The following is a 54,841-nucleotide window of genomic DNA, read 5'->3' as shown; positions in this document are numbered from 1 at the left end:
GCGGTGAGCGAACCCGGTTCGGGCTCGCTCACGGTCAGTGTCGGCAGCGCGTGGGCAGCGGCGGCGGACGGCGCGGGCGCTGCCGTCTGCGCGTGCGCGCCCAGGCCCAGCAGCGCCGAAGCCAGCGCCGCCACAGGGGCGGTGCGCCGCACGGCCCCGCGGGGCCGGACGATAGATTGAATCCACATGAAAAAACTCCCACCGAGATGGCCGGCTGCCGATGGCAGTCTGTCGGCCTGCATGAACCAGGCGCACGCATGCGCCCATGGTGGGCACAGGCATGCAACGTATGGCGGCGGCCGCAGTGGCCTGCGGGCCGTGCCGGTCAGGCGCGGGTGGGTGGGGGCGCGCGCGGATCGGGGCGCAATGCGCGCCGCGCAGACGGCGGCCGCGCGGGCTCGACCGGCAAAGCGTGCGCGGTCCGCGAGGCCTGCAGCGCCACCGTGGCGGGCGCTGGTGGCGGCGCGGGCGTGTGCTGCTGCCCGTGGCAGCCCAGCAGGCAGCACAGCGCATGCGCGCAGCTGTCCTTGTCGGGTTGCGATTCGCCGCCGCCGTGGCTTTGCGAGCAGATGTCCGTGGCCCAGGGCGGCAGCTGGGTCTGGGCCAGCACCGGCAGCGGCGCAAGCGCGATCGCCAGCACGTGCAGCAGCCAGGCGCAGGCCAGCACGGTGGAAATCCACCGCCGCCGCCGCCTGCTGCCCATGGCCATGCCGCGCTTCACTCTGTCTCCGTGCTGTTGTCCGCTGTTGGATGGGCGGATTGTCACGCATGTTCCAGGCGGCTTGCAATGCGAGAGGCGCCGCAGCCACTTTGCGGTAAGGTAGCCCCATGCAGCACGACACCCCCCGCCCCGAGCACCTTCTGCCCACCGCGGCGATCAACAGCGACCACCCCGCGGTGCAGACCTTTGCCCGTGAGCATGCCAGGGGCAATGACGACCGCGAGCGCGCGGTGGCGCTCAATCTGGCGGTGCGCGACGGCTTTCGCTACGACCCCTACCGCATTGAACTGAGCCTTGCCGGCCTGTGCGCCAGCAGCGTGCTGGAAAAGGGCTATGGCTGGTGCGTGCCCAAGGCGGTACTGCTGGCGGCGGCGGCGCGTGCCGTGGGCATCCCGTCGCGGCTCGGCTTTGCCGACGTGCGCAACCACCTGAGCACCGAGCGCATGCGCGCCACCATGCGCACCGATACCTTCTACTGGCACGGCTATACCGAGCTCTGGATCAACGGCGGCTGGCGCAAGGCCACGCCGGCCTTCAACATCGAGCTGTGCGAGCGCTTTGGCCTGCTGCCGCTGGATTTCGATGGCGAGCACGACTCGATCTACCACGAATTCGACAAGGCCGGACACCGCCACATGGAATACGTGCACCAGCGCGGCAGCTTCGATGATCTGCCGCTTGACACATTGCGCGCCGATTTCGAGCGCTTCTACCCCGAATGGCCGCAGATGCAGTCGGCCGATTTCGAACACGAGGTGCGGCAGGAGACGCGCAAGTGAACGCTGCGCCGGAGATTGCCATGCCCGGGGGGTTCGAGCCTTTTCGCATCGGCGGCAATTTCATGGCCGTCAACGGCCCGCTGCATATCCGCCGCGCCGGGGCGGACACGCGCCTGGGCCTGCGCGTCGAGCCGCGCCACGTGAACCCCATGGACAACCTGCATGGCGGCATGATGGCGAGCTTCTGCGACATGCTGCTGGTGGTGGTTGCCTATGCGCAGAACACGGCGGTGCACGGCCACTTCCTGCCCACCGTGAGCCTGCAGATGGATTACCTTGCGCCCTCGCCGCTGGGCTGCTGGATCGAGGGCTCGGGGCAGCTCTTGCGCAGCACGCGTTCGCTGGCGTTCGTGCAGGCGCTGGTCACGGCCGATGGCCAGCCCTGCGTGCGCGCCAGCGGCGTGCTCAAGATCGGGCCGAAGATGCCCGATGCGGTGCTGCCTTTCTGAACCCTTTTCCTGTTCACGGAGATTTTCATGCCCGATTTGAACGCCCTGTTCGAGGCCGCCGTCGCCAATTCCAAGACCTTGAGCGAGCGCCCTGACAACCCCACGCTGCTCAAAATCTACGCGCTCTACAAGCAGGCGACGCTGGGCGACAACGCCGAGAAGAAGCCCAGCCTGACGGACCTGGTGGGCCGCGCCAAGTGGGATGCCTGGAACAAGCTCAAGGGCACGGCGCAGGATGCGGCCCGGCAGCAGTACATAGCGCTGATTGACTCGCTGCGAAGCTGATATCCCCCTGCAGTGCCTGCAGGCGCGCCAGGCGCTCACTCGCGGGCAGTTGCGCCAGCGCCTTCACCGCCGCGTGAAAGTGCGGCCAGTCACGGCCTTCGCGCTCATACAGCGCGGTGAATGCAGGCACCAGGTCTTCATACGCCGCTTGCGCGCCAAAGCTCGCGTTGTTGGCCTCGGCCACCCAGCGGTCCAGCGCGGCGAGCTGCGGCGCGGTACTGCCCTGTGCCTGCCAGCGCGCGCGCAGTTCGGCATAGGCGGCGCGGAAAGCGGAAAACGCTTCTTGTTTCATAGCTTCAAGCGCTTGCTGGTTGTGCGTTGAAGCGGTATTTGATGCATAAATTTGCGCCAGGCGCTCGCGCGTGCCGCGCGTGAGCGCGCGCCACTCGCGCCGCCGTGTTTCGCTCGCTTCATAGGCCTGCAGCGCTGCGGGCGTGGAGGTTTCCTTCAGCCATTGCAGCGTGCCCAGCCGCCCGACGGCGGTGGCGTAGGACTCGTTGAAGGCGGTGTCGCCCGTGGCATAGACCTCCTGGTGCGCGAGCTCGTGCAGCATCAGCTGGACGAAATCGCCCTCGGGCCAGGCGATCCAGGTGGACAGCAGCGGATCGCCCCCCAGCCAGTTGCTGTAGCCCAGCGTGGAATAGGCCGGCACGCCGTAGACGCTCACCTCCAGCCCGCTGGCGGCAAGGCTGGCTGCCTCCGTGCGCGCGCCGGCTTCGCTGAAATAGCCGCGGTAGCCGATGCAGCCGGTGACGGGGAAACACCAGCGGTGCAGCTCCAGCGAAAACGGCGGCGCCGCCACCACGTTCCAGACCACGAAGCCGCGGTGGATGGACGCATAGCGCGTGTAGCTGGCGTTGTCCGGCAGGCCGATGGCGGTGACGGCAAAGCGGCGCGCCCGCTCGGCCAGTTCCAGCCGCTGGCGCAGCAGCGGCGGGGTCTGCGGCTCGGCAATCCATTCGGGCAGCGGCCGTGCGGCGCCGAGCAGCGCCAGGTGCCCCCGCAGCGATTGCCAGTAGTAGCCGGTGCCGGCACAGCCGCTCAGCGCCAGCGCAGCCACAAGGCCCAGCACCATGCGTAGCAGGGAATGCTTCATGCCGTCAGAAAAAAGCCGCGCACAATCGCGTGATGCCTGAGACCCCAGAACCTGCCGGCTTGTTCCACGATGGCGCCGGGCACGCGCGCTGCGCCTGGTGCGCCGCCACGCCGCTGTACCAGCGCTACCACGACGAAGAATGGGGCTATCCCGTTGCCGACGAGCGGCGTCTGTTTGAAAAACTCTGCCTGGAAGGCTTTCAGGCCGGGCTGAGCTGGCTCACCATCCTGAACAAGCGCGAGGCGTTTCGCGCCGCGATGGCGAACTTCGAGGCCGAGGAACTGGCGCGCTTTGGCGAGCCCGAGGTGAACGCGCTGCTGGCCAATGCCGCCATCGTGCGCCACCGCGGCAAGATCGCATCGGCGATCCACAACGCCGCCCGCATGCTGGAGCTGCGCCGCGAGTTCGGCTCGTTCGCGCACTATGTCTGGCGCTATGCCGAACAGGCGCAGCAGGGGCGGCCATCGGAGATCACCGCGCAGGCGCTGCGCGCGATGACCACCTCGCCCGCGTCGCACGCGCTCTCGCGCGATTTGAAGCGGCGCGGCTTCACCTTCGTCGGGCCGACGACGATGTACGCCTTCATGCAGGCCATGGGTCTGGTCAATGACCATGCCCAGGGCTGCGCCGCGCGCGCCAGGGCGGACGCGGCGCGCGCGGCTTTCGTGCTGCCTTGAAACCGGGGCGATCAGCCGCCCGCGTGGGTGCGCTTGCCGGGGTTCTTCTTGTAGTGGGTGTGCGAGCCGCGCTCCAGGCTATTGCGCTGGCCGCCGCCGCTCCGCGTGAGCGGCATGCCGGGCATGGGGGTGGGGCGGGGCGCGCGCTTGCGGTCGGCTTCGGTAACGATCTTGTTGCCCATGGTGCTTCTTTCCTGGTGCGGGTGGTAGGATGAAAACCCTCTATTAGGCCACAGTCGCCGCTGTTGGCGGCGACCGCGCGCTTTGCGCCAATAATCGCGCATGCCCCGCACCCGCACCTCCGAACCGGCGCACGACAGCGCCGACACGCCCGCCCCATCGTCCAAGCCGCAGCGCCGCATCCAGTCCATCGAGGTCGGCGTGCGCGTGCTGCAGGCGCTGGTGGAGCAGCGCCGCGCGCTGCCGCTCAAGGAACTGGCGGCACTGGCCGACATGCCGCCGGCCAAGGCACACCCCTATCTGGTGAGCTTCATGAACGTCGGCCTGGTCCAGCAGAACCCGGCCACCAGCCTCTATGGGCTCGGGCCCATGGCGCTGCAGATGGGCCTGGCGGCGCTGCAGCAGCTCGATGCGCTGTCCGAGGCCAGCGATGAGGCCGTGCGCCTGTGCACCGAGGCCGACCTGAGCGTGGCGATCGCCGTCTGGGGCCACCTCGGTCCGACGGTGGTGCGCCTGGATGAGCCACGCTACCCGATGCATGTGAACATGCGCGTGGGTACGGTGATGTCGGTTTTCAACACCATCACCGGGCGCGTGTTTGCCGCCTACCTGCCCGAGAAGATGGTGCGCTCGGTGCTGGAGGACGAGCACCGGCGCGTGGTCGGCGGCGCCTCGGTGGCGTTCGATGCGCCCGAAGTGCAGCAGATGCTGGCCGACATCCGCGCCAGCGGCATGGGGCGGGGGCTGTCCCAGCCTCAGCCGGGCATCAATACGCTGAGCGCGCCGGTGTTCGATGCCGATGGCAAGGTGGTGCTCGTGCTGACGGTGTTCGGTCCGCAGGGCGTGTTCGCCGCCGGCATCGACGGCAAGGAGGGGCAGTTGCTGCGCATGCATGCCGAAGCGGTGTCACGCCGTTTGGGCTTTGATCCAGGTGCTAAAATTAAACAATAACAAATGTATTGACATTAGACTAATTGCGTCCGACAATCCGTGCATCAACAACGCATCGGAGCCACGGACATGACCGAAAAGAAATTCGCCTCGCAGGCCGACCTCGAAGAAAAGAAGATCAGCTGGGACAAGCTGAGTGCCAACGCCTACGCCTACACCGCCGAGGGCGACCCCAACACCGGCGTGATCATTGGCGACGACGGCGTGATGATCATCGACGCCACCGCCACCCCCGTGGCCGCGCAAGGCGTCATCAAGAAGATCCGCGAGATCACCGACAAGCCCATCAAGTACGTCGTGCTGACGCACTACCACGCCGTGCGCGTGCTGGGCGCCAGCGGCTACAAGAACGAAGGCCTGGAGCAGATCATCGCCAGCCAGGACACCTGGGATCTGATCGTCGAGCGCGGCCAGCAGGACATGGACTCCGAGATCGGGCGCTTTCCGCGCCTGTTCCAGGCGGTGGAGAGCGTGCCCGGCCTGACCTGGCCCACGCTCACCTTCCAGGGCGAGATGACGCTGTGGCTGGGCAAGCTGGAGGTCAAGATCCAGCAGATCGGCCGCGGCCACACCAAGGGCGACACCATCGTCTACCTGCCCAGCCAGAAGATCTGCTTTTCGGGCGACCTGGTCGAATACGAGGCCGCCTGCTACACCGGCGACGCCTATCTGGCCGACTGGCCGCAGACGCTGGATAACCTGGCGGCGATGAACTTCGACAAGCTGGTGCCCGGCCGCGGCCCCACCTTGATGACGCCCGAGCAGGTGAAAAAAGGCCTGGCCTACACGCGCGACTTCACCGCCACGCTGTACAAGAGCGCGCAGGAAGCCGTGGCCCAGGGCATGGACCTGAACGCGACCATGAAGCACACCCGCAAGGCGATGGATCCGAAGTTCGCCCAGGTCTTCATCTACGAGCACTGCCTGCCCTTCGACGTGACGCGCGCCCACGACGAGGCCAGCGGCATCCGCGATCCGCGCATCTGGACGGCCGAGCGCGACCAGCAGATGTGGCACGCGCTGCAAGACTGACCCGGGATGAAGGCGCACGAGGAGACAAGACCATGAACCAGCCCGATTCCCAAACGACCACGACCCAGCACCGCACCCAGGTGGTGGTCGTGGGCAACGGCCCCGTCGGCCAGACGGCGGCCCTGCTGCTGGCCCGCTGGGGCATTGACTGCATCGTGCTCGACCGCCGGCCGCAGCGCGACGTCATCGGCTCCAAGGCCATCTGCCAGCAGCGCGACGTGCTGGACGTGTGGGAGTCGGTCGGCGTGGGCCACAAGATCGCCGCCGAAGGCGTGACCTGGGACCGCGCCACCACCTTGTACCAGGGCGCCACGCTGTTCACCCAGCCTTTCGTCGACACCGGGCGCTCGGTGTTCCCGCCCTTCGTCAACATCTCGCAGACCCGCACGGAAGAACTGCTGGATGAGCAGATCGCCGCCGCCGCGCACATCACGCCGCTGTGGGACCACGGCGTCGAGCAGATCGAGCAGGACGAAGGCGGCGTCACCCTGCACTGCCGTCGCGCCGACGGCACGCCGGTGGACGTGCGCGCCCCCTATGCCATCGTGGCCGCCGGCTCCGCGCCGCGCGAGCTGCGCCACCAGCTCGGCGTCAGCTTCGACGGCCGCAGCTTCGAGGACAAGTTCCTGATCTGCGACATCCGCGCCGACCTGCCGGGCTGGGAGCGCGAGCGGCGCTTTTACTTCGACCCCGAGTGGAACCCCGGCCGCCAGGTGCTGATCCACCCCTGCCCCGATTCGACCTTCCGCATCGACTGGCAGGTGCCGGGCGACTACGACATCGAGCAGGAAGAAGCCAGCGGCGCCCTGGACGCGCGCATCCGCCAGATCATCGGCGACAAGCCCTACGAAATCGTCTGGAAGTCGGTCTACCGCTTTCACTCGCGCATGGTCGATCGCATGCGCGTGGGCCGCGTGCTGCTGGCCGGCGACTTTGCCCACATCGTCTCGCCCTTCGGCGCGCGCGGGCTCAACACCGGCGTGATGGACGCCGAAAACGCCGCCTGGAAGCTGGCCTTCGTGCTGCGCGGCTGGGCCGACGACGCGCTGCTCGACAGCTACGACAGCGAGCGCTGCGCCGCCTCGCGCGAGAACATCGAGGTCACCGGCAAGACCATGGATTTTCTGGTGCCGCACACCGAGGAGCAGCACCGCATCCGCGTCGAACGCCTCACGGCGGCGCTGACCGACCCGTCGGTGCATCCGCAGATCGACTCGGGCCGCCTGTCCGAGCCCTTCTGGTACGTCGACTCGCCGCTCACCACGCCCGACGCGACGCGCCCGTTTGCCGGCCGTCCGCCGCGCGGCCATGTGCCGCCGCCCGCGCCCGGCGTCGCGCTGCCCGACGTGCCGGTGCGCATCGCGGGCATGGACTGCGCGCGCCTGCGACAGGTGGCGCGCGACGGCCTGCTGCTGCTGGCCGGCAGCGCGGTCGACCTGACCCGGCTGCGCGCGCAGGCGCAAGCCGCCATCCCCGCCGCGCCGCTGCGCGTGCTGCGCATCGCCGACATCGACGCCGAAGGCGCCCTGCAGCAGGCCCTGCAAGCCGGCCCGGATGAAGTCTGGCTGGTGCGCCCGGACGCCCACATCGCCGCCGTCTGCCAGCATGGCGACGACCAGGCCTTGCAGGGCGCGTTGCAACGCGTCATGGGCAAGCGTGCCGCCGTATCCGTCTGATCCACCCCTTCAAAACGAGGAAACCCTCATGGCCCATCTGAACGGCGTGCACCACGTCGCCTACCGCTGCAAGAACGCCAAGCAAACGGTGGAGTGGTATCAAAAATACCTCGACGCCAACTTCATCCTTGCCATCGCCGAGAACGAGGTCCCTTCCACCAAGGAGCCGGACCCGTACATGCACATCTTCATCGACATCGGCGGCGGCAACATCCTGGCCTTTTTCGAGCTGCCGACCAAGGAGCCGATGCTTGCACCCTCGGATGCCAACACCCCGTCCTGGACGCAGCACCTGGCGCTGAAAACCGACTCCATCGACACCATGCTGAAGGTCAAGGCTCGCATGCAGGCCGACGGCATCGAGGTCATCGGCCCCACCAACCACACCATCTTCCAGTCCATCTACTTTCGCGACCCCTCGGGCCACCGGCTGGAGCTGGCCGTCAACACCGCCACGCCCGCGATGGACCAGGCGCTGGACCAGGTGAAGTGGGACATGCTCAACGAGTGGGACCGCACCAAGAAGGCCCCCGAGCACGCCCGCTGGATGCACGACGGCAGCGGCCACATCGGCGCGCACTGAGCGCCTGAACCACCCTGAACCGGGGGCGCACGTGCCTCCGGCACTGACAAGCCAGTCTTGACTGCGGCTGCTTCGGGCGGCCGTTGTCCCCATTCACCCCGAACCCATGCGTCGACCGCACGCAGGCCCCGCCTTGGACGCTTTTCCGGAGAGAGACATGAACACCGCCACCCTGACCCCCGCCGGCGCTCCGCCCGCCGATCCAACCAAAAAAGAAGAGCACCGCGTGCTCGCCGCCACCTTGGTGGGCACCGCCATCGAGTGGTATGACTTCTTCATCTACGCCCAGGCCGCCGGCCTGTACCTGGCCGGGGTGTTCTTCACCGGCCTGGCGCAGGACAACCCGGGCCTGGCGCTGATCCTGTCATTCGCCACGGTCGGCATTTCCTTCCTGTTCCGCCCGCTGGGCGCCATCGTCTGCGGCGCGCTGGGCGACCGCTATGGCCGCAAGGTCGTGCTCGTGCTCACGCTGCTGCTGATGGGGGCCTCGACCACGCTGATCGGCCTGCTGCCCGGCTACGCGAGCATCGGCATCTGGGCACCCGTCGCGCTGATTCTGCTGCGCATCGTGCAGGGCTTCTCGGCCGGTGGCGAATGGGGCGGTGCCGCGCTGCTGGCGGTCGAGCACGCACCGAAGAACAAGCGCAGCCTGTTCGGCGCCTTCCCGCAGATCGGCGTGCCGCTGGGCCTGATTCTGGCCACCGGCGTCACGCTGCTCATCACCCTCCTCATCGGCAAGGAAGCCTACGCCGAGTGGGGCTGGCGCATTCCTTTCCTGCTGTCCTTCTTGCTGATCGTCGTCGGCGTGCTGATTCGCCGCGGCGTGGAAGAGTCGCCCGTGTTCACGCAGCTGGCCAATCGCCGCAAGGCAGGCTCGGCGCCGCTCGCGGACCTGGTGCGCCAGCACCCAGGCACGGTGGTGAAGGCCGCGCTGGTCTTCATCGCCAACAACGCCGCCGGCTACCTGTTGATCGCCTTCCTGATCAGCTACGGCCAGCGGTCACTGGGCTTTTCGAGCACCGAGACGCTGCTGAGCGGCGTCGTCGCCGCCGTCGCCTGGCTCGCCTTCACGCTGTGGGGCGGCCATCTGGGCGACCGCATCGGGCGTGTGCGCACCTTCCAGATCGGCTACGTGCTGCTGGCGCTGTGGGCGATTCCGATGTGGTTCGTCTTCGATACCGGCAGCATCACGCTGTTCCTGCTCGGCCTCGTGGTGCTGGCCCTGCCGCTGGGGTTGACCTACGGGCCGCAGGCGGCGCTGTACGCCGAAATGTTCCCGGCCAAGGTGCGCTACTCGGGCGTCTCGGTGAGCTATGCGCTGGGCGCCATCCTGGGCGGCGCGTTCGCACCGATGATCGCGCAGACCATCGTCGCCGAGACCAAGACGCCCTGGCTCATCGGCTTGTACATCGTCGCGCTGTGCGTGATTTCGCTGTGGGCCGTGTCCCGCGTCGAGGAGCGCAAGGACGTCGACCTGAATGCCTGATCTTTGCGTTGCACATTCCAGCGCCCACCAGAGGAGAACGCCATGATTGAACCCAATGCCACCCACGACCCGGCGCTCAGGAGCTGGGTTGCCAGCGCCAACGACGGCATCACCGATTTCCCGATTCAGAACCTGCCGTTCGCGATCTTTCGCCGCAAGGGCAGCCAGGAGGTCTGGCGCGGCGGCGTCGCCATTGGCGACCAGATCGTCGACATGGCGGCGGCCGTCGCCGCCGGCGTGTTTGCCGGCGACGCCCTCGCACCGGCCCAGGCGGCTGCAGAATCCACCCTCAATCATTTGATGGAAATGGGAGGGAAACCCGCATCCATTCTGCGCAAGACGCTATCCAAAGCATTGCAAACCGGCTCGCCGCACGAGGGGGCGCTCAAGCCCTGCATGGTGGCGCAAAGCGGTGCCGAATACACCGTGCCTTGCCGCATCGGCGACTACACCGACTTCTACACCTCGATTCATCACGCCACCAACATCGGGCGGCTGTTTCGCCCGGACAACCCGCTGATGCCCAACTACCAGTGGATCCCGATCGGCTATCACGGCCGGGCCTCCTCGGTGATTGTCTCGGGCCAGGACTTTCATCGCCCGCACGGGCAGGTCAAGGCGCCGGGGGCCGACGCACCGCGGCTGGCGCCCAGCGCGCGCCTGGACATCGAGCTGGAGCTGGCGGTGTTCGTCGGCCAGGGCAATGCGCTGGGGGACTCGGTCGGCATTGATGCGGCCGAGGACCACATCTTCGGCCTGGCGCTGTTCAACGACTGGTCGGCGCGCGACATCCAGCCCTGGGAGTACCAGCCGCTGGGGCCGTTTCTGGCCAAGAACTTCGCTTCCACCGTCTCGCCCTGGGTGGTGACGCTGGAGGCGCTGGCGCCTTACCGCGTGCCGTTCACGCGGCCGGCGGAGGAGCCGCAGCCGCTGCCGTATCTCGCCAGCAGCGCGCACAGCGCCGCGGGTGGTTTCGACATCCAGCTGGAGGCACTGATAGCGACACCGCGCATGCGCCAGGAAAGCAGCGCCCCGGCGCGCCTGGCGCTGACCAACTACCGCCATGCCTACTGGACCGCCGCGCAGATGCTGGCGCACCACACGGTGAACGGCTGCAACCTGCAGCCGGGCGACCTGCTGGGCACCGGCACGCTGTCGGGACCGACGCTGGATGCGGCCTGCGCGCTGATCGAGCTGACCGCCGGGGGCAAGAACCCTGTCCACTTGCCCAACGGCGAGCTGCGCACCTGGGTGGAGGATGGCGACGCCATCATCCTGCGCGGCTGGTGCGAGAAGCCGGGCGCGGCACGCATCGGGTTTGGGGAGTGCGTGGGGGTGGTGCTGCCGGCCAAGGCGTGATCCTGCGCCCCGCGCGCGCGAAGGGGGAAGGGGTTAAGCTAGCCGCATCCCATTCTTCACGGGTGCTGCCATGCTGTACAAATTCAAATCCCGCGCCACCGCCGAACTCATCATGCTCGAACCGGTCGGGCGCCGCGTGCTGCAGATCATAGGCAAGGACCCGGACCAGCCGCAGGGCATCATCACCGCCGAGCAGATCCCGGCTGCCATCGCCGCGCTGCAGAAGGCGGTGGAGCAGGAAGAAGCCCAGCGCAGCGCGCCTGCCGAGCAGCCGGCGCCTGCCGAATCCGACGGCGAAAAGCCCGAGCCCAGCGAGCGCGTCTGGCTGCGCCAGCGGGTAGTGCCCTTCATCGACATGCTGCGGGACAGCGCCGCCGCCGGGCGCGAGGTGACCTGGTAGCCCAGCGCATGCTCACTGCATCGAGTGCAGGCCGATGCAGTTGCCCTCGGTGTCCACCACCGGCGCGATATGGCCGTGCGGGGCGATGGAGAACTTAGGCTTGAACACCGTGCCGCCGGCCGCCTGCACCCGGCCCTGCTCGACGGCGCAATCGTCGCAGGAGAAATAGACCAGCGTGCCACCGCCGCCCGAGGGCACGCCGTCCATCCTGACCAGCGCCCCCGAGGCGCCCATGCCCCGGACCGTTGCGCGGCAGCGCCTGTTTGCGATGGCCGAAAAGGGGCTGTGACCGTTCTCGATGCGTGCAGTCGACAGGCTTGGCGCGCAGCGCGATCGGCCCTCACTTGCGCCGCAAGGCCGCGCAATAGTCTTTGGGCGCGATGGCGGGTGTCCGGTGGACGTAATCCACGTCGCCTTTTTTGACATCGGGAGCCTGGCCGGCTTGCGCCACGGCCACTTTGTAGCCCGAGTGCGCCGGCAGCCAGCTGGGAATGCCCAGACCGCGCCAGACATGCCCCGCGCCTGCAATGAGCAGCACGGTCTGGCCCGGGCGCAGCGCTTGCTCGGCCGTGCGGGCCAGGCTTGCATCGCGCGCCAGCTGCACCCGCGTCATCGGGGCGGTCTGGCTTTCAGGCAGCAGGTCGCAATGGCCTTCGCGCACGGCCTGCTGCTGGCGCGCCAGCGCGGCGGGTGGCAGATGCGCGTCCAGAGCGCCATCCTGCATCGCCGCGTGCTGGGACGCGCGCGGCAGGTTGCCGCCCAGCACCGGCACCCCGGCGCGCACCGCCGCCAGCACCACCGGCCCGTAATGCGCCCAGGGCCAGCCGGTGTCGTTCCAGTGCAGCGCCTGGCGCACCTGTGATGCGTCGGCGTCGGCCGGCAGGCCTGCGGTGCCGCGCCCGGCGTCCGCCATTTCGATGACCAGGGCCGCCAGCTGCCCCTGCGCGGCCAGCTGTTGCACCGTCTCGCGCTCCCACGCCTGGTGGGCTGCTGCATCGTGCTGTTCACCCAGCAGCAGCAAGGGCACGCCGCGCCACTGCTGCAATTGCGCTTGCCACGCAGCACCGTCGGCGCCGGGCACCGGTCCGCCGGCGCAGCCCAGCAAGGCAGCCGCGCACAGCAGCCAGACAGCGCTGCACACCAGCGCGCGAAGGCGTCTCGGAATGGGGGTGATTGGTAACATGATGTATCAGTGGCGATGCGAACAGATGACGGGCAGCAGGCGCCGCACCATCGCTGCCATGCTACTGGAATCGGAGCCCGATGGGCTGCGGATCGGTGTACAAACACTGCCTGTTGCGCCCGGCGTTTCGGGCCGTTTTTTGTGCTGGCGCACCGGGTGCCGCCGGCCCTCCAAGGAGCTCTTTCGACATGCAGCGTGAAACCACCGATCTCGCCCCCCAGCTTGCGGCCCAGCCGATCAGCCTCGATGTGCTGCGCGAAAAATACTTCAAGAACGGCGAGCGCGAAGTGGACGATCTGTATGCGCGCGTGGCGCGCGCGCTGGCGTCGGTCGAGCAGCCCGAGCTGCGCGAGACGCTGGAGCAGCGCTTCCTGGAAAACCTGCGCGCCGGTGCCATAGGCGCCGGGCGCATCATGAGCGCCGCCGGTACCGACATCCAGGCGACGCTCATCAACTGCTTCGTGCAGCCGGTGGGCGACTGCATCCAGGGTGTCGATGACGAAGGCTTCCCGGGCATCTACGAGGCGCTGCGCGAGGCCGCCGAAACCATGCGCCGCGGCGGCGGCGTGGGCTACGATTTTTCGCGCATCCGCCCGCGCGGCGCCGAGGTCAAGGGCACGCACTCGATGGCCTCGGGGCCGTGTTCCTACATCAATGTGTTCGATCAGTCCTGCTCCACGGTCGAGAGCGCGGGCGCGCGCCGCGGTGCGCAGATGGGCGTGCTGCGCATCGACCATCCGGACGTGCTCGACTTCATCACCGCCAAGCGCACACCGGGGCGCTGGAACAATTTCAACGTCTCGGTCGGCGTGCCCGATGCCTTCATGCACGCGGTCGAGCAGGATGGCACCTGGGAGCTGGTGCACAAGGCGCGCCCGAGCCAGGAATGCCGCGACCGCGGCGCGCACCAGAGGGCCGATGGCCTGTGGGTCTACAAGACGCTGCGCGCGCGCGCGCTCTGGGACACCATCATGCAATCGGCCTACGACTTCGCCGAGCCGGGCATTCTGTTTCTGGACCACATCAACACCGACAACAACCTGCGCTATGTCGAGCGCATCGATGCGACCAACCCCTGCGTGACGGCGGACACCTGGGTGTTGACGCAAGACGGCCCGGCGCAGGTGCAGGACCTGATCGGCAAGCCCTTTGGCGCCGTCGTCGATGGTCGGGTGCATCCCACCGAAAGCCAGGGCTTCTTTGCTACCGGCACCAAGCCCGTGCTGCGCCTTGCCACGCGCGAAGGCCATGCGCTGCGCCTGACGGCAGACCACCGGCTGCGCCGCGTGGTGTGCAAGACGCGCTACACGCTGCAAACCGAATGGACGCCCGCGTCCGCCTTGCAGCCTGGCGACGAAATCCTGCTGCAGAACCACCGCACCATGCTGGGCTGGGAGGGCGTGGGCACCGAGGCCGAGGGCTATCTGCTGGGCTTGCTGGTGGGCGATGGCACGCTCAAGGCAGACAAGGCCGTGATCAGTGTCTGGGCGCCGCAGTTGCGCGCGGTCGGTGGCGATGTGGCGGTGGCTTTGGCCGCCAATGGTGCCGTGGGCGTGGTGCGCGCCGCCGAAGCGGCCGCGGCGACGCTGCGCCACCGCGCGGATTTCCGTGGGTTTCAGCGCCCCATCGCCGATCGCGGAGAAATGCGCATGGCCAGTGCTGCGCTGCGCGATCTGGCCTTCGGCATGGGCATGCGGGTGGGCCGCAAGGGCATCACTGCGCAAATGGAGCGCGCGTCGAGTGAATTTGCCGTCGGCCTGCTGCGTGGCTTGTTCGATGCCGATGGCAGCGTGCAGGGCGCGCAGGCCAAGGGCGTGAGCGTGCGCCTGGCGCAAAGCGATCTGCCCTGCCTGCAGGCGGTGCAGCGCATGCTGTTGCGCCTGGGCATGGCCAGCACCCTCCATGCCAACCGCCGCCCGGCCGCCGTGCGCGCGCTGCCCGATGGGCATGGTGGGTACAAGGACTACGCCACGCAGGCACAGCACGAGCTGCTCGTCAGCGGCGACAACCTGCAGGTGTTTGCCGAACGCATCGGTTTTGCGGATGGCGAGAAGGCCGAGCGGCTGGAGCAATTGCTCGGCACCTACCGCCGTGAGCTCAACCGCGAACGCTTCACGGCCACGGTGGCAAGCCTGCAGGAAGATGGGGAAGAAATGGTCTATGACGTGACCGTCGCCGACGTGCACGCCTTTGACGCCAACGGCCTGCATGCCCACAACTGCGGCGAGCAACCGCTGCCCTCCTACGGCTGCTGCGATCTCGGCCCCATCATCCTCACGCGCTTCGTGCGCCACCCGTTCGGCTTCTCGGGCGAGGCGAGCTTCGATTTCGAACGCTTCGCGCAGGTCGTGGCCACCCAGGTGCGGGCACTGGACAACGTGCTTGACGTGACCTTCTGGCCTCTGGAACAACAACGTGCCGAATCCGCCGCCAAGCGCCGCATCGGCGTGGGCTTCACCGGCATGGGCAACACGCTGGCGATGCTGAAACTGCGCTACGACCGCCAGGACGGGCGCGCGATGGCGGTGCGCATCGCCGAGTGCATGCGCGACAGCGCCTACCGCGCGTCCGTCGCACTGGCCAAGGAGAAAGGGGCGTTTCCGAAGTTCGAGGCCGATGGCTATCTGGCGCAGGGCACCTTTGCCAGCCGGTTGCCGGCGGACGTTCAGCAGGAGATCCGCGCGCATGGCATACGCAACAGCCATCTGCTGTCGATCGCGCCCACCGGCACGGTGAGCCTGGCCTTCGCCGACAACGCTTCCAACGGCATCGAGCCGCCGTTCTCCTGGACCTATACGCGCAAGAAGCGCGAGGGCGACGGCAGCATGAGCGAGTACACCGTCGAGGACTACGCCTGGCGGCTGTACCGGACATTGGGCGGAGACGTGCAGCATCTGCCCGACTATTTCGTGAATGCGCTGGAGATGTCCGCGCTGGAGCATGTGGCGATGATGGAGGCGGTGCAGCCCTATGTGGACACCGCGATCTCCAAGACGGTGAACATCCCGGCCGATTACCCCTACGGCGATTTCAAGGGCCTGTACCTGCAGGCCTGGCGCTCGCACCTCAAGGGGCTGGCCACCTACCGGCCCAACAGCATCCTTGGCGCGGTGCTGGAGGTCCCGGCCAAGGAAGAGGCCAAGGCGGCGCCCGGCGCCGTGGAGCCCGCCGTGCCGGTGGACCCGATGCGCACCGTGATCGAAAGCCGCCCCAGCGGCGGGCTGGCCGCCGTGGCCGAGAAGGTGGAGTACTGGACGCAGGAAGGGCACAAGCGGCTGTACATCATCGTCTCCTTCCTGCCGGTCGATGACGGGCGCGGCGGCACGGTCGATCGCGCCATCGAGTTCTTCATGCCGGTGGGGCAGAGCGGTGAATCGCAGCAGTGGATCACCTCCAGCATGCGCTTGCTGTCGCTGGCGGCGCGCGGCGGCTTCCTGGAACGGGCGCTGTCGGACATGCGCAAGGTGGCCTGGGACCGCGGCCCGGTGCGCCTGGGCCACCACGCCAAGGACGACGGCACGCTGGTGCCGATGTGGCACGACTCCGAGGTCGCGGCGCTGGCCTACGCGATTCAGCAGATTCTGCTGCGCCGCAGCAGCGCGCCGCAGCAGCAGGAGCTGCCGCTGGAAGAGCCCGAGGCGCCGCGCGGCCTGCCGCCCGCCATGGCGGGCAAGAAATGCTGGGAATGCGGCGCGCACGCGGTGATCCGCAAGGACGGCTGCGACTACTGCACGCAATGCGGGGCGCTGGGCAGCTGCGGCTGAGCGTGCCGGGTGGCGGGGTGGAGCGGCTGCGTCCCTCTGCGTCCCTGACAGGGATGGGGCTGCTTGCGCTGCGCTATCGTCGGGGCATTGCCATTTTCAATGTCTCTTCATGAAAACCCTGCTGGGCGCCGGTTGCGGCGCCAATCCTGAGGTGGCGCGATGAGCAGCGCCGCACCCCTCGACCCGCACTGGCGCCTGCGCTACATCCTGCTGGCGCCGCACCGTCTGGGCTTTTCGCTGGCCGCCGTGGTGCTGATTGCCGCCAGCCTCTGGTGGGCGCTGGTGCAGGTGGACCGCGCCACCGGCGCCATCGGCCTGCCGGCGGATGGCACGCCGCCGCTCATCACGCATGCGGCACTGATGAGCTTCGGCTTCATTCCTCTGTTTTTTTCCGGCTTCCTGTTCACCGCCGGGCCGCGCTGGCTGGATGTGGAACCGCTGTCGGTGCGGCAGATCCAGGCGCCGCTGTTCATGCAGTGCGCCGGCTGGCTGGTCTGGCTGCTGGGCGGGCTGTTCAGCGAAACCCTGGGGCTGCTGGGGCTGGCGCTGGCGTGGCTGGGGCTGGTGCTGATGGCCTGGCTGTACGCGGGCCTGGTGCGCGCCAGCCGCGCCGCCAACCAGATGCACGGCAAGATGGTGCGCGCGGCCTTTGTCGTGGGGTGCGTCAGTGTGGCCGGGTTGGGCGTGAGTGTGCTGCTCGATCGCTATGACCTGGCGCTGGCCTGGGTGCTCACCGGGCTGTGGGGCTTTGTCGGCGTGGTCTTCATGACGGTGGCGCACCGCATGATCCCGTTCTTCACCCACGGCAAGCTGCCGGGCGTGGACGCCTGGCGGCCGAACTGGGTCATGGGCGTGCTCGCGCTGGCCGTGGGCGCCCAGGCGGTGTTCGTCTGGCTGTCCATGGGTAGTTGGCCGGTCTGGCTGGCGATGGTCGGGCTGATGCTGCGCACCTGCTTCGAGCTCCTGATCGGCGTTTGGCTCATCTGGCTCACGGTGCGCTGGGGGCTGATGGCGGCCATCAAGATTCCGCTGCTGGGCATGCTGCACATCGGCTTTCTCTGGCTCGGCCTGACCAACCTGATCGCCGCCGCCACCGGCGCCTGGAGCGCCGTCGTTCAGGGACCGGTCTGGCACCTGGCGGCGCTGCATGCCTTCACCATGGGGTGTCTGGGCTCGCTGATGGTGGCCATGGTCTCGCGCGTGGCTGCCGGGCACAGCGGCCGGCCGCTGGAGGCCGGGGCTTTCTTCTGGGGCTTGTTCCTGCTGCTGCAGGTGACGGTGGTGATCCGCGTGGTCGCCGCGCTGCCGATGGCCGCCAGCACCAGTCTGCTGGCGCTCGCGGCCGTACTCTGGCTCGCCACCATGGCGGCCTGGGGTGGCCGGCTGCTGGGCTGGTGGGGCCGGGTGCGCATCGACGGCAACCCGGGTTGATGCTTCTTATTGAATAGCTGCCAACGCCCGTCCATTGGGCGTTGGTGGCATGAATCACTCAAATTTCAGTGCAGGACGACCGGGTTCTGCGCCAGACCCGCGTAGCCTTCGAGCGTCGCCTCGACCTCTTCCTGCGAGGGGGTGTTGCGCTGCCAGGCGACGATCTGCTGCTGGAACAGCTCGGCCCAGGAGCCGTCCAGATACACCTCCTTGCCCGAGCGCTTGTCCACGATTTCAAAGCCGTGGCGCAGCAGCTGGGGCACCGGCTTGGCATCCGCCTGCGCGTCTTCCTCCTCGGGCCGGGGCAGCATGTGCACCACCACGAAGGATTCTGAGTCGTAGAGCATGTGCATGGTGGTCCTCCCGTTGCTATCGCTGGCAGATGGTGGCAGGGCGCCCGCGTTCAAGACCGCGACAGTATTCCATGAATCGGCCGTGTCGGTGCCGGCTCAGGGGTTTTCGTGGCCGGAAAGCCGCAGGTCGACGAAATCCCCGCCCTCTTCCGCGAGGCGGATGCGCACCGGCAGGTAGTGCAGTCCGGTGCCCAGCCACAGCGTGTCCCTGCGCTCGTCGCCGCCGCGGGGCAGGCGCTGCAGCTTGATGGCCGGGGTGTCGCCGGCGGGCAGGTGCAGCACCTCGGGTCCGGCGACGGTGAAGGTCCACGGATCGATGCGCTTGGGGCCCACGGTGGCAAAGCTGATCTGCGTGCCGCGCGGGTAGCGTTCGGGGGCCGCGGCGATCAGTGCGCCGAGCTGCACGAAAATGCTCAGCCGGTCCTGCGTGCCGTCGGCCAGGGGCGCTGTGGCCGTGTCGCCGTCGCTGAACCGGGCCTGGTGCGCGGCAAGGTCGAGCTCCACGTTGCGCGTTTTGCTGCCTTCGTCGATAAAACGCTCGGGCTGCAGGCCGCGGGCGGTGACCAGTCCGCGGCTCTCCTGGGCGCGCGAACCCAGCAGAAACAGGCGAATCTGCTGGCGCAGCTGGTAGTGGGCGCTGTCGATCTGCCAGGCCAGCGTCGCGCGCGCCTGGTAATTGAAGCCTTTGACATGGCCCGACACGTCAAACGACAACACGGTGGAGGGCGGCAGCAAGAGGGGCGCGGCGGCCGGTTTCGGTGCGGTGGGCCTGGGTGCGGGGGGCTCGGCCGGTGGCGGCGCTGGCGTGGGGGCTTGCACCACCGGCGCGGGCGCGCCCGCGGGCGGGGCATTGCCGGCGGAAGAGGCGGGCTGCGCTTTGGGCGGTGCTTCAGGCAAGGCGGCGGCCGGGCCGACGCCGACCTGTTGCTCACGCCAGCTTTCGTAGGCCGCCTGCAGGCGGGCGGAGCGCTGCAGGCCCGCGGGCGCGGGGGCGATGGCGGTGTTTTCGGCGGCGGTCTCCGATACCTGCCGCGCCGGCGCCGGCATCGCCTTCCTGGCGGGCACCGTCCGCCGCGCCGCCGCTGGGCGTGGCGCTGACTGCGGCGCGGCAGCGCGGGGCGGCAGCCCGGGCGCAGAGGGCCCAGGCGGCGCCAGGACCCGGGTCTGCAGGGCGGCGGGCGGTGCGTTGGCCGACAGAGCCAATGGCAGCGGCACGCGGGAGAGCAGCAGCAGGTGCAGCGCCAGCACGGCAAGGCCCAGCAGCCAGAGGCTGCGCCGGGCGGCGGGCGCTACCATGCGCTGTTGCTGCATCAGTAATCAAGGCGTTTTGCAAGGCTCTTGCGCACGCACATCAAGGAAAGTTTGCTATGAAATTGGCTACGCTGCGCGATGGCTCGCGCGATGGCCAGCTGGTGGTGGTCTCGCGCGACCTGGCGCAGGCGCATTATGCGAGCGGGATCGCCGCCCGCCTGCAGCAGGCGCTGGAAGACTGGAACTTCTTTGCGCCGCAGCTGCAGGATCTCTACGACGCGCTCAACGCCGGCCGTGCGCGCCACGCCTTCGCGCTGGACCCGGCGCAGTGCCTCGCACCGCTGCCGCGCTGCTACCACTGGGCGCATGGCAGCGTTTACCCGGCGCATGCGCAGCGCTGCCCGCAGGGGGCGCCCGCTTTCCAGCTGAGCCCGGCGGACCATCTGCTGGCCCCGCAGGCATGTTGGCAGGTCGGGGGCGTGCAGGCATTGGATTTCGCCGCGGGCCTGGCGGTGGTCACGGGCGACGTGCCGCGTGCGGCGGGCCCCGAGCAGGCGGCAGAAGGCGTGCGGTTGCTGCTGCTGGCGCTCACGCTCGGCCAGCCTGGCTCGCCGCACAGCCTGGCGACGGCGTTCGCCCCGGTCGCCCTCACGCCCGACGAGCTGGGCGAGGCTTGGCGCGGCGCGCGGGCGCGGTGCACGCTGCAGGTGCAGCTCAACGGGCGCAAGTTCGGGCTGTGCGAGACCGGGCCGGAGATGGCGCTGGATTTCGGCGCCAGCATCGCGCAGTGCGTGCGCTGGCGCGGCGTGGCGGCGGGCAGCATCGTCGGCGCGCTGCCGGTGAGCAACGCGGATGCGGCACGCGGCTTCTGCAGTCTGGCGGAGCGGCGCGGCGCAGAGGTCGCGCAGGACGGCGAGGCCAAGACCGCGTGGCTACGCGCGGGCGATGCGCTGCAGGCGCAGGCGCGGCTGGCCGCCGGCGGCCAGAGTCTGTTCGGCGCCATCGATCTTGAACTGCGCTGAGCCCGGTGGTCAGCGCCGGTTGCGGTCGTGGTGATCGTGCTTTTCATGGTGATCGCGCCGGCCCCGGTCGTGGCGCGGCCGGTCGTCGCCCCAGCGGCCGGCGATGAAGACCCACTGCGGCCCCTGCCGCACCCACCGCGGCTGCTGCCACGCATGGCCGCGGCGCACACGCACCCATTGGCCGGGTACCCAGACGTAGGCGCGGTGGCGCCATTCCCAATGCCCTTGCGACCAGACCATGCCGCGGCGTGCGCGCGGCACGGCTTCGTAGCGCGGCGGCGGGGGCGGTTGCACCATCACCGGGGCGGCGATGGCGGGCTGCGGCCCGGCCTGGATGACGACGGTGGCGCTGGTGGCGGCCTGCGCGCCCGCGGCGAGCCCAAGGCCCAAGGCGGCGGTGGCGGCGGCGGTCAGGAGGATGCGGTGCATGTATTTTCCCTTTGCGTGTTGTTGTGCATGCGCCATGGTCGCCGGGCATTGTCAACAGGGGCTGCCGCGCGTGTTTCCGTTGGCTGAAGCGTTGTGACGAGGCGTCACGGCCCGGCTGTCAGCCGGCGGCCGCCTTGCGCGCGGCCAGCGCGGCCAGGTAGCGCCCGGTCGCGTCGCGCGCCATCGCCACCGAGCCCAGCGCCTGCCCGGCGCCATCGGTGACGATGGCAAAGCTCATGTCCACATACAGCTTGCGCCCGTCCTGGTGCACGCCGCGCGTGGTGCGCACCTCCTGGCTGGCGGTGTGGGCGCTTTCCATCGCGCGGTTGAAGCCGCGCCAGTGCGCCTCGCGCAGGTGGGCGGGAATGATGAGGTCCACGCTCTGTCCCAGGGCGTCTTCGGCGCTGAAGCCGAAGAGCGCCGCGGCGCGTGCGTTCCAGACGCGGATCACGCCTTGCGCGTCGATGAAAATCAGCGCATCGCCTGCGTCGGCGATGATGCGCTCCCAGGGGGCGGTATTCGTGCTTGGCTGTGTCATGGGTGGATTGTCCTCCGGGTGGCAAACCCCGTGAATACCATGGTCAAAATCGGGGTTTGGCGCTTTCCCTGAAAGCGCAAACAGCTATCGTTTTAAGAGAATGGGAGCATGGCCATGGGCAAAGCGCTGCGTCTGTCGGAAAAATGGTTTCGCCGCGGCCTGTGGCTGGTGGCCCTGGTTTTTGCCGGCTTTCTGATCGGGCTGGGCGGCACCATCGTCGGCGATCTGCCGCAGGTGGAAACGGCGCCGCAGCTCGACGACTACCTGGACATGGCGCAGGTGGCGCCGCTGCGTGCGCAGGCGCGTTCCGCGCGCGAGGCGCAGGAGGCGGCGCGCAATGCGCTGGAGCAGGCCGAGCTGCAGGCCGGCAAGGCGCGCTCCAGCACCCAGACCGAGCGCGAGAGCCTCAACGCCTGGCTGGCCACGCGAAGCGCCACGCAGCGCTCCGAGCAGGACCCGGAGGTGATCGCCCGGGCTCGCGCGCTCGATGCGCTGCAGCAGCAGGAATTGAAGGCGCGCCAGGCGGTGCAGGCGCAGCAGCAGGCGCTGCTGGATGCGCGCCAGCAGGCGCAGGGGCAGCAGCAGCGCCTGGCGGAGCTTGAACGCGGCGGGCGCGAACGCATGGCCGGCGCCGAGCGTGCGCAGGAGCTGCGCGTCTTCCTCTACCGCCTGGCGCTCACGCTGCCGCTGCTCGCCGTTGCCGGCTGGCTGTTTGCAAAAAAACGCAAGAGCACCTGGTGGCCCTTCGTCTGGGGTTTCATCTGGTTTGCGCTGTTTGCCTTCTTTGTCGAACTGGTGCCCTACCTGCCCAGCTATGGCGGCTATGTGCGCTATGCGGTGGGCATCATCGTCACGGTGCTGGTCGGGCGCTTTGCCATCCAGGCGCTCAACCGCTACCTGGAGCGGCAGAAGCAGGCCGAGGCGCGGCCCGATTCCGAGCGCCGGCGCGGGCTGGGCTACGACGTTGCGCTGTCGCGCCTGGCCAAGGGCGTATGCCCGGGCTGCGAGCGTGCGGTGGACCTCAAGGACGGCACGACGGATTTTTGCCCGCATTGCGGCATCGGCCTGTTTGCACGCTGCGCACATTGCAGCACGCGGCGCAGCGCGTTCGTGCATTTCTGCCCCTCGTGCGGGACGGCAACGGAAAGGCCCTGACGCAGGCTACGCGCTGATCTCGCCGTGGCGCAGCGGCGTCATCACCGCGGCATCGAAGGCCTGCACCCGGTTGCGCCCGGTGGTCTTGGCGTGGTAGAGCGCGGCGTCGGCGCGCGCCAGCAGTTCGCTCATGGTGTACGGGGTGTCGGCGGGCGTGCCCGCATGCAGGCCCACGCTCATGGTCACGGAAAACTCGTCGCCGCCCTCGGTGGTGAAGCGGTGTTCCCGCAACTGGGCGCACAGGCGTTCGCTCACCGCCTGGGCGCCGGCGTGCGTGGCATGCGGCAGCAGCAGCGCGAATTCCTCGCCGCCGATGCGCCCGAACAGTTCACCGGGGCGCAGGTTGTGCTGGATGAGCTGGGCAAACTGCTGCAGCACGCTGTCGCCCTGGGCATGGCCCCAGCGGTCATTGACCTGCTTGAAATAGTCCATGTCGAACATCAGCACGGCGACGGGCGCGCTCTCGCGCTGCAGGCGCTGCAGCTGCTGCGCGCCGCGCTCCATCAGGGCGCGGCGTGACAGCGCGCCGGTGAGGAAATCATGGTTGACCGCCCGGTGCAGGATCTGCAGCGCCTGGGCGTGCAGCGCGTGCGCGGTCGCGACGGCCAGCGGCGCCAGCGACAGCAAGGCAACGCCGACGCGGAACGACACCGCGTCCAGCAACTGTTCCGGCGTCAGGCTCAGGCCCAGCAGCACCAGCGTGGCGGTGCTCCACAGGCCGACCAGCAGGTTCAGCAGCGACACGAGAAACACGCCGTAGAGCATCGCGCACCACACCAGGGCGGGTACGGCAAACACCAGCGCGCCCGGACCCTGCAGTGCAAAGGCTGCCGCTTCGGAAGCCAGCAGCGCCAGCAGCGGCAGCCCCCAGAGTTTGCCCAGCGGGCGCAGCACGCGGCGCCAGCGCCACTGCCAGAACCAGCCGCGCGGCGCCGCCAGCACCACGGGCAGGCACAGGATCAGGTTGTACAGCTCGCCGCTTTCCCAGATGATGAAGGTCTGCCAGCCGGATGCGGAAAAGAACAGATCGCGGCTCAGGCTGCCGAGCAGCGCCCCGGTGGTGGCGGCGATCACGCAGCCGACCAGAATGACGAGCACCGAACGCTGGCGCCGAAAGCCCAGCGTGGCCGGGCCCTGGCGCACCAGGAAAAGCCAGCCGGCCAGCACTTCCACCAGGTTGATGGCGTTGATCACCAGGTTGCGCTCCAGGGCGGCGCCGGTGAGGGCATCGGCGGCCACGAAGCCCAGCCACGCGGACAGCCATGCCAGGGGCGTCTTGCTCCAGACCGGGTTGCGCAGCATCAGCCCGAGCAGCAGGCCGTTGGCCGGCCAGAAGGTCGCCATGAAGGCGATGGGCCGCGTGGCGATGCCCGCCAGGCAGGCGGCGAGCATGCACAGGAACAGCAGCCCATGTTCGCGCAGGAGCATGGGTCTGGTCGTCATCGGTGCTGGCTGAAAGGGCATCGCGCGTGCGGGTCGCAACAGGGAGGTACATGCGCCAGCGGACAGAAGATCGCGCGCGGCCGCTTTGTTAGCGAAGCTTGCATTGTCCACTTGTTGTAACAAAAAACCTAGGGGCAAATGTGAAGGATTGCCAACCTCCGGTAGAGGGTCAGGGCGCCATTGCTACACGCCGCGCGCGCGGTCGTGCGCGAACCGGGCGCGGAACTGCGCGTATTGGCCGGTATCCAGCGCGTCGCGGATTTCCTGCATCAGCTGCAGGTAATAGTGCAGGTTGTGGATGGTGGCGAGCATCGGCCCGAGCATCTCGCCGCAGCGATCCAGATGGTGCAGGTAGGCGCGCGAGAAGCCTTTGTCGCCACCGTCGTTCCAGCTCACCCCCTCGGCGCCCGCGCAGGCGTGGCAGGTGCAGCTCGCGTCCAGCGGCTGGCGGTCGTCCTTGTGGCGGGCGTTCCTGATCTTCAGATCGCCAAAGCGCGTGAACAGCGTGCCGTTTCTGGCGTTGCGCGTCGGCATGACGCAATCGAACATGTCCACGCCGCAGGCGACGCCTTCGACCAGGTCCTCGGGCGTGCCCACGCCCATCAGGTAGCGTGGCTTCTCGGACGGCAGGCGGTGCGGCGTGTGCGCCATGATGCGCAACATGTCCTCCTTGGGCTCGCCCACGCTCACGCCGCCGATCGCATAACCGGGGAAGTCCATCGCCGCGAGCGCCTGCAGCGACTCTTCGCGCAGGGGCTCGAACATGCCGCCCTGCACGATGCCGAAGAGCGCGTTGGGGTTGGCCAGGCGCGCGAATTCCGCCTGCGAGCGGCCCGCCCAGCGCAGGCTCATTTCCATGCTCTTGCGCGCCTGCGGCTCGGTGGTCAGGTGGCCGCTGGTTTCATACGGCGTGCATTCGTCGAGCTGCATCACGATGTCGGAATTGAGCACCGTCTGGATCCGCATGCTCACTTCGGGCGAGAGAAACAGCTTGTCGCCGTTGACGGGGCTGGCGAAGTGCACGCCGTCCTCGGTGATCTTGCGCATCGCGCCCAGGCTCCAGACCTGGAAACCGCCCGAATCCGTCAGGATGGGCTTGTGCCACTGCTCAAAGCCGTGCAGGCCGCCAAAACCCCTGACGATGTCCAGCCCCGGGCGCATCCACAGGTGAAAGGTGTTGCCCAGGATGATCTGCGCGCCCATTTCCGTGAGGCTTCTGGGCATCACGCCCTTGACGGTGCCATAGGTGCCCACGGGCATGAAGATCGGCGTTTGCACCACCCCGTGGTTGAGCGTGAGGCGGCCGCGCCGGGCGTGGCTGGCGGGGTCGGTGGCAAGCAGGTCGAATTGCAGCATAGGGGTGTGATTGTCCCAGAGCGCGCCGCCCCGGCCACTGTCCTACACTGGCACCAACCGATAGGCGATGGAGGTGGCGATGCTGAGAATTCTGGTGGCGGTCGATGGTTCTGAACTGGCGCTGGATGCCGTGCGCCATGCGATTTCCCTGGTGCGCGAGCATGGCTTGCAGGCCACGCTGGTGCTGGGCCATGTGCAGGAGGAGGCCTCCTTCCTGGAACTGGCCACGCGCGATGCCGATGTGATCGCGCAGGCGAGCGTGGAGGCGGGTCAGCACCTCATGGCGTCGGCCGTGGCGCTGGCGCAGGGCGCGGGTGTGGCATGCGAGACCGAAATTGCGCTCGGTTCGCCTGCCGCGACGCTTGCCGACATGGCTGACGATTGCGGCTGCGGCCTGATCGTCGTCGGGGCGCGCGGCATGGGCGGCCTGCGCGGCGCGCTGCTGGGTTCGGTGTCCCAGGCACTGGTGCGCGATGCCACGGTGCCGGTGACCGTGGTCAAGCACGAGCACCCCGCCGACGAAGAAGACGCTGGGCAGGCGTGAGGGCCGGGGAGGCCGGCGGGAACAGGGTCAGGCCGCTTTCTTCCAGTCGGCTGGCTTGCTGCGCTGCAGCTTGCCGTGCGGCAGCGTGGCCAGGCGCTTGAGCATGCGCCGGCAGTAGCCGCGGATCCACAGGCATTTGTTGAGTTCGTCCACCGGCAGCGGGCCGGAGACGACGACGATGTCGTTGGCCTGCAGCAGCGCACCGGCCGCGCGCAGGCGCCGGCGCTGGGTTTGCGCCCAGGACTGGATGCGCGTGGGGTTGCCGTGGCGGTGCACTTCGCCGGTATGCGCGTCGAAGGCGATCGCGACCGTGTCCGTCTTGAGCTTGAAGCGGCGCTCCCCCGTGATCTTGCTCGGGGCTTCGCGCATGTCATACAGGTAGTAGCTGCCTGCCTTGAGCTCGTATTGCAGATCCATGGTGAAGAGTCTCCTTGCTTGAATTGTGCTGACGGTGGCGCCGTTTGATGGCCGGTGAAGCACGAGGAAACTCCGGCTTTTCCATGGGCAAGCCTTGCAAGCTTTCCATCGGGTGCCGACCGCCATTGTCGGTCAAGCCATAGCCGTGATCAATCAATTGCGCCGAATCGTTTTGCAATCGGCCGATGCTGGCGCGGGGGCAAGGGCCCGTGCCATCACACCATGCGCTTGGCGACTTCCTCCAGCATCACCTCGGTCGCGCCGCCGCCGATCGCCTGCACGCGCGCATCGCGCGCCATGCGCTCGATCGCGGTCTCGCGGATGAAGCCCATGCCGCCGTGGAATTGCAGGCAGTCGTACATCACCTCGTTGACCAGCGTGCCCGCGAGCGCCTTGATCATCGAGACTTCGCTCACCACCTGCTGGCCCATGGCGTAGCGCCAGGCGGTGGTGTAGACCAGGCTGCGCGCGGCCGCCACCTGCGCGGCGCGCCAGGCCAGGCGCTGGCGGATGGCCTGCTTGTCCCAGAGCGTGGCGCCGAAGGCGCGGCGCTGCGTGACCCATTCGAGCGTGAGTTCGATGGCGCGCGCGGCCTCGCCCATGCACTGCGCGCCCAGCACCAGACGCTCGTTCTGCAGGTTCTTGACCAGCGCGTAAAAACCCTTGTGTTCCTCGCCGAGCAGCGCGTTGGCGGGCAGCACGCAGTTTTCGAACACCAGTTCGGCGGTGTCGCTGGAGAGCCAGCCTTGTTTCTTCAAGGGGCGCTCCACGCGAAAGCCGGGCGTGCCCTTTTCGACGATGAACATCGATATCTCGCGCCCGCGCCCCGCATCGCCCGTCTTGGCGGCCACGAAGTACACGTCGCCGTGCACGCCGTTGGTGATGAACATCTTGCTGCCGTTGAGCACCCAGCCATCGGCGCCGCGCCGCGCCGTGGTGCGCATGCCCTGCAGGTCGGAGCCGGCATCGGCCTCGGTCATCGCCACGGCGGCGATCTTGCGCCCGGCGATGAGCTCGGGCATCAGGCGCTGCTGCTGTTCCGGCGAGCCGGCATGAAAGAGATGGGGGCTCGCCATGTCGGTATGCACCAGCACGGTGATGGCAAAGCCGCCGTAGCTGCTGCGTCCCAGCTCTTCGGCCAGTACCACGGTGGAAAGCGCATCCAGCGCCGAGCCGCCGAATTCCTGCGGGTAGCGGATGCCGAGCAGGCCCAGCTCGCCCATTTCGCGCAGCGCCTCGCGCGGCACGAAACCGGTTTCTTCCCACGCGTCCGCGTGGGGCAGCACGCGCTCGCGCACAAAGCGGCGCACGGTATCGCACAGCATTTCATGTTCAGCGGTCAGAAAGGGGAAGGCGGCAGTCAGGGAATCGGTGATCATGGCATTTACCTAACAATCAATCGATTGAATATATGTGCATATCGCAGGTGTGTCAACGGAATTGCGATATTGACAAACTAACAATCATTAGATAAATTCAACGGTAATCCATGCCAGTCGCCATCCACCCTTCCGCCGAAATCGCCGCCGGCACCCGCCAGCTGGTGCTGGATGCCGCGGCGCGCCTGTTCCGCACGCAAGGCTATGCCAGTACGTCGTTGCGCGAGATCGCTGCACTGGCAGGCATGCGCGCGGCCAGCCTGTACCACTACTTTGATTCGCGCGACGCCATCGTCGCCGAAGTGTTGCGCCTGGGTGTCGAACAAGTGTTTGATGATGTGCGCCATGCCGTCGATGCGCTGCCGGCCGACGCCGACGCTCTTGCACTGCTGCAAACCGCTATCCACGCCCATCTGCAGGCCATGATGGAGCGGCAGGACTACACCTCGGCCAACGTCCGCATCTTCGGCCAGGTGCCGCAAGGCGTGCGCGACGCGCATCTGCCGCTGCGCGATGCCTATGAACGCTATTGGGCATCGCTGCTGGCGCGCTGCGCCGCGGCTGGCGGCTTCGACCGGCGGCGCGATCTGCGCCTGGCGCGCCTGTTTCTCATCACGGTGATGAACGGCAGCCTGGAATGGTTCCAGGGCGGCACGCTCGCGCTCAAGGCGGTGGCCGACGAACTCACCGAACTCATGCTCTACGGGCTGCAGCAGCGCTGGCCGCCCGCGGCGGGAAAGCCATGACCATGTCCAGTACGTCTGAACAACGCCGGCGCGATTACGACGCCGCCCTTGCCACCCTGCACGAGCGCATGCGCTGGGCGATCGCGGGCGGCGGTGAAAAACTGCGCGAACGCCACAAGACGCGCGGCAAGATTCCGGTGCGCGAGCGCATTGAATTGCTGCTCGACCCTGGCAGCCCGTTCCTGGAGCTCTCGCCGCTGGCCTGCTGGGGCTTGCATGGCAACGAGGCGCCGGCCGCCGGCATCGTGACCGGCATCGGCCGCGTCGCGGGCGTGAACTGCATGCTCATCGCCAACGATGCCACGGTCAAGGGTGGCAGCTTCTTTCCCGAGACGGTGCGCAAGCACGTGCGCGCGCAGGAGATCGCCTGGGACAACCGCCTGCCCTGCCTGTATCTGGTCGATTGCGGCGGCGCCTACCTGCCGATGCAGGACCAGGTGTTCCCCGACTACGGGCATTTCGGCACCATCTTCTACCACCAGTGCCGCATGAGCGCCGACGGCCTGCCGCAGCTCTCCGCCGTGTTCGGCGGCTGCACGGCGGGCGGGGCCTACATCCCGGCGCTGTCGGATGAGTCCATCATGGTGCAGGGCACGGGGCGCATCCACCTGGGGGGGCCGCCCATCGTGAAGGCCGCGATTGCCGAGGTGGTGGACGGCGAAACCCTGGGCGGCGCGGCGATGCATGCGCGCGTCTCCGGCGTGACGGACTACCTCGCGATGAACGAGATGCAGGCGCTGCAGCAGCTGCGCGGCATCGTGGCCCAGCTCAACTGGAAGACGCACGCCGCTGCCGCGCGCCAGCCGGTGCGCGCGCCGCTGCACGATGCCGCGGAGATTCCCGCCCTCATCGGCACCGATCTGCGCCAGCCCTATGACGTGCGCGCGGTGATCGAGCGCCTGGTGGACGCGAGCGACTTCAACGAGTTCAAGCCCGAGTACGGCGGCACGCTGGTCTGCGCCACCGCCCATGTCCACGGCTACCCGGTCGGCATCCTGGCGAACAACGGCGTGCTGTTCTCCGAATCGTCGGTCAAGGGCGCGCATTTCATCGAGCTGTGCAACCAGCGGCGCATTCCCATCCTGTTCCTGCAGAACATCACCGGCTTCATGGTCGGCACCGAGGCCGAGCGCGGCGGCATCGCCAAGCATTCGGCCAAGCTGGTCTATGCCGTGGCCACGGCGCGCGTGCCGCGCTTCACGGTGCTGATCGGCGGCAGCTACGGCGCGGGCAATTACGGCATGTGCGGCCGGGGCTTTGGTCCGCGCTTCGTCTTTGCCTGGCCTGCCAGCCGCATCGCCACCATGAGCCCGGATGTGGCCAGCACGGTGCTCACCGACCTGCGCCGCGCCTCGCTCAAGGGGCCGGTGGACGAGGCGGAAATCGCCGCGCTCGATGCCCGCACCCGGGTGCAGTTCGAGGAACAGAGCGACCCTTACTACGCGACGGCGCGCTTGTGGGACGACGGCATCATCGAACCGGCGCAGACGCGCGACGTGCTCGGCATCTGCCTGCAGCTCGCGGATGAAAGCACGCCGCGCTTCGAGGGCCAGAGCCCGGTGTACCGGATGTGAGGGGTGGCGCGATGTTTGAAAAAATCCTGATTGCGAACAGAGGTGAGATCGCTTGCCGTGTGCTGCGCACGTGCCGCGACATGGGCATCTGGACCGTGGCGGTGTATTCCGAGGCCGACGCCAGCGCCCGCCATGTGTGCGCGGCGGACGAAGCCGTCTGCATAGGCCCGGCGCGTGCGCAGGATTCCTACCTGAATGCCGAGGCGGTCATCGCGGCCGCGCTCAAGACCGGCGCGCAGGCGATTCACCCGGGTTACGGATTCCTTTCGGAGCGCCTGGCGCTGATCGATGCCTGTGCAAACGCTGGCATCACCTTCATCGGCCCGCACCGCGAGGCGATTGCCTCCATGGGCTCCAAAATCGAGAGCAAGCGCATTGCGCGCGCGGCCGGCGTGCCGTGCATCCCGGGGTATGACGGCGATGACCAGAGTCCGGCGGTCTTGCGCGCCGAGGCCGAGCGCATCGGTTTTCCGCTGCTCATCAAGGCCAGCGGCGGCGGCGGCGGCAAGGGCATGCGCCGTGTGGATGGCCTGGCGCATTTCGACCAGCAGCTCGCCACCGCGCGGGCCGAGGCGCAGGCCGCTTTCGGCGATGCCAAGGTGCTGCTGGAACGCTTCATCACCCGCCCGCGCCACGTGGAAGTGCAGTTGCTGGGTGACCGGCATGGGCGGCTCCTGCACCTGTTCGAGCGCGAATGCTCCATCCAGCGCAACTACCAGAAGCTCATTGAAGAGGCGCCCGCCAACCATCTGGATGCGGGCGTGAAGCAGCGGCTTTTTGAAGCGGCGCTGGCGCTGGGCCGCGCCATCGGTTATGACTCGGCGGGCACGGTCGAATTCGTGCTGGACGCCGATCATGGCGATGCGCCGTATTTTCTGGAAGTGAACACGCGGCTGCAGGTGGAGCACCCGGTGACGGAACTGACCACGGGCCTGGACCTCGTGGAGTGGCAGATCCGCGCTGCCGCCGGCGAGCCCCTGCCATGGACGCAAGGGGAGTTGCGCCAGACCGGCTGGGCGATCGAGGCGCGCGTCAATGCCGAATCACCGGCCGAGGGTTTCGCACCTTCGTTCGGGCCCGTGCTCGCGTGGGTCGAGCCGCCATTGCCGGGCGTGCGCATCGACAGCGGCATCGACGCGCAAAGCGAAATCACGCCGCACTACGACTCCATGGTGGCCAAGGTCATAGGCCACGGGTCCAGCCGCGCGATGGCGCGGCGCAGGCTGGAGCAGGGGCTCTCCCAATTGCAGGTGGGCGGCCTGCAGACCACCCAGGCGATGCTGCTGGATGTGCTGCGGCACCCGGCGTTCGAGGCCACCCTGACCACGGATTTTCTGCCTGCGCATTGGGGTGGGGGCTGGCAGCCCGATGCGGCGCTGGTGCAGGAGGCGCGGGCGGCCGCGGCGCTGGCCTGGGTGCGGGCGCAGCAGGTGGCGGGCGATGACAGGCCCATGGCCTGCCTGCGCAGCTGGCGCGTCACCGCGCAGGTCGAGGGGGTTGGCCGCGCCAATGTCTGCGTGACGCAGAACGGGCAGCATGCGGCGCTGCAGGTGTGCCTGGGGCTGCACGGCGGCGAAGTGCTGGCCCCGGACGGAGAGGCCTCGTGGCAGATCGAGGCGGCGGGGGTGGGCGCCTGGCGCGGCGTTGCCAGCGGCCGGGTCTACAGGGTGTTGCAACGCGAGGCGCAGACCTGGGTGTGGTGCGCGGGATGGTCGGCGTGCGTGCAGGTGGCCTCTGCCGTTGCGCATGCGGCGGCAGCGCACGCCGGCGGCGCGCAGCAGGGCGGCAGCGTGCTGGCCGAACTGCCCGGCGTGCTGTCGCAAACCCTGGTCGCCGTGGGCGACAGGGTCTCGGCAGGCCAGCCGGTGGCGGTGCTCGAAGCGATGAAGCTTTTTCACACGCTCACTGCCCCGGGCGATGGCGTCGTCACCGGCCTGCCCGTGGCGCTGGGCGCGACGGTGGCCAGGGGCGCCTTGCTGGTACAAATGGAAACTGAAGGCGCTTGACAAGGGGAAACACATGCCGGGTTTGTATTTCGAGGAATTCGAGGTGGGCCATCGCTTTGACCATGCCTGGACGCGCACCGTCACCGAGATGGACAACGTGCTGTTTTCCACGCTCACGATGAATGTGCAGCCGCTGCACATCGATCGCCACTTTTCGGCGCAGACGGAATTCGGCAGGCCCTTGGTCAACAGCCTGTTCACGCTCGGGCTGGTGATCGGCATGTCGGTCAACGACACCACGTTTCGCACCACGGTGGCCAACCTCGGCATGAGCGACATCCGCTTTCCCGCGCCGGTGTTTCATGGCGACACCGTCCATGTGCAGACCACGGTGCTTTCCAAGCGCGAGAGCCGATCGCGCCCGATGGCGGGCATCATCGAATTCGAGCATGTGGGCCTGAACCAGGACGGCGCGGTGGTCTGCCGCTGCAGGCGCGCGGCGCTGATGCACAAACGCCCCGGCGCAGGTGCCGCATGAGCGCCGCCTGCATGCTTTTCGTGCCGGGCAACCGGCCGGACCGCTACCTCAAGGCGCAGCAGAGCCAGGCGGGCGCGCTGATCCTCGATCTGGAAGATTCCGTGCCCCCCGCCGCCAAGCAGGAGGCGCGCCAGCAGGTGGCGCGGATGCTGACCGCCCAGCCGGCGCACCAGCAGATCTGGGTGCGCGTGAACCCCGCCACCACCGGCCTGCTGCTGCAGGACCTGGCCGCCGTGGTGCCGGGCCGGCCCTTCGGCATCGTCTTGCCCAAGTGCGAAGGGCGTGAATCGCTGGCGCCGCTGTGCCATCAGCTCGATGCGCTGGAGGTGGCTTTCGGTATCGAGCCCGGCAGCATTCGGGTGCTGGCGATTGCCTCCGAAACCGGTGCGGCGATGTTCCGCATGGGCGAGCTTGCGGGTGTGAGCGAGCGGCTGTGGGGCATCACCTGGGGTGCGGAAGATCTGGCGGCGGACATTGGTGCGCAGACCAACCGGGCAGACGGCCAGCTGACCGAGCCCTATCGCCTGGCGCGCGCCATGTGTCTGTACGCTGCCGCAGCGGCAGGCGTGCGGGCGGTGGATACCGTGAGCGTGGCGATCAATGCGGAGGACGCCGTAGGGCAGGAGGCGCGGGAGGCGCGGCGCGACGGCTACGTCGCCAAGATGGCGATCCACCCGAGCCAGATCGCGCCTATCAACGCAGCCTTTACCTGGACTCGGGAGGAGCGCGTCTGGGCGCAGAAGGTGGTGGATGCGTTTGCGGCCCAGCCGTCCGCAGGGGCCTTGCAGCTCGATGGGCAGATGATAGACAGGCCGCACCTGCGCCTCGCACAGCGCGTGCTGGAGCGCGGCTGATGAACGGGTCCACCATGAATGTAGAGCAGGCTTTGCAGGCCCGGCGCTCGGTACGAGCCTTTTTGCCCACACCCTTGCCGGCCATTCTGGTGCAGAACCTGTTGCAGCAGGCGGCACGCGCGGCCTCGGGCGGCAATGTACAGCCCTGGCGCGTGGTCGCTCTCACGGGCGAGCCGCTGGCACAGGTGATCGCCACCGCGGCGCAGGCCGAAGGCGAGGACGGCGGGCACTATCCCGCCAGCCTGTGGGAGCCCTACCGCACGCGCCGCTTCGCCAACGGCGAGGACATGTATGCCACGATGGGCCTGGCGCGCGAGGACAAGGCGGGGCGCCTGGCTTGGTTTGCGCGCAACGCGGCTTTCTTTGGCGCGCCGGTGGGCGTGCTGATCTGCATGGACCGGCGCATGGGGCTGCCGCAGTGGGCCGATCTCGGCGTCTACCTGCAGTCGCTCATGCTGCTGGCGGTGGAGCAGGGGCTGGCCAGCTGCCCACAGGGCTTCTGGCGGCGCTACCGCAGCGCCCTGGCGCCGGTGCTGGGGCTGCCCGAACCCTATGAGATTGCCTGTGGCGTGGCGCTGGGCCATGAGGATACGGCGGCGCCCATCAACCGCTTGCGCACGCCGCGCGCGCCGTGGCAGGAGTGGGGCGAGCTGCGCGGCTGGCCCGTCTGATACGACTTCGCCTTCAAACGTATAACTGCGTTGGTTCGCCTTGCCGTGCTGCAGCACTGTCTTCGCTTCGCCTTCGCGTACTCGAACGATCTGGAATTGGAATGAAACAACAACGGCAGCCAGTGGCTGCCGTTGTTCGTCGGAAGCTGCGATTATTTATTGCAGCGTGACTTCCACGCGCCGCGCCTCGGCCGGGTTGCCTTGCACGGCAGAGTTTTCAGGCTTGCGCAGCTCCACGCTGCCTTCCTGCACGCCCAGCGCCAGCAGCGCATCGCGCACGGCGATGGCGCGCTGCTTGCTCAGCTCTTCATTCACCTGCTGGCTGCCGGTGGTGTCGTGAAAGCCGCTGATGACGGCCTTTTTGCCCGCCTTCACGCCTTCGACGATCACGGCCAGCGCCTGGCCAGCGCCGTCGGCCACATCGGCCTTGCCGCTGGCGAAGTAGAACTTCACCATGCCATCGAGCACCACCACCTGGGCGGCATCGCCCGCCACCACCGCGGCCACGGGGGCCGCCGCCACGGCAGGCGCCGCAGTCTTGTGGTCGATGCGGGTGAAGGCGATCGAGAAGACAAAGATGAGTACGAACAGCACCAGCGCAACCAGCAGCGCCAGGACAAAGCCTTGGTGTTCGTCGTTCTGTGTGGACATGGCTAAAAGGTTTCAGTGAGCAAAGCCCGCCATTCTACCGACGGATCACTTGTAGCTGCGCGCATCCTCGATCACCTTGCCGTCGTTGGCCAGGCTCCCCGGCGCCACCATGGCTACCTCGCCGCGCAGCTTGGTCACCTCGCGCAGCGTGCTGGCCAGCTGCTCCGCCAGGCCTGCCGCGGTCTCGCGCGTTTCCACCTGCAAGGTCATCGTGTCGTTGCCGGTCTCGCCGCTGACCACGAGCCGCGCCTTGAGCACCTGCGGAAAGCGCTTGGCCACCTCGGCCACCTGCTCGGGGTGCACGAACATGCCGCGGATCTTGGTGGTCTGGTCGGCGCGCCCCATCCATCCCTTGATGCGGGTGGCGGTGCGGCCCGTGGGGCAGGGGCCGGGCAGCACGGCCGAGAGATCGCCGGTGGCGAAGCGGATCAGCGGGTAGTCGGGGTTGAGCGTGGTGATGACGAGCTCGCCCACCTCGCCTTCGGATACCGGGTCGCCGGTGCCGGGACGCACGATCTCGACGATCACGCCTTCATCGAGCACCAGACCTTCGCGCGCCTCGGTCTCGTACGCGATCAGGCCCAGGTCGGCGGTGCCGTAGCTCTGGTAGCCCTGCATGCCGCGCTCGGCCAGCCAGTCGCGCAGCGAGGGCGGGAAGGCCTCGGCCGAGACCAGCGCCTTGCCGAAGCCGGCGAGCGGCACGCCCATCTCCGCGGCCTTTTCCAGGATGATCTTGAGAAAGCTTGGCGTGCCGATGTAGCCGGCGGGCTGGAGGTCCGCAATCGCCTGCACCTGCTGCTCGGTCTGCCCGGTGCCGCCTGGAAACACCGTGCAGCCCAGCGCATGGGCGGCGGTTTCCATCATCGAGCCGGCGGGCACGAAATGGTAGGAAAAGCAGTTGTGGATGAGCTCGCCGCGGCGAAAGCCGGCGGCAAAGAGGGCGCGCGCCATGCGCCAGTAATCCTGCCGAGCGCCCTCGGGCTCGTAGATCGGCCCGGGGCTGGCGAAGACGCGCGGCATCTGCGCGCCCCAGCCGTGGACGGCAAAACCGCCGAAGGGGCCGGCGCCGCCCCTGCGCCCCTGGGCCTGGCGTTCGTGCAGGCTGGATTTGCGCGTGACGGGCAGTTGTGCAAGCGCAGCGCGGCTGGTGATGGCGCGGGCGTTCACGCCTTTCAAAATTTCGGCGAAGGCCGCCGAGTGCTGCTGCGCGTGCGCCACCTGAGCGGCCAGCGCGGCCATGTGGGCGGCTTCGCGTTCGTCGGGAGAGCGGGTTTCGAGCGCGTCGTAAAACTCGGTCATGCGCTGGTCTTTCAGGTGCGGATTTTGGTCAAATAGGGCTCAAACCCTTATGGGTTAAGCACAGATAGCTATCATTATGTCAAGCAAGCCAGCGCTTGCGGCGTTTGTAGCTCTTGACGTCGCGAAAGCTCTTGCGCTGGGCGCCGCCCACGCCCAGATAGAACTCTTTCACATCCTCGTTGCTGGCCAGGTACTGTGCCGTGCCGTCCATCACGACGCGCCCGCTTTCCATGATGTAGCCGTAGTCGGCGTATCGCAGCGCCATGTTGGTGTTCTGCTCGGCCAGCAGGAAGGTGGTTTTCTCCCGCGTGTTCAGGTCCTTGACGATGTTGAACACCTCTTCCACGATCTGCGGCGCCAGGCCCATGGAGGGCTCATCGAGCAGCACCACGCTGGGGCTGCTCATCAGTGCACGGCCGATGGCGCACATCTGCTGCTCGCCGCCCGAGGTATAGGCGGCCTGGCTTTTGCAGCGGTCTTTCAGGCGCGGGAAATAGGCGTAGACCTTCTGCAGATTGGCCTCGATCTCGCCGCGGCTCTGCACGGTGTAGGCGCCCGTCAGCAGGTTCTCTTCGATGGTGAGGTGGGCAAAGCAATGGCGCCCTTCCATCACCTGGATCACACCGCGCCTGACCAGATCGGAGGGTGTCAGGTTTTCGATGCGCTCGCCGCGCAGTTCTATCGTGCCCTTGGTGACCTCGCCGCGCTCGCCCTTGAGCAGATTGGAGATGGCGCGCAGCGTCGTCGTCTTGCCCGCGCCATTGCCGCCCAGGATGGCGACGATGCCGCTCTCGGGCACGCTGAGCGAGACGCCCTTGAGCACGAGGATCACGTGGTTGTAGATGACCTCGATGCCGTTGACGTTGATGAGGGTTTTTGCTGTGTCCATGGCGATATCCGGTAACACCACGCCAGGGCAGCGCGCCGCCCTGGCGATGGGCGGCTCCCGCAGGAGCCGCCCAGTGCTGTGATGCGATCAGGAATCGCAGTCCGCGCCCGTGCGCGGGGTGATCTTCTGCTGCTGCGCGTACTTGGCGGCGGCGGCCTTGATCATCGGCTTGATGATCTGCTCATCGCCCTGCATCCAGTCGCTGGAGATCTTCCACTGCTTGCCGTCCCAGGTCTCGATACGCGCCCAGTACGAGCCCATGTGGTCCTGGCAGTTGGTGGCCAGCGGCCGGATCACGTTGTCAAAGCCGATCTCCTTGATGCGCTCGGCCGTCAGGTTCAGGTTTTCCAGGCCCCAGCGCACCTGCTCGCCGTTCATGACCTTGCCCTTGCCGAAGCGTTCCTGCGCCCGGCGGATGCCTTCGACCACGACCATCGAACTCATCGCGCCGCGCAGCCAGAGCACCTCGCCCACTTCATCCTTGCTGGATGCCGTGCCCTTGCCCTTGGCGTAGAGCTTCTCCAGCGCTTCCTTGACGACGGCGGCATTCTTGTCGGTGCTGTTCTGCAGCGCCACGGCGTTGTAGCCCTTGGCGGATTCGCCGGCGTCGCGCGCGTCCGGCTCGGCGCCGGCCCACCAGCTGCCGTACATCTTGTCGCGCGGATAGCCCGTGGCCTGCGCTTCCTTCAGGGCGGTGGAGTTCATCACGCCAAAGCCCCACATGATCACGTAGTCGGGGCGCTCCTTGCGGATCTGCAGCCAGGTGGCCTTCTGCTCCACGCCGGGGTGGGCGACGGGCAATTCCATGACGGAAAAGCCCAGCTGCTTGGCGCGCTCCTGCACCATGGGGATGGATTCCTTGCCGTAGGGGCTGTCGTGGTAGATCAGCGCGATCTTCTTGCCCTTGAGCTTCTCAAGGCCGCCCTCGCGCTTGCCGATGGCCTGGATGATGACGTCCGCGCCGACCCAGTAGTTGCCCGCCAGCGGGAAGTTCCACTTGAAGACCGAGCCGTCGGCGCTTTCGCTGCGGCCATAGCCCAGCGTGACGAGTGAAATCTTGTCCAGCGGTGCCTTTTCGGTCAGCGCGAAGGTGGCGCCCGTGGACCAGGGCTGGATGGCGACCGCGCCGCCGTTCTTGGCCTTGGTGCGCTCGTAGCACTCGACGCTGCGCGCCGTGTCGTAGGCGGTTTCACACTCTTCGATCAGGAGCTTGACGCCATTGATGCCGCCGCGCTCGTTGACGAGCTTCATGTAGTCCACGATGCCGTCGGCGATCGGCACGCCGTTGGGGGCATAGGGGCCGGTGCGGTACGACAGCACGGGCATGTACTGCTCGGCGGCGCTCACGCTGGTGGCGCCCAGCGCGGTGAACAGGGTGGCGGCTGCAACCGCTGCGATCTTCCATTGCTTCATGGTGTCTCCTTTAGGTGGTTGGAAGGAAGGGGAAAAGCATCGGGCCGTGAAAGGATTGGGCTGGGAAAGGTCAGTGCGGGAAGGGCCAGACGCGCATTTTTTGCTTGCCGGTGGACCAGAGCTTGGCCAGGCCATGCGGCTCGACGATGAGGAACCAGCAGATCAGCACGCCGAAAATCATCAGCTCGGCGTGCGAGGCGGCGGTGGTGGTGATCATGAAGCCGAACAGGCTGGCCACCCAGGGCAGAAACTGGTTGAGCGCAATCGGCAGCACGACGATGAAAGCGGCGCCGAAGAAGCTGCCCATGATGGAGCCCAGCCCGCCGATGATGACCATGAACAGCAGCTTGAGGGAGAGGTCGAGCGAGAACGCCGCCGGCTCCCAGGCGCCGAGGTAAAAGAAGGCCCAGAGCCCGCCCGCGATGCCCAGCACGAAGCTGCTCACCGCGAACGCGCTGAGCTTGGCGTACATCGGGCGGATGCCGATCACCGCGGCGGCCACGTCCATGTCGCGCATCGCCATCCACTCGCGCCCGATGGCGCTGCGCACCAGGTTCTTGGACAGCAGCGCCAGCACGGTCAGCACCGTCAGGCAGAACAGGTAGCGGCTCACGTCGCCCTGGATGTTCATGCCCAAGAGCGTGAGCCCCGGCACGGCGGCCGAGCCGGAGGCGTTGTCCAGCGTGAACCATTTGATGCGCAGAAACGCCCAGTCGGCAAAGAACTGAGCCGCCAGCGTGGCCACGGCCAGGTACAGCCCGCGCACGCGCAGGCTGGGCAGGCCGAAGAGCACGCCAAAAACGGTTGCGCAGACGCCCCCCAGCAGCAGTGCGAGCGGCAGCGGCATGCCCGGCACGCGCATGATGAAGTTGTACGCGCCGTAGGCGCCGACGGCCATGAAGGCCGCGCCCCCCAGTGAAATCTGGCCGCAGTAGCCCGAGAGCAGGTTCAGGCCAAGGGCAGCGAGCGCCATCACGAGGAAGGGGATCAGGATCGCGTTGAACAGGTATTCGCTGGCCAGCAGCGGCACGCCGATGAAGGCGAACGCGATGATGGCAAATACCGCGATGCGGTCCTGCGTGATCGGGAATATCTGCTGGTCAGCCTGGTAGCTGGTCTTGAACTGGCCGTTTTCGCGGTAGAACATGGTGGGGCTTCTCTCGTGTTACCGACGCTGGATGACTGCTCGCTGCGCGCGCATGACTGCGCCACTGCGCGGCAGCGATGACGGCGCTTCGCGCCATGACGAGTGGCACGTCGTCATTCCGTCATCGTGGCGAAGCCCGGTCATGCGAGCGCAGCGAGTGGTCATCGGCAGCTCAAACGCGATCAATGATCTTCTCTCCGAACAGTCCTTGCGGCCGGAACAGCAGGAACACGAGCGAGAGCACGTAGGCGAACCAAATCTCGATGCCGCCGCCGACGAAGGGGCCCAGGTAGACCTCGGAGAGCTTTTCGCCCACGCCGATGATCAACCCGCCGACGATGGCGCCGGGCACCGAGGTGAGGCCGCCGAGAATCACCACAGGCAGCGCGCGCAGCGCCAGCGTGGCCAGCGAAAATTGCACGCCCAGCTTGCTGCCCCAGATCATGCCCGCCACCAGTGCGACGACGCCTGCCACGCACCAGACGATGACCCAGATGCGCGAGAGCGGAATGCCGACCGATTGCGCCGCCTGGTGGTCGTCGGCCACGGCGCGCAGCGCACGGCCGGTGGTGGTCTTCTGGAAGAACAGCGCCAGCAGCGCCACCAGCACCGCGCCGATGGCGGCGGCGATCAGGTCCTCGGGGTTGACCATCACGCCGCCCTCGAAGGTGTCCTGCAGGATCAGCACCGGGTCCTTGGGCATGCCGATGTCGATGCGGTAGATCTCGCTGCCGAACAGGCTCTGGCCCGCGCCCTCCATGAAATAGGCGATGCCCAGCGTCGCCATCAGGAGCGTCGTGCCCTCCTGGTTCACCAGGTAGCGCAGCACCAGCCGCTCAATGAGCCAGGCGGCGATGAACATGATGACGGCGGCGATGGCGAAGGCCGCCAGGTTGGCGATGACGCGGCTTTCGATGCCGGTCCACTGCGGCAGCCATTCGGCAAAGCGCGCCATGGCCAGCGCCGCGAACAGCACCATCGCGCCCTGCGCGAAGTTGAACACGCCGGAGGCCTTGAAGATCAGCACGAAGCCCAGCGCCACCAGGGCGTAGAGCATGCCGGCCATCAGGCCGCCGATCAGGGTTTCGAGAAAAAAGCCCATGTTTAATACCTTGTGCGTTCGATGGCATCGCCCCTCAATGTCCTGCGCCCAGATAGGCGCGGATCACGTCCGGGTTGGCGCGCACTGCATCGGGCGTGCCGTCGCCGATCTTCTTGCCGTAATCCAGCACCACGACACGGTCGCTGATGTCCATCACCACGCTCATGTCGTGCTCGATCAGCACGATGGTGGTGCCGAACTCGTCGTTCACGTCGATGATGAAGCGGCTCATGTCCTGCTTTTCCTCGACGTTCATGCCCGCCATCGGCTCGTCGAGCAGCAGCACCTGCGGCTCCATCGCCAGCGCCCGGCCCAGGTCCACGCGTTTCTGAAGACCGTAGGGCAGCTGCCCCACGGGTGTCTTGCGATGCGCCTGGATTTCCAGGAAATCGATGATGTGCTCGACGAATTCGCGGTGGCGGATCTCCTCGCGCTCGGCCGGGCCCCAGCGCAGCGCCTGCAGGAAGAGGTTGCTTTTGATCTTCAGGTTGCGCCCGGTCATGATGTTGTCCAGCACGCTCATGCCCTTGAACAGGGCCAGGTTCTGGAAGGTGCGCGCCACGCCCATCTCGGCTACCTGGCGGCTGTTCATGTGGCTGAAGGTCTGGCCGCGGAAGGTGATCGAGCCTTCGGTGGGCGTGTACACGCCGTTGATGCAGTTGAGCATCGAGCTCTTGCCGGCGCCGTTGGGGCCGATGATGGCGCGGATCTCGTGCTCGCGCACGTCGAAGCTGATGTCGGTGAGCGCGTTCACGCCGCCAAAGCGCAGGCTGATGTTCTGCACCTGCAGAATCACGCCGCCGATATTTCTTTGGCTATTTTGACCTGAAGCGCTTTGCTGGTGCGTATCGTCAGCTCTCATCGGTGTAGCAATTTCACTCATGCGGCTTTCCTTGCGGCGGGCCAGGTCTTGGCGTCCAGCACCTTCAGCGTGGCCGAGACGCTGCCGCTGCGCCCGTCTTCGAACTTCACCTTGGTTTCTATGAACTGCTCGGTCTTGCCGCTGTACAGCGCATCGATCAGCACGCCGTATTTTTCGGCGATGAAGGTGCGCCGCACCTTGCGCGTGCGCGTGAGTTCGTCGTCGTCCGGGTCCAGTTCCTTGTGCAGCACCAGGAAGCGCGCGATCTGCGTGTCGGCCATGCCTTCCTCGGCGGCCAGGTCCGCGTTTACCTGCGCCATGCACTCGCGCATCATCTCCAGCACCTGCGGCTTTCCCGCCAGATCCACGTAGCCCGCATACGGCAGGCCCTGGCGCTCGGCCCAGTTGCCGACGGCGTCGAAGTCGATGTTGACGAAGGCGCAGACCTGCTCGCGGTCGTGGCCGAAGCACACCGCCTCCTTGATCTGCGGGAAGAACTTGAGCTTGTTTTCGAGGTAGTTGGGCGCGAACATCGCGCCGCCCGCGAGCTTGCCCACGTCCTTGGCGCGGTCGATGATGCGCAGCTGTCCGGCGGCGTCGATGAGACCGGCGTCGCCGGTGTGAAACCAGCCCTCCGCATCCAGCACTTCGGCGGTGGCGTCGGGCCGCTTGTAGTACTCCTTGAGCAGCGCCTTGCTTTTCACCAGCACCTCGCCGTTGTCCGCAATGCGCACCTGTACATGCGGCGCCGCCTGGCCGACGGCGGCCAGATCCACCTGCCGATCGCGCTGGATGCAGACATAGGCCGAGGTTTCGGTGGAGCCATAGAGCTGCTTGAGGTTGACGCCGATGGAGCGGAAAAAACGGAACAGGTCCGGGCCGATCGCCGCGCCCGCCGTATAGGCGACGCGGATGCGCGAGAGCCCCATGGCGTTGCGCAGCGGTCCGTAGATCAGCAGGTCGGCCGCGCGGTACTTGAGCCTGTCGAGCGCGCCCACGTTCTTGCCGTCCAGGAGATCTGCGCCGACCCGCCTGGCCAGCCGCATGCAGCGCTCGAACAGCCAGCGCTTGGGCGCGGCGGCGTCCTCCATGCGGATCGAGACCGAGGTCAGCAGGCCTTCGAAAATCCGCGGCGGCGCGAAGTAGTAGGTCGGCCCGATCTCGCGCAGATCGATGGCCACGGTGCTCGCGTCCTCGGGGCAGTTGATCGTGAAGCCCACGGCAAGCCACTGCGCGTAGGAAAAAAGATGGTCGCCCGCCCAGGCCGGCGGCAGGTAGGAGACGATGTTCTCGCTGGCCGTGAGACTGTCCACTTCCTGCCCGCCCCTGGCCGCCACCACGAAGCCCTCGTGCGACAGGCACACGCCCTTGGGCCGCCCGGTGGTGCCGGAGGTGTAGAGGATGATGGAGGTGTCCTGCGGCGTGAGCCGGTCCAGGCCCGCCCGCCACTGGTCCGGGTGCGCGCCATCCCATTCGCGTCCCTTGGCCAGCAACTGCTCCATGCTGATCAGCCCGGGCTGCGTGTAGTGGCGCAGGCCGCGCGGGTCTTCGTAAATGATGACTTCCAGCTGCGGATGCGCCTCGCGGATTTCCAGCAGCTTGTCCACCTGCTCCTGGTCTTCGGCGTAGGCAAAGCGGATTTCGGCATCCTGCAGCACGAAGGTCATCTCGGCCGCGACGGCGTCCTGGTACAGCGGGATCGGCACCGCGCCCAGGCTCTGCACGGCGATGAAGCCGAGGTAGCAGTAGGGCCGGTTGCCGCTGATGAAGGCCAGGTTCTCGCCGCGGCGCAGGCCCAGCGCCGCCAGGCCGCAGGCCATGCGGCGCACGTCGTCGGCCGCCTCCTGCCAGCTCCAGGTCTGCCAGATGCCGTATTCCTTCTCGCGCAGCGCGGGCGCGCCGGGGCGCTCTTGCGCTTGCTGCAGCAGCAGGTGGGGGAAGGTGCTCGTCATGCCGGTGGTGCGGTGCGTTCCTGTGGATGGCTTCGCATCGTGCGGCATGATTTGACGCAATTTTGTCTTTTCGACGACAATTTAAGGGTTTCCCTTGGCTAGGGAAAACCCGTTGGGCTGCCGGAAATCCCGGCGGCGGCGGCCCGCTATCCTCGACCCATGTACGCCGCCTACTTCGGCCTTGAGCACCCGCCGTTCTCGATCGCCCCCGATCCGCGCTATCTTTTTCTGAGCGAACGGCATCGGGAGGCGCTCGCCCATCTGCTCTATGGCCTGGATGGCGGTGGCGGTTTCGTGCTGCTCACGGGCGAGGTGGGCACGGGCAAGACCACGGTGTGCCGCTGTTTCCTGCAGCAGATTCCCGAAAACTGCACGGCGGCCTACATCTTCAACCCCAAGCTCAGCGCGCAGGAGCTGCTGGCCACGATCTGCGACGAGTTCGGCGTCGCCCACCCGGCGAGCGACCCGGCGCGGCCGACGATCAAGGAGTGCGTCGATCCGCTCAATGCCTGGCTGCTCGCGCAGCATGCGGCAGGCAGGAACGCCGTGCTCATCATCGACGAGGCGCAAAGCCTTTCGGGCGACGTGCTGGAGCAGCTGCGCCTGCTCACCAACCTGGAGACCGATGAGAAGAAGCTGTTGCAGATCGTCCTCATCGGCCAGCCCGAGCTGCGCGAACTGGTGGCGCAGCCGGCGTTGACGCAACTGGCGCAGCGGGTGATTGCGCGCTACCACCTCGGACCGCTCACGCGGGCGGAAACGGCGCAGTACGTCGCGCACCGCCTGACCGTGGCCGGCTGGAAGGGGCCGCTGCCGTTTGCGCCGCGGGTGCTGGCACGCGTGCACCGGCTCTGCGGCGGCATTCCCAGGCGCATCAATCTGCTGTGCGACCGGGCGCTGCTGGCCGCCTACGTGACGGGGCAGCGGGCCATCGATGCGGGCCTGGTCGCCCGGGTGGCGAATGAGGTGTTTGACCACAAGCCCGCAGGGCCGGCCGGGCGCAGCCGCTGGCTCGCGGCCTTGCTGGGTGCGCTGGCCGGCGCCGTGGCAGTCGCTGCGCTGCTGGCTTTTCCCGCCTATTGGTCGGGGCCGCTGACACGGATGCAAGGGGCCGCACCCCCTTCAGATTCCGGCGCGGCGCAAGCGCCTGCGCGGGCATCGGCCGGCGCTGGCAAGGAGCGTTGATCCACCATGTCCACCATCCTCGACGCCTTGCGCCGTGCCGAGCAGGAGCGCCACCGCGGCAAGGTACCCTCCTTGCATGCCCCTTCATCGGCGCTGGCAGTGCCGCTGCCGCCAGCCCTTTCCGAGGGCCAGCGCGCCTCGCGTTGGCTGTGGGGCTGGGCCGCGTTCGCATTGGCCGCCGCCGTTGCCGCCGTCCTCTGGTGGCTGCAGCGCCCAGAGCCGCCGCGCCCCGCGCCGGCCGCCGCAGCGCCGGTGGCCGCCATCGCCGCGCCGCCCGAACTGCCCGCGCCAGCAGTGCCGGCCGAAGAACCGCCGCGTGCTGCCGGGCGATCGGCGCAAGCGCCTTCTCCACCGCACAAGCGGGCGCAGCCGTCCGCCGCGGCAGCGGCCAAGGCAAGGAAGGCGGAGGCAAAGCCTGAAAAGCCCGCCGCCAAGACGGCGCCCGCACCCGCCAGGGAGCCGGCGCCGGGGCCGGTGTTCGCTGCGGCTGATCTGCCTGCCTCGGTGCGGGCCGATTTGCCCAAGCTGCATCTGGCGGGCATCACCTGGTCGGCCAGCGCCAGGCTGCGCATGGCCATCGTCAACGGCCAGGTGCTGCATGAGGGCGACAGCGCGGTGGCGGGGCTGGTGCTGGAGCGCATAGAGCCTGGGCGCACGATCTGGACGTTCCGCGGCTACCGTATCGCCCTGGCGTCGGAGTGAGCGTGGCGGGCGAATCACCGATCTACCGGCGCAGGCGTCCGCCTTCGGCGCATGAGCTGGCCGATATCCCCTGGGTAGCGTCACTGGAGATGGAGCATCGCGAGCGCGCCATCGCCGGCATCGTGGTGGGCGAGGCCTTGCCCGGCGACTACGTCTGCCGCACCGGCAAGCCCGTGACCTTCTGGTTCGGCGTCGTCGAGGGCCTGCTCAAGATGACCATAGACAATGTCCATGGTGATGCCGTCACCATCATCGGCCTGCCGCCCGGCGGCTGGTTTGGCGAGGGCACGGCGCTCAAGCGCGAGCCCTACCGCTACAACGTGCAGGCCTTGCGCAAAGGCCTGGTGGCGGGGCTGCCGCTAGCCACGTTCCACTGGCTGCTGGACCACTCGATCGGCTTCAACCGCTTCATCATGAGCCAGCTCAATGAGCGTGTGGGCCAGTTCGTCGTGGGGCGTGAAATCGATCGTCTGCACAGTCCGGAGGCGCGCGTCGCCCTGAGCCTGGCGACGCTGTGCAACCCCGTGCTCTATCCGGGCGTGCGCAATCTGCTGCGCATCACGCAGCAGGAGCTGGCCTACCTGGTCGGCCTCTCGCGCCAGCGCGTCAACGAGGCGCTGGCGGTGCTGCAGGCACAGGGCGTGATCCGTGTGGAATACGGCGGCCTGCGCGTGCTGGATGTGCAGGCGCTGCGCGCGCCATGGCAGCTGCCCGCGCGCAGGCGTGGCGGCGCGCGCTGAATCTGCCGCACAATGACGGCAAGGAGACCTTGCCATGCCGGAAAAGCAATACCGCCTCGTGACCCGCAGCGACTTTGACGGCCTTGTCTGCGCGGTGCTGCTCAAGGAGCTCAACCTCATCGATGACATCCTGTTCGTTCATCCCAAGGACATGCAGGACGGCAGGATTCCCATCACGGAGCGGGACATCACGACCAATCTTCCCTATGTGCCCGGCGCGCACCTGGTGTTCGACCACCATGCCTCCGAGGCCGAGCGCAACCAGGAGCGGCCGGGCAACTACGTCATCGACCCGCACGCACCGTCGGCGGCGCGCGTGGTCTACAACTACTACGGCGGCAAGGCGGCCTTCCCGCGCGTGAGCGACGAGATGATGGCGGCCGTGGACAAGGCCGATGCCGCCCGCTTCACGCGCGAGGAAATCCTCGATCCGCAGGGCTGGGTGCTGCTCGACTATCTGATGGATTCGCGCACCGGCCTGGGGCGCTTTCGTGAATTCCGCGTGAGCAACTACCAGCTCATGATGGATTTGATCGAGCACTGCCGCGGCCACGGCATTGCGCAGCTCCTGCAGCTGCCCGACGTGCAGGAACGCGTGCAGCTCTATCACGATCAGGCCGGGCGCGCGCGCCAGCAGATCATGCGCTGCGTCCGCCAGCACGGCAACCTGGTGGTGCTGGACCTGCGCCAGGAGCCGGCCATCTGGGCGACCAACCGCTTCACCATCTACGCGCTGTTCCCGACGGCCAACATCTCCATCCATGTGATGTGGGGTCTGAAGCAGCAGAACACCGTTTTCGCCACCGGCAAGTCCATCCTGAACCGCTCCAGCAAGACCAACATCGGCCGCCTGATGCTGGAATACGGCGGTGGCGGCCATGAGGCCGCCGGCACCTGCCAGATCGCCAACGACCAGGCCGACAGGGTGCTGGGTGAATTGATGGCACGCATCCATCAGGATGGCTGAAAATTCAGGGAAAAATGGCTTTGGCGCTTGTGTGGCGTGCGGTATAAGCTATTGTTTTTATGAATTCTTGATGGGCCCGTCTCCGGCATGCCTGCCGTTGAAATCACGCAGGACGCCCCTATCTGCCACTCGCCGTGCCCGGTTGACTGCAGCATTGCGGCCGCACCGGGCGCCTTTGTGTGGTTCTTTCAGCCTTATCGTCCATGAGCAAACAACACCATTCCTTCCAGGCCGAAGTTGCGCAACTGCTGCACCTGGTCACCCATTCGCTGTATTCCAACAAGGAAATCTTCCTGCGCGAGCTGGTCTCCAACGCGAGCGACGCCTGCGACAAGCTGCGCTTCGAGGCCTTGAACGATGCGGCGCTGTACGAGGATGCGCCCAACCTGGAAGTGCGCGTCTCGTTCGACAAGGACAAGCGCACCATCACCATTGCCGACAACGGCATAGGCATGAGCGCGCAGGAGGCGATCGACAACCTGGGCACCATTGCCAAGAGCGGCACGCGCGATTTTCTGAGCCGCCTCTCCACCGAGCAGAAGGCCGATGCGACCGAGCAGGGCCAGTTGATCGGCCAGTTCGGCGTGGGCTTTTATTCGGGCTTCATCGTCGCCGACAAGATCACCGTCGAGAGCCGCCGTGCGGGCATGAAGCCAGAAGAAGGCGTGCGCTGGACCAGCGGCGGCGCGGGCGATTTCGACGTGGAGACGATCACCCGTGCCGAACGCGGCAGCGCCGTGACCCTGCATCTGCGGGACGACGCCGACGAATACCTCAACGCCTGGAAGCTCAAGAGCGTGATCGGCAAATACTCCGACCACATCAGCCTGCCCATCCTCATGGAAAAAGAGGAATGGAAGGAAGGCGAGAAAGAGGGCGAGCCGGGCAGCATGGTCAAGACCGGCGAGTGGGAAGCCGTCAACAAGGCGAACGCGCTCTGGGCGCGCGCCAAGAAAGACATCACCACCGAGGAATACGAGGAGTTCTACAAGGCCATCTCGCACGATTTCGAACCGCCGCTGACCTGGAGCCACAACCGCGTCGAGGGCAACACCGAATACACGCAGCTTCTGTACGTGCCGGCCAAGGCGCCGTTTGATCTGTACACGCGCGACAAGCACGCGGGCATCAAGCTGTACGTCAAGCGCGTGTTCATCATGGACGACGCCGAGGCGCTGATGCCGGCCTACCTGCGCTTCGTCAAGGGCGTGATCGATTCGAGCGACCTGCCGCTGAACGTCTCGCGCGAGCTGCTGCAGGAGAGCCGGGACGTGAAGCTCATCCGCGACGGGTCCGTGAAGCGGGTGCTCGGCATGCTCGAAGACCTGGCGAAGAATGACAGGCACGATGCGGGCGAGGCCAAGGACGGCAATAGCGACGATGTTGTCGATGTGGTGAGCGACGAGGACAAGGCCAAGGAAGGCAAGTACAGCCAGTTCTACGCCGAGTTCGGCGCCGTGCTCAAGGAAGGCCTGGGCGAGGACTTCGCCAACCGCGAGCGCATCGCCAAGCTGCTGCGCTTTGCCTCGACGACGAGCGACGCGGTGAGCGTGAGCCTCGCGCAGTACAAGGCGCGCATGAAGGACGGCCAGGACGCCATCTACTACATCACCGCCGATACCCTGGCGGCGGCGAAGAACAGCCCGCAGCTGGAGCTGTTCAAGAAGAAGGGCATCGAGGTGCTGCTCATGACCGACCGGGTCGATGAGTGGGCGCTGGGCCATCTTCAGGATTTCGACGGCACGCCGCTGCAGTCGGTGGCCAAGGGCGCGGTCGATCTGGGCAAACTGCAGGACGAGGCCGAGAAGAAGGCGGCGGAGGAAGCGGCCGAAACCTTCAAGCCGCTGCTGGCCAAGCTGAAGGAAGCGCTCAAGGACAAGGCCGAGGATGTGCGCGTGACCACGCGCCTCGTCGATTCACCGGCCTGCCTGGTCGTGAAAGAGGGCGACATGAGCAGCCAGCTGGCACGGCTGCTGAAGCAGGCCGGCCAGAAGGCGCCGGATGTCAAGCCCGTGCTGGAAGTGAACCCCGAGCATCCGCTGGTGAAGAAGCTCGATGGCAGCGTGCACTTCAACGACCTGGCCAACATCCTGTTCGACCAGGCGCTGCTGGCCGAAGGCGGCCTGCCCGAAGACCCGGCGGCCTATGTCAAGCGGGTGAATGCGCTGCTGGTCTGATACGGCTTCGCCTTCAAACGTATCACTGCGTTGGTTCGCCTTGCCGTGCTGCAGCACTGATCTGCGGCTTCCCGCCTTGTTCTACGCTTGAAGGCAAAGTCGTATGAGCCGCCTGCCTAGCTAGCCCGTGTATTTCTGGAGGATGCGCTGCTGCAGCGCATCGCGCTGCGATTCCGCAGCGTCGGCCAGCAGGGGTAGTGTGTTCAGCGGCAGATCGATGCATTTGCGCCTGTCGTTTTTGACAGGCACTTTGCGCCACCCTGAAAGCACCATCCAGTTCCACAACTCGTCGGTGATGGCGATGTTGACCTTCATGCGCAGTTCCCCCAGTGTGACGACGGCGCCGATCTTGGGCAGGCTGCCTGCCGGCGGTGCACGCCGCTGCTTGCGTATGGACAGCAAGTTGCGAACGAGGTTTTTCATTCGAAGCCTCCCCTGCATGGGTTCCGCCCTGCAGTTTATTCCGTGCTCCTGAAGGGTGTCGCTCCGGCAGGGAAGACACCCGCCGGATATACAGTACGCACATCCTTCCGCCGATCGCCACAGGCGTTGCATGCTGCGTTTTTTTCTGCTGTTTCTGGGCATTCAGCTATCGCTCTTCCTGGTGAACATGCTCAACTGGGTGCAGTTGCATGTGGTGCTGCCGTGGACGGCACTGCTGGCGCGCATCAGCGCCGGGCTCGTCACCTGGTTTGATGCCAGCGCGGCGGCGCAGGGCAAGGTGCTGTGGAACACGACGACCGGGTTTGGTGTGTCGATAGAACCGGGCTGCAACGGCATAGAGGCGTGCATCGTGCTGTGCGCCGCCATATTGGCATTTCCTGCCCGCTGGCGCAGCAAGCTCGTGGGGCTGTTGGTCGGCTGCGTGGCGGTGCAGGCGCTCAACGTGGTGCGCGTGATCAGCCTGTTCTACATCGGACAGTGGAACACCGCCGCCTTCAACTTTGCCCATGAATTTCTCTGGCAGGGCCTGATCATGCTGGACGTGCTCATCGTCTGGCTGCTCTGGGTGCGCCGCACCACGCGGGACGATGACCGCGGCGACGACCCGCCGCCGCCGAAAGACCCGCCTGCCGCCCCGCCCCGGCGCCCTGTGGGGGCGCGAGGACAGGGGGTTGTGAGCAGTTCCCCTGATCTTTCATTGCCGCAGGCCCGCGCATGAAGGTCCGTCCCGCTGCGAAACGCAACCCCGTGCTGCGCTTTGCACTGGTTGCCGCGGCCAGCACCATCGTTCTGACTTTTGCGTGGCTGCGGGTTTCACCTTGGCTCTCCTGGCCGGTGGCATCGATTTCGCATGTCGTGATGGAGCAGGCCACGCCATTGTGGACGCGCAGCGTGCGCAAGGCGCCGGGCCTCATCGAGGTGGACACGGCGGTTTCGGTGAAAGACCCTCGGACGGGTCGCACGGGCGAGGTGGTACTGGAAGCCGACCCGGGGCGCTATGCCTACGGCTTGCCCATCTTCTGGGCGCTGCTGCTGGCGGCATGGATCACGCACCGCATGCCGGGCCGCCTTTCCCGGGCGCTGCTGGGCTATGTCTTGCTGCTGCCGGTCCAGGCTTTCAGCCTGGTGGCCTATCTGTGGATGCAGCTCGCGGGGGCGGCGGGGTACAGCGCACGGACGCTGTTCATAGGCCAGTGGCAGCTGGAAGCCATTGTCTATGCCTACCAGTTCGGGGTGCTGGTGCTGCCCACGCTGGCGCCGGTGCTGATCTGGCTGCTGCTGGATCGGCAATTTTTCAACGAGGTCATCGTTCCCGGTTGGAAACGCCGGCATTGAACGGCTGGGTTGTGTGGCTACCGCCCCGCCGGCAGCGCGTGCAGGATGACCGGATGCTCGCCATCGGCATCCGCACTCTCCAGCTTCACGCCAAAGCCCCAGAGCCGCGAGACATGGCGCAGCACCTCCAGCGCATCGTCCGCCAGCGGCCGGCCCTGCACCTGGGTGTGGCGCAGGGTCAGCGTGCGGTCGCCGCGGCGGTCCACGTTCCAGACCTGGATGTTGGGCTCGCGCATGCCGATGTCGTACTGGCGTGACAGCGCCTGGCGCAGCGTGCGGTAGCCATCCTCGTCGTGGATGGCGCTCACCAGCAGTTCCTTTTCCCGGGTGTCGTCGTGGATGGCGAAGAGGCGCATCTCGCGCATCAGGTGCGGGCTCAGGTACTGGCCGATGAAGCTCTCGTCCTTGAAATTGCGCATGGCGTGGTGCAGCGCGGGCAGCCAGGGCGTGCCCGCCAGTTCGGGGAACCAGCGCCGGTCTTCCTCGGTGGGCTGCTCGCAGATGCGCCGGATGTCGCGGTACATCGCAAAGCCCAGCGCGTAGGGGTTGATGCCGCTGTACGCGGGGTGTCCGACCGGCGGCTGATAGACCACGTTGGTGTGCGACGAGAGCCATTCCAGCATTACCGCGTCGGTCAGCCAGCCGTCATCGTAGAGCTGATTCATCAAGGTGTAGTGCCAGAAGGTGGCCCAGCCCTCGTTCATCACCTGGGTCTGGCGCTGCGGGTAGAAATACTGCGCGATCTTGCGCACGATGCGGATCACCTCGCGCTGCCAGGGTTCGAGCAGCGGTGCGTTTTTTTCGATGAAGTAGAGGATGTTTTCCTGCGGCTCGCTCGGAAAGCGCTCCTGCGCCGCTTCGGCCGTCGTTTTTTCCGGTGCGGCAGGCAGCGTGCGCCAGAGTTCGTTGACCTGCTGCTGCGCATGCGCCTGGCGCTCGCGCTGCTCGGCCTGTTCGCGCGCCAGCGACTTGCGCGAGGGTCGCTGGTAGCGGTCCACGCCCACGGTGGCCAGCGCGTGGCAGGAGTCAAGCAATTGCTCCACCGCCTCGTAGCCGTGGCGCTCCTCGCACTGCGCGACGTAGTCGCGGGCGTAGACCAGGTAGTCGATGATCGAGCCCGCATCGGTCCACATGCGGAACAGGTAGTTGCTCTTGAAGAAGCTGTTGTGCCCGTAGGCGGCATGCGCGATCACCAGCGCCTGCATCGCGGTGGTGTTCTCTTCCATCAGATAGGCGATGCAGGGGTTGGAGTTGATGACGATCTCGTAGGCCAGGCCCATGTGCCCGCGCCGGTAGCGCCGCTCGGTCGCGAGAAACTCCTTGCCATAGCTCCAGTGGCGGTAGTTCACCGGCATGCCGACGCTGGCGTAGGCGTCCATCATCTGCTCGGCGCTGATGATTTCGAGCTGGTTGGGGTAGGTGTCCAGACCGAAGCGCTCGGCAGTGGCGGCGATTGCCGCGTGGTAGCGTTCGATCAGTTCGAAGGTCCAGTCACTCGGGTCGGGCAGCGGCGCGCCGGGACGCTGCTCCATCGGCAGCGGTGCGTCCGGCACCAGAGGATGGCGCCGCTCGCCGGTGGAAGGCAGCTTCCAGGCGTTGTCGCCGTGGCGCCGCTCCAGCACCGGGTAGTGCGTCGGCATCTGCGACGGGTGCTCGGGCGGCGGAAAGGTCATGGCCGTGCTCATGCCTGCACCCCTTCCTTGCGAAACAGCTCGCGAAAGACCGGATAGATCTCGCTCGCCTGTGCCACCTTGCGCATCGCGAATTCCGGATGCGCGGCGAGCAGCTGGCTGTATTCCTGCCACAGGTTCTGCTCTTCCTCGGCCACCTGCAGGTAGGCGTAGTAGCGCACCAGCGGCAGGATCTTGTCTTCCAGCAGCGTGCGGCAGTTGCCGCTGTCGTTGCTGAAGTTGTCGCCGTCGCTCGCCTGCGCGACGTAGATGTTCCAGTCACCCGCCGGGTAGCGCGCGCGGATGATCTCTTCGAGCAAGACCAGTGCGCTGCTCACCACGGTGCCACCGCTTTCCTGCGAATAGAAAAATTCCTGCTCGTCCACCTCGGCGGCCTGCGTGTGGTGGCGGATGAAGACGATCTCCACCTGCCGGTAGTGGCGCGTGAGAAACAGGTGCAGCAGGATGAAGAAGCGCTTGGCCAGATCCTTGCGCTCCTCATCCATGGAGCCGGAGACATCCATCACGCAGAACATCACGGCGCGGCTGAAGGGTTCGGGCACCTTCTGGTGCGCGCGAAAGCGCAGGTCTATGGGGTCGAGCCAGGGGGTCTTGCGGATGCGCTTTTCCAGCCGCGCGATGTGTTCGCGCAGGTCGGCGGCTTCGGTTTCGTCATGCTCCGGTTGAAGCAGCAGCACGGCAAGCGCATCCTTGAGCCGGTCGAGCTCACGCTGCGGACCACGCGTGAGCGCAATGCGCCGCCCGAGCGCGCCGCGCATGCTGCGCACGATCGCGAGGTTGTTGGGCGTACCGTCCTGGCTGTAGCCCGAGCGGCGCAACTTGTACGTCGGGTTCTCGGCGATGTGGGTGCGCAGCAGGCGCGGCAGCGCCAGGTCTTCGAAAAACAGCTGCATGAACTCTTCGCGCGTGAGGGTGAAGATGAAGTCGTCCTGCCCCTCGCCGCTGTCGCTCGCCTGCGAACCTCCACTCCCGCCACCGCCTTCGGGGCGCTCGATGCGGTCGCCTGTCACGTATTCGCGGTTGCCCGGGTGCACGGTGTCGCGCACGCCGCCCTGGCCGTGGCGGAAGATCGGCTCGCTGATGTCCTTCTTCGGAATCGTGACGTTCTCGGCCTGGTCGATCTCGCGGATGCCGCGCGTGGAGATGGCGCGGCGCACCGCCTCGGTGATCTGCTGCCTGTAGCGGCGGATGAAACGCTCGCGGTTGCCCACCGACTTGTTCTTGCCGGAGAGCCTGCGGTCGATGATCTGCACTGCCATCTGTGCTCCCTTCGGGAGGTTGAGCGTTGGGCGTTGAGCGAGGGTGGCTTTCACGCAAAACGCTCAACGCCCAGCGCTCAACTGCTTTTCCGCACCCGCAGGTACCATTCGCAGAGCAGGCGCACCTGCTTTTGCGTGTAGCCCTTGGCCACCATGCGGGTGACGAAATCCTCGTGCTTGCGGGCGTCCTCGGTGCTGGCCTTGGCGTTGAAGCTGATCACAGGCAGCAGCTCCTCGGTATTGGAGAACATTTTTTTCTCGATCACCAGGCGCAGCTTCTCGTAGCTGGTCCACGCCGGGTTCTTGCCCTGGTTGTTGGCGCGCGCGCGCAGCACGAAGTTGACGATCTCGTTGCGAAAGTCCTTGGGGTTGGCGATGCCGGCGGGCTTTTCGATCTTCTCCAGCTCGGCGTTCAGCGCGTTGCGGTCGAACACCTCGCCGGTGTCGGTGTCGCGGTATTCGCTGTCCTGGATCCAGTAGTCGGCGTAGGTGACGTAGCGGTCGAAGATGTTCTGGCCGTACTCACTGTAGCTCTCAAGATACGCGGTCTGGATCTCCTTGCCGATGAACTCGGCGTAGCGCGGCGAGAGGTATTCCTTGATGAAGCCGATGTACTTCGTCTCCGCTTCGCCGGCAAACTGCTCGCGCTGGATCTGCTGCTCCAGCACGTACATCAGGTGCACCGGGTTGGCCGCGACCTCGGTACTGTCGTAGTTGAAGACCTTGGAGAGGATCTTGAAGGCAAAGCGCGTGGAAAT

Annotated in this window: 54 protein-coding genes and 1 pseudogene (2 of these 55 cut by a window edge); 29 read left to right on the top strand and 26 right to left on the bottom strand. The window is 67.2% G+C overall.

What is annotated here, in order from left to right; translation table 11 throughout:
- Both K320_RS0107425 and K320_RS18370 read right to left on the bottom strand, forming a co-directional pair.
- Positions 1-188, bottom strand: partial view of a TonB-dependent receptor family protein gene (locus K320_RS0107425; RefSeq protein WP_051384868.1) — the beginning only. It extends 1,945 nt beyond the left edge of the window; only the first 188 of its 2,133 coding nucleotides appear in the window; it begins with the start codon at positions 186-188; its stop codon lies off the left edge, out of view.
- A gap of 137 nt (positions 189-325) precedes the next feature.
- A complete protein-coding gene (locus K320_RS18370) occupies positions 326-709 on the bottom strand; it encodes a DUF2946 family protein (protein ID WP_169730042.1) in 384 nt (127 codons plus the stop codon).
- Positions 710-828: 119 nt separating this feature from the next.
- On the opposite strand from K320_RS18370, the gene K320_RS0107415 reads away from it, so the two are divergent.
- The 3 genes from K320_RS0107415 to K320_RS0107405 are packed head-to-tail and all read left to right on the top strand — an operon-like array spanning position 829 to position 2,234.
- Positions 829-1,500, top strand: coding sequence for a transglutaminase-like domain-containing protein (locus K320_RS0107415; protein ID WP_024538199.1), 672 nt, complete (start codon positions 829-831; stop codon positions 1,498-1,500).
- A gap of 20 nt (positions 1,501-1,520) precedes the next feature.
- The gene (locus K320_RS0107410; protein WP_051384877.1) at positions 1,521-1,949 is read left to right on the top strand and encodes a PaaI family thioesterase; all 429 of its coding nucleotides are present in this window, start codon (positions 1,521-1,523) and stop codon (positions 1,947-1,949) included.
- A gap of 27 nt (positions 1,950-1,976) precedes the next feature.
- Complete coding sequence (locus K320_RS0107405) at positions 1,977-2,234, top strand: acyl-CoA-binding protein (RefSeq protein ID WP_024538197.1); 258 nt, start codon at positions 1,977-1,979, stop codon at positions 2,232-2,234.
- Here the strand turns inward: K320_RS0107405 and K320_RS0107400 are convergent.
- Positions 2,167-3,330 (bottom strand): aminopeptidase, encoded by a 1,164-nt coding sequence (locus tag K320_RS0107400; protein ID WP_024538196.1) that lies wholly within the window; start codon positions 3,328-3,330, stop codon positions 2,167-2,169. The genes K320_RS0107405 and K320_RS0107400 overlap by 68 nt on opposite strands.
- A 32-nt stretch (positions 3,331-3,362) precedes the next feature.
- On the opposite strand from K320_RS0107400, the gene K320_RS0107395 reads away from it, so the two are divergent.
- The gene (locus K320_RS0107395) at positions 3,363-4,007 is read left to right on the top strand and encodes a DNA-3-methyladenine glycosylase I (protein WP_024538195.1); all 645 of its coding nucleotides are present in this window, start codon (positions 3,363-3,365) and stop codon (positions 4,005-4,007) included.
- 11 nt (positions 4,008-4,018) lie between these two features.
- On the opposite strand, the gene K320_RS19210 is transcribed toward K320_RS0107395, so the two are convergent.
- Positions 4,019-4,189 carry a hypothetical protein gene (locus tag K320_RS19210; RefSeq protein ID WP_169730041.1) on the bottom strand — a complete coding sequence of 57 codons (171 nt, stop codon included), beginning with the start codon at positions 4,187-4,189 and terminating at the stop codon, positions 4,019-4,021.
- 100 nt (positions 4,190-4,289) lie between these two features.
- On the opposite strand from K320_RS19210, the gene K320_RS0107385 reads away from it, so the two are divergent.
- From K320_RS0107385 to K320_RS0107355, 7 genes are all read left to right on the top strand, one after another.
- Positions 4,290-5,138 (top strand): IclR family transcriptional regulator, encoded by an 849-nt coding sequence (locus tag K320_RS0107385; protein ID WP_024538194.1) that lies wholly within the window; start codon positions 4,290-4,292, stop codon positions 5,136-5,138.
- 69 nt (positions 5,139-5,207) lie between these two features.
- Positions 5,208-6,170, top strand: coding sequence for an MBL fold metallo-hydrolase (locus K320_RS0107380; protein WP_024538193.1), 963 nt, complete (start codon positions 5,208-5,210; stop codon positions 6,168-6,170).
- Positions 6,171-6,202: 32 nt separating this feature from the next.
- Positions 6,203-7,846 carry an FAD-dependent monooxygenase gene (locus K320_RS0107375; protein ID WP_024538192.1) on the top strand — a complete coding sequence of 548 codons (1,644 nt, stop codon included), beginning with the start codon at positions 6,203-6,205 and terminating at the stop codon, positions 7,844-7,846.
- A gap of 28 nt (positions 7,847-7,874) precedes the next feature.
- The gene (locus tag K320_RS0107370) at positions 7,875-8,429 is read left to right on the top strand and encodes a VOC family protein (protein ID WP_024538191.1); all 555 of its coding nucleotides are present in this window, start codon (positions 7,875-7,877) and stop codon (positions 8,427-8,429) included.
- Positions 8,430-8,586: 157 nt separating this feature from the next.
- Complete coding sequence (locus K320_RS0107365; RefSeq protein ID WP_024538190.1) at positions 8,587-9,915, top strand: MFS transporter; 1,329 nt, start codon at positions 8,587-8,589, stop codon at positions 9,913-9,915.
- A gap of 45 nt (positions 9,916-9,960) precedes the next feature.
- Positions 9,961-11,274, top strand: coding sequence for a fumarylacetoacetase (gene fahA / locus K320_RS0107360; protein ID WP_156913918.1), 1,314 nt, complete (start codon positions 9,961-9,963; stop codon positions 11,272-11,274).
- A 70-nt stretch (positions 11,275-11,344) separates the two neighbouring features.
- Positions 11,345-11,674 (top strand): DUF1840 domain-containing protein, encoded by a 330-nt coding sequence (locus K320_RS0107355; RefSeq protein WP_024538188.1) that lies wholly within the window; start codon positions 11,345-11,347, stop codon positions 11,672-11,674.
- 12 nt (positions 11,675-11,686) lie between these two features.
- Here the strand turns inward: K320_RS0107355 and K320_RS0107350 are convergent.
- Together K320_RS0107350 and K320_RS0107345 are read right to left on the bottom strand one after the other, a co-directional pair.
- Positions 11,687-11,908 (bottom strand): annotated as a pseudogene (locus tag K320_RS0107350) (VOC family protein); the annotation flags it as partial.
- Between the two features lie 106 nt (positions 11,909-12,014).
- A complete protein-coding gene (locus tag K320_RS0107345) occupies positions 12,015-12,857 on the bottom strand; it encodes a ChaN family lipoprotein (RefSeq protein WP_029695911.1) in 843 nt (280 codons plus the stop codon).
- Positions 12,858-13,045: 188 nt separating this feature from the next.
- On the opposite strand from K320_RS0107345, the gene K320_RS0107340 reads away from it, so the two are divergent.
- Both K320_RS0107340 and K320_RS0107335 read left to right on the top strand, forming a co-directional pair.
- On the top strand, positions 13,046-16,621 hold the full coding sequence (locus tag K320_RS0107340; protein WP_024538186.1) for an LAGLIDADG family homing endonuclease: 3,576 nt from the start codon (positions 13,046-13,048) through the stop codon (positions 16,619-16,621).
- 159 nt (positions 16,622-16,780) lie between these two features.
- On the top strand, positions 16,781-18,052 hold the full coding sequence (locus K320_RS0107335; RefSeq protein WP_024538185.1) for an NnrS family protein: 1,272 nt from the start codon (positions 16,781-16,783) through the stop codon (positions 18,050-18,052).
- 65 nt (positions 18,053-18,117) lie between these two features.
- On the opposite strand, the gene K320_RS0107330 is transcribed toward K320_RS0107335, so the two are convergent.
- Both K320_RS0107330 and K320_RS0107325 read right to left on the bottom strand, forming a co-directional pair.
- Entirely contained in the window at positions 18,118-18,405 is a 288-nt protein-coding gene (locus tag K320_RS0107330; protein ID WP_024538184.1) for a BTH_I0359 family protein, read from the bottom strand.
- A gap of 96 nt (positions 18,406-18,501) precedes the next feature.
- Positions 18,502-19,701: a DUF3108 domain-containing protein gene (locus K320_RS0107325; RefSeq protein WP_029695909.1), complete on the bottom strand. Its 1,200-nt coding sequence runs from the start codon at positions 19,699-19,701 to the stop codon at positions 18,502-18,504.
- A 71-nt stretch (positions 19,702-19,772) separates the two neighbouring features.
- Between K320_RS0107325 and K320_RS0107320 the strand changes: the two genes are divergently transcribed.
- Complete coding sequence (locus K320_RS0107320; protein WP_029695908.1) at positions 19,773-20,678, top strand: fumarylacetoacetate hydrolase family protein; 906 nt, start codon at positions 19,773-19,775, stop codon at positions 20,676-20,678.
- 9 nt (positions 20,679-20,687) lie between these two features.
- Here K320_RS0107320 and K320_RS0107315 read toward each other — a convergent pair whose 3' ends face one another.
- Both K320_RS0107315 and K320_RS0107310 read right to left on the bottom strand, forming a co-directional pair.
- A complete protein-coding gene (locus K320_RS0107315; RefSeq protein WP_034342907.1) occupies positions 20,688-21,107 on the bottom strand; it encodes a YXWGXW repeat-containing protein in 420 nt (139 codons plus the stop codon).
- 118 nt (positions 21,108-21,225) lie between these two features.
- Complete coding sequence (locus tag K320_RS0107310; protein ID WP_024538182.1) at positions 21,226-21,645, bottom strand: PAS domain S-box protein; 420 nt, start codon at positions 21,643-21,645, stop codon at positions 21,226-21,228.
- A 114-nt stretch (positions 21,646-21,759) separates the two neighbouring features.
- On the opposite strand from K320_RS0107310, the gene K320_RS0107305 reads away from it, so the two are divergent.
- Positions 21,760-22,800: a zinc ribbon domain-containing protein gene (locus K320_RS0107305; protein WP_024538181.1), complete on the top strand. Its 1,041-nt coding sequence runs from the start codon at positions 21,760-21,762 to the stop codon at positions 22,798-22,800.
- Positions 22,801-22,806: 6 nt separating this feature from the next.
- On the opposite strand, the gene K320_RS0107300 is transcribed toward K320_RS0107305, so the two are convergent.
- Together K320_RS0107300 and tgt are read right to left on the bottom strand one after the other, a co-directional pair.
- On the bottom strand, positions 22,807-24,228 hold the full coding sequence (locus K320_RS0107300; RefSeq protein WP_024538180.1) for a GGDEF domain-containing protein: 1,422 nt from the start codon (positions 24,226-24,228) through the stop codon (positions 22,807-22,809).
- Positions 24,229-24,426: 198 nt separating this feature from the next.
- Positions 24,427-25,599: a tRNA guanosine(34) transglycosylase Tgt gene (tgt, locus tag K320_RS0107295; protein ID WP_024538179.1), complete on the bottom strand. Its 1,173-nt coding sequence runs from the start codon at positions 25,597-25,599 to the stop codon at positions 24,427-24,429.
- 79 nt (positions 25,600-25,678) lie between these two features.
- Here tgt and K320_RS0107290 point away from each other — a divergent pair, with 79 nt between their 5' ends.
- Positions 25,679-26,143, top strand: coding sequence for a universal stress protein (locus K320_RS0107290; protein WP_024538178.1), 465 nt, complete (start codon positions 25,679-25,681; stop codon positions 26,141-26,143).
- A 27-nt stretch (positions 26,144-26,170) separates the two neighbouring features.
- Here the strand turns inward: K320_RS0107290 and K320_RS0107285 are convergent, their stop codons facing one another.
- On the bottom strand, positions 26,171-26,560 hold the full coding sequence (locus tag K320_RS0107285) for a hypothetical protein (RefSeq protein ID WP_024538177.1): 390 nt from the start codon (positions 26,558-26,560) through the stop codon (positions 26,171-26,173).
- 215 nt (positions 26,561-26,775) lie between these two features.
- A complete protein-coding gene (locus K320_RS0107280) occupies positions 26,776-27,939 on the bottom strand; it encodes an acyl-CoA dehydrogenase family protein (protein ID WP_029695905.1) in 1,164 nt (387 codons plus the stop codon).
- Between the two features lie 110 nt (positions 27,940-28,049).
- On the opposite strand from K320_RS0107280, the gene K320_RS0107275 reads away from it, so the two are divergent.
- Genes K320_RS0107275 through K320_RS0107250 form a run of 6 tightly spaced genes read left to right on the top strand, consistent with a single transcriptional unit; the run spans position 28,050 to position 34,268 of the window.
- Positions 28,050-28,685: a TetR/AcrR family transcriptional regulator gene (locus K320_RS0107275; RefSeq protein ID WP_024538175.1), complete on the top strand. Its 636-nt coding sequence runs from the start codon at positions 28,050-28,052 to the stop codon at positions 28,683-28,685.
- Positions 28,682-30,259, top strand: a complete 1,578-nt coding sequence (locus K320_RS0107270; RefSeq protein WP_024538174.1) for an acyl-CoA carboxylase subunit beta — start codon at positions 28,682-28,684, stop codon at positions 30,257-30,259. The genes K320_RS0107275 and K320_RS0107270 overlap by 4 nt, the downstream gene beginning before the upstream one ends.
- An 11-nt stretch (positions 30,260-30,270) precedes the next feature.
- On the top strand, positions 30,271-32,265 hold the full coding sequence (locus tag K320_RS0107265) for an acetyl/propionyl/methylcrotonyl-CoA carboxylase subunit alpha (protein ID WP_024538173.1): 1,995 nt from the start codon (positions 30,271-30,273) through the stop codon (positions 32,263-32,265).
- A gap of 13 nt (positions 32,266-32,278) precedes the next feature.
- Positions 32,279-32,743 carry a MaoC family dehydratase gene (locus tag K320_RS0107260; protein ID WP_024538172.1) on the top strand — a complete coding sequence of 155 codons (465 nt, stop codon included), beginning with the start codon at positions 32,279-32,281 and terminating at the stop codon, positions 32,741-32,743.
- Positions 32,740-33,597 (top strand): HpcH/HpaI aldolase/citrate lyase family protein, encoded by an 858-nt coding sequence (locus K320_RS0107255; protein WP_024538171.1) that lies wholly within the window; start codon positions 32,740-32,742, stop codon positions 33,595-33,597. Before K320_RS0107260 ends, K320_RS0107255 begins: the two co-directional genes overlap by 4 nt.
- 14 nt (positions 33,598-33,611) lie before the next feature.
- The gene (locus tag K320_RS0107250) at positions 33,612-34,268 is read left to right on the top strand and encodes a nitroreductase (RefSeq protein ID WP_024538170.1); all 657 of its coding nucleotides are present in this window, start codon (positions 33,612-33,614) and stop codon (positions 34,266-34,268) included.
- Between the two features lie 156 nt (positions 34,269-34,424).
- Here the strand turns inward: K320_RS0107250 and K320_RS0107245 are convergent, their stop codons facing one another.
- The 8 genes from K320_RS0107245 to K320_RS0107210 all read right to left on the bottom strand — a co-directional run bounded on the left by K320_RS0107245 (position 34,425) and on the right by K320_RS0107210 (position 43,583).
- Positions 34,425-34,919: an OmpA family protein gene (locus tag K320_RS0107245; RefSeq protein WP_024538169.1), complete on the bottom strand. Its 495-nt coding sequence runs from the start codon at positions 34,917-34,919 to the stop codon at positions 34,425-34,427.
- 45 nt (positions 34,920-34,964) lie between these two features.
- A complete protein-coding gene (locus K320_RS0107240) occupies positions 34,965-36,218 on the bottom strand; it encodes a phenylacetate--CoA ligase family protein (RefSeq protein WP_024538168.1) in 1,254 nt (417 codons plus the stop codon).
- Positions 36,219-36,297: 79 nt separating this feature from the next.
- Entirely contained in the window at positions 36,298-37,107 is an 810-nt protein-coding gene (locus K320_RS0107235; protein WP_024538167.1) for an ABC transporter ATP-binding protein, read from the bottom strand.
- 87 nt (positions 37,108-37,194) lie between these two features.
- Positions 37,195-38,520, bottom strand: a complete 1,326-nt coding sequence (locus tag K320_RS0107230) for an ABC transporter substrate-binding protein (protein WP_024538166.1) — start codon at positions 38,518-38,520, stop codon at positions 37,195-37,197.
- A 70-nt stretch (positions 38,521-38,590) separates the two neighbouring features.
- Positions 38,591-39,667: a branched-chain amino acid ABC transporter permease gene (locus K320_RS0107225; protein WP_024538165.1), complete on the bottom strand. Its 1,077-nt coding sequence runs from the start codon at positions 39,665-39,667 to the stop codon at positions 38,591-38,593.
- Between the two features lie 172 nt (positions 39,668-39,839).
- On the bottom strand, positions 39,840-40,769 hold the full coding sequence (locus tag K320_RS0107220; RefSeq protein ID WP_024538164.1) for a branched-chain amino acid ABC transporter permease: 930 nt from the start codon (positions 40,767-40,769) through the stop codon (positions 39,840-39,842).
- 34 nt (positions 40,770-40,803) lie between these two features.
- Positions 40,804-41,631, bottom strand: coding sequence for an ABC transporter ATP-binding protein (locus K320_RS0107215; RefSeq protein ID WP_051384867.1), 828 nt, complete (start codon positions 41,629-41,631; stop codon positions 40,804-40,806).
- A gap of 17 nt (positions 41,632-41,648) precedes the next feature.
- Complete coding sequence (locus tag K320_RS0107210) at positions 41,649-43,583, bottom strand: AMP-dependent synthetase/ligase (protein WP_024538162.1); 1,935 nt, start codon at positions 43,581-43,583, stop codon at positions 41,649-41,651.
- Between the two features lie 159 nt (positions 43,584-43,742).
- On the opposite strand from K320_RS0107210, the gene K320_RS0107205 reads away from it, so the two are divergent.
- The 5 genes from K320_RS0107205 to htpG all read left to right on the top strand — a co-directional run bounded on the left by K320_RS0107205 (position 43,743) and on the right by htpG (position 49,354).
- Positions 43,743-44,768, top strand: a complete 1,026-nt coding sequence (locus K320_RS0107205) for an ExeA family protein (protein ID WP_024538161.1) — start codon at positions 43,743-43,745, stop codon at positions 44,766-44,768.
- Between the two features lie 6 nt (positions 44,769-44,774).
- Entirely contained in the window at positions 44,775-45,470 is a 696-nt protein-coding gene (locus K320_RS0107200; RefSeq protein WP_024538160.1) for a general secretion pathway protein GspB, read from the top strand.
- Between the two features lie 2 nt (positions 45,471-45,472).
- Positions 45,473-46,210, top strand: a complete 738-nt coding sequence (locus K320_RS0107195) for a Crp/Fnr family transcriptional regulator (RefSeq protein ID WP_024538159.1) — start codon at positions 45,473-45,475, stop codon at positions 46,208-46,210.
- 34 nt (positions 46,211-46,244) lie between these two features.
- Positions 46,245-47,177, top strand: a complete 933-nt coding sequence (locus K320_RS0107190; RefSeq protein ID WP_024538158.1) for an exopolyphosphatase — start codon at positions 46,245-46,247, stop codon at positions 47,175-47,177.
- A 203-nt stretch (positions 47,178-47,380) separates the two neighbouring features.
- A complete protein-coding gene (gene htpG, locus K320_RS0107185) occupies positions 47,381-49,354 on the top strand; it encodes a molecular chaperone HtpG (protein WP_024538157.1) in 1,974 nt (657 codons plus the stop codon).
- A 120-nt stretch (positions 49,355-49,474) separates the two neighbouring features.
- On the opposite strand, the gene K320_RS0107180 is transcribed toward htpG, so the two are convergent.
- Positions 49,475-49,777, bottom strand: a complete 303-nt coding sequence (locus K320_RS0107180) for a hypothetical protein (RefSeq protein ID WP_024538156.1) — start codon at positions 49,775-49,777, stop codon at positions 49,475-49,477.
- Positions 49,778-49,907: 130 nt separating this feature from the next.
- Here K320_RS0107180 and xrtH point away from each other — a divergent pair, with 130 nt between their 5' ends.
- Together xrtH and K320_RS0107170 are read left to right on the top strand one after the other, a co-directional pair.
- Positions 49,908-50,516 carry an exosortase H gene (gene xrtH, locus K320_RS0107175; RefSeq protein WP_024538155.1) on the top strand — a complete coding sequence of 203 codons (609 nt, stop codon included), beginning with the start codon at positions 49,908-49,910 and terminating at the stop codon, positions 50,514-50,516.
- The gene (locus K320_RS0107170; protein WP_024538154.1) at positions 50,513-51,133 is read left to right on the top strand and encodes an exosortase H-associated membrane protein; all 621 of its coding nucleotides are present in this window, start codon (positions 50,513-50,515) and stop codon (positions 51,131-51,133) included. Before xrtH ends, K320_RS0107170 begins: the two co-directional genes overlap by 4 nt.
- Before the next feature lie 17 nt (positions 51,134-51,150).
- Here K320_RS0107170 and K320_RS0107165 read toward each other — a convergent pair whose 3' ends face one another.
- The 3 genes from K320_RS0107165 to K320_RS0107155 all read right to left on the bottom strand — a co-directional run.
- Positions 51,151-52,773, bottom strand: coding sequence for a SpoVR family protein (locus K320_RS0107165; protein ID WP_029695902.1), 1,623 nt, complete (start codon positions 52,771-52,773; stop codon positions 51,151-51,153).
- A 41-nt stretch (positions 52,774-52,814) separates the two neighbouring features.
- Positions 52,815-54,083: a YeaH/YhbH family protein gene (locus K320_RS0107160; protein ID WP_024538152.1), complete on the bottom strand. Its 1,269-nt coding sequence runs from the start codon at positions 54,081-54,083 to the stop codon at positions 52,815-52,817.
- Positions 54,084-54,160: 77 nt separating this feature from the next.
- Positions 54,161-54,841, bottom strand: partial view of a PrkA family serine protein kinase gene (locus K320_RS0107155; RefSeq protein WP_024538151.1) — the final stretch only. The gene runs 1,242 nt beyond the window's last position; the window shows 681 of its 1,923 coding nt (coding positions 1,243-1,923); its start codon lies off the right edge, out of view; its stop codon occupies positions 54,161-54,163.

This window comes from Comamonas badia DSM 17552 (genome assembly GCF_000484635.1).
Classification (GTDB): domain Bacteria; phylum Pseudomonadota; class Gammaproteobacteria; order Burkholderiales; family Burkholderiaceae_C; genus Comamonas_C; species Comamonas_C badia.
The sequence above is the reverse complement of the archived record's forward strand: the minus strand, read 5'-3'. Positions and strand labels throughout refer to the sequence as shown.

Excerpts from the sequence above, each read along its gene's own strand:
- K320_RS18370 (WP_169730042.1), bottom strand. The coding sequence starts at position 709 with ATGGCCATGGGCAGCAGGCGGCGGCGGCGGTGGATTTCCACCGTGCTG.
- K320_RS0107415 (WP_024538199.1), top strand. The coding sequence starts at position 829 with ATGCAGCACGACACCCCCCGCCCCGAGCACCTTCTGCCCACCGCGGCG.
- K320_RS0107410 (WP_051384877.1), top strand. The coding sequence starts at position 1,521 with ATGCCCGGGGGGTTCGAGCCTTTTCGCATCGGCGGCAATTTCATGGCC.
- K320_RS0107405 (WP_024538197.1), top strand. The coding sequence starts at position 1,977 with ATGCCCGATTTGAACGCCCTGTTCGAGGCCGCCGTCGCCAATTCCAAG.
- K320_RS0107400 (WP_024538196.1), bottom strand. The coding sequence starts at position 3,330 with ATGAAGCATTCCCTGCTACGCATGGTGCTGGGCCTTGTGGCTGCGCTG.
- K320_RS0107395 (WP_024538195.1), top strand. The coding sequence starts at position 3,363 with ATGCCTGAGACCCCAGAACCTGCCGGCTTGTTCCACGATGGCGCCGGG.
- K320_RS19210 (WP_169730041.1), bottom strand. The coding sequence starts at position 4,189 with ATGGGCAACAAGATCGTTACCGAAGCCGACCGCAAGCGCGCGCCCCGC.
- K320_RS0107385 (WP_024538194.1), top strand. The coding sequence starts at position 4,290 with ATGCCCCGCACCCGCACCTCCGAACCGGCGCACGACAGCGCCGACACG.
- K320_RS0107380 (WP_024538193.1), top strand. The coding sequence starts at position 5,208 with ATGACCGAAAAGAAATTCGCCTCGCAGGCCGACCTCGAAGAAAAGAAG.
- K320_RS0107375 (WP_024538192.1), top strand. The coding sequence starts at position 6,203 with ATGAACCAGCCCGATTCCCAAACGACCACGACCCAGCACCGCACCCAG.
- K320_RS0107370 (WP_024538191.1), top strand. The coding sequence starts at position 7,875 with ATGGCCCATCTGAACGGCGTGCACCACGTCGCCTACCGCTGCAAGAAC.
- K320_RS0107365 (WP_024538190.1), top strand. The coding sequence starts at position 8,587 with ATGAACACCGCCACCCTGACCCCCGCCGGCGCTCCGCCCGCCGATCCA.
- K320_RS0107355 (WP_024538188.1), top strand. The coding sequence starts at position 11,345 with ATGCTGTACAAATTCAAATCCCGCGCCACCGCCGAACTCATCATGCTC.
- K320_RS0107345 (WP_029695911.1), bottom strand. The coding sequence starts at position 12,857 with ATGTTACCAATCACCCCCATTCCGAGACGCCTTCGCGCGCTGGTGTGC.
- K320_RS0107340 (WP_024538186.1), top strand. The coding sequence starts at position 13,046 with ATGCAGCGTGAAACCACCGATCTCGCCCCCCAGCTTGCGGCCCAGCCG.
- K320_RS0107335 (WP_024538185.1), top strand. The coding sequence starts at position 16,781 with ATGAGCAGCGCCGCACCCCTCGACCCGCACTGGCGCCTGCGCTACATC.
- K320_RS0107330 (WP_024538184.1), bottom strand. The coding sequence starts at position 18,405 with ATGCACATGCTCTACGACTCAGAATCCTTCGTGGTGGTGCACATGCTG.
- K320_RS0107325 (WP_029695909.1), bottom strand. The coding sequence starts at position 19,701 with ATGGTAGCGCCCGCCGCCCGGCGCAGCCTCTGGCTGCTGGGCCTTGCC.
- K320_RS0107320 (WP_029695908.1), top strand. The coding sequence starts at position 19,773 with ATGAAATTGGCTACGCTGCGCGATGGCTCGCGCGATGGCCAGCTGGTG.
- K320_RS0107315 (WP_034342907.1), bottom strand. The coding sequence starts at position 21,107 with ATGCACCGCATCCTCCTGACCGCCGCCGCCACCGCCGCCTTGGGCCTT.
- K320_RS0107310 (WP_024538182.1), bottom strand. The coding sequence starts at position 21,645 with ATGACACAGCCAAGCACGAATACCGCCCCCTGGGAGCGCATCATCGCC.
- K320_RS0107305 (WP_024538181.1), top strand. The coding sequence starts at position 21,760 with ATGGGCAAAGCGCTGCGTCTGTCGGAAAAATGGTTTCGCCGCGGCCTG.
- K320_RS0107300 (WP_024538180.1), bottom strand. The coding sequence starts at position 24,228 with ATGCTCCTGCGCGAACATGGGCTGCTGTTCCTGTGCATGCTCGCCGCC.
- tgt (WP_024538179.1), bottom strand. The coding sequence starts at position 25,599 with ATGCTGCAATTCGACCTGCTTGCCACCGACCCCGCCAGCCACGCCCGG.
- K320_RS0107290 (WP_024538178.1), top strand. The coding sequence starts at position 25,679 with ATGCTGAGAATTCTGGTGGCGGTCGATGGTTCTGAACTGGCGCTGGAT.
- K320_RS0107285 (WP_024538177.1), bottom strand. The coding sequence starts at position 26,560 with ATGGATCTGCAATACGAGCTCAAGGCAGGCAGCTACTACCTGTATGAC.
- K320_RS0107280 (WP_029695905.1), bottom strand. The coding sequence starts at position 27,939 with ATGATCACCGATTCCCTGACTGCCGCCTTCCCCTTTCTGACCGCTGAA.
- K320_RS0107275 (WP_024538175.1), top strand. The coding sequence starts at position 28,050 with ATGCCAGTCGCCATCCACCCTTCCGCCGAAATCGCCGCCGGCACCCGC.
- K320_RS0107270 (WP_024538174.1), top strand. The coding sequence starts at position 28,682 with ATGACCATGTCCAGTACGTCTGAACAACGCCGGCGCGATTACGACGCC.
- K320_RS0107265 (WP_024538173.1), top strand. The coding sequence starts at position 30,271 with ATGTTTGAAAAAATCCTGATTGCGAACAGAGGTGAGATCGCTTGCCGT.
- K320_RS0107260 (WP_024538172.1), top strand. The coding sequence starts at position 32,279 with ATGCCGGGTTTGTATTTCGAGGAATTCGAGGTGGGCCATCGCTTTGAC.
- K320_RS0107255 (WP_024538171.1), top strand. The coding sequence starts at position 32,740 with ATGAGCGCCGCCTGCATGCTTTTCGTGCCGGGCAACCGGCCGGACCGC.
- K320_RS0107250 (WP_024538170.1), top strand. The coding sequence starts at position 33,612 with ATGAATGTAGAGCAGGCTTTGCAGGCCCGGCGCTCGGTACGAGCCTTT.
- K320_RS0107245 (WP_024538169.1), bottom strand. The coding sequence starts at position 34,919 with ATGTCCACACAGAACGACGAACACCAAGGCTTTGTCCTGGCGCTGCTG.
- K320_RS0107240 (WP_024538168.1), bottom strand. The coding sequence starts at position 36,218 with ATGACCGAGTTTTACGACGCGCTCGAAACCCGCTCTCCCGACGAACGC.
- K320_RS0107235 (WP_024538167.1), bottom strand. The coding sequence starts at position 37,107 with ATGGACACAGCAAAAACCCTCATCAACGTCAACGGCATCGAGGTCATC.
- K320_RS0107230 (WP_024538166.1), bottom strand. The coding sequence starts at position 38,520 with ATGAAGCAATGGAAGATCGCAGCGGTTGCAGCCGCCACCCTGTTCACC.
- K320_RS0107225 (WP_024538165.1), bottom strand. The coding sequence starts at position 39,667 with ATGTTCTACCGCGAAAACGGCCAGTTCAAGACCAGCTACCAGGCTGAC.
- K320_RS0107220 (WP_024538164.1), bottom strand. The coding sequence starts at position 40,769 with ATGGGCTTTTTTCTCGAAACCCTGATCGGCGGCCTGATGGCCGGCATG.
- K320_RS0107215 (WP_051384867.1), bottom strand. The coding sequence starts at position 41,631 with ATGAGAGCTGACGATACGCACCAGCAAAGCGCTTCAGGTCAAAATAGC.
- K320_RS0107210 (WP_024538162.1), bottom strand. The coding sequence starts at position 43,583 with ATGACGAGCACCTTCCCCCACCTGCTGCTGCAGCAAGCGCAAGAGCGC.
- K320_RS0107205 (WP_024538161.1), top strand. The coding sequence starts at position 43,743 with ATGTACGCCGCCTACTTCGGCCTTGAGCACCCGCCGTTCTCGATCGCC.
- K320_RS0107200 (WP_024538160.1), top strand. The coding sequence starts at position 44,775 with ATGTCCACCATCCTCGACGCCTTGCGCCGTGCCGAGCAGGAGCGCCAC.
- K320_RS0107190 (WP_024538158.1), top strand. The coding sequence starts at position 46,245 with ATGCCGGAAAAGCAATACCGCCTCGTGACCCGCAGCGACTTTGACGGC.
- htpG (WP_024538157.1), top strand. The coding sequence starts at position 47,381 with ATGAGCAAACAACACCATTCCTTCCAGGCCGAAGTTGCGCAACTGCTG.
- K320_RS0107180 (WP_024538156.1), bottom strand. The coding sequence starts at position 49,777 with ATGAAAAACCTCGTTCGCAACTTGCTGTCCATACGCAAGCAGCGGCGT.
- xrtH (WP_024538155.1), top strand. The coding sequence starts at position 49,908 with ATGCTGCGTTTTTTTCTGCTGTTTCTGGGCATTCAGCTATCGCTCTTC.
- K320_RS0107170 (WP_024538154.1), top strand. The coding sequence starts at position 50,513 with ATGAAGGTCCGTCCCGCTGCGAAACGCAACCCCGTGCTGCGCTTTGCA.
- K320_RS0107165 (WP_029695902.1), bottom strand. The coding sequence starts at position 52,773 with ATGCCGACGCACTACCCGGTGCTGGAGCGGCGCCACGGCGACAACGCC.
- K320_RS0107160 (WP_024538152.1), bottom strand. The coding sequence starts at position 54,083 with ATGGCAGTGCAGATCATCGACCGCAGGCTCTCCGGCAAGAACAAGTCG.